This is a genomic window from Acidobacteriota bacterium, from assembly GCA_016716715.1.
Classification (GTDB): domain Bacteria; phylum Acidobacteriota; class Thermoanaerobaculia; order UBA5066; family UBA5066; genus Fen-183.
The window spans coordinates 227,660-269,884 of record JADJVE010000007.1; the positions used below are offsets into that span (position 1 = coordinate 227,660).

Consider the following 42,225-nt stretch of genomic DNA (forward strand, 5'->3'; position numbering starts at 1 on the left):
TCGCGAGCGTCTTGGGGAGGTCCTCTCCCCCTCCGCCCACGGGCGCGGCGGCTCCCGCGTTCGTGCCCGGCGCCATGACGGCCACGTCGCACGACATCAGGATGATGAAACCCGCCGACGCGGCCTGCGAGCCCGGCGGCGCCACCCAGCCGACGACCGGCACGGGCGAGGCGAGGATCGCCTGCGTGATCGTGCGGGTCGAGTCGATGCGCCCGCCCGGCGTGTCGATCCTGAGGACGACGAACGGCGCGCCGCTCTTCTCGGCGTCCTTGAGCACCCGCGCGACGAACGCGGCGCTCACGGCCTGGATCTCGGTGTTCAGGTCCGCGACGACGACCGTTCCCGCGGCAGGAGAGGGCGCCGGGGCCGCGGAGGCGGCCAGCGCGCCGGACAGGAGGAGGATCGCGGCGCTGCGCACGAAGAGGATTATAGGTTCGTGTGCTAGAACCCGCCCGTGCACTGGAAGCCGGTCGACGCCCTGACGTCGCTGTTCGCGGCGGCGCTGGTCGTGGCGGGCCTCGCCAGGTTCCAGGCGCTGGAAGACCGAAGAGTTCTTCTGAGGATGATCGTGGTCGCGGCCGTGCCCGCGCTGGTGGCCTTCCTGCGGGCGCGGCGTCCGAACCCCTCGAAGAATCTTCAAATCTTCTTCGACTATTACGTCATCGCCTGCATCGTCGTCATCTTCGACGGGCTCGGGCCGCTCATCCGCGCCGTGAATCCCGTCGACAAGGATCCGCATCTCATCGCCTTCGATCGCTGGCTGACCGGCACCGACCCGACCGTCTTCCTCGAGCGGTTCGCGACGCCGTTCCTCTCGGACGTCCTGACGTTCTTCTATTCGCTCTACTACTTCCATCCCATCGTCCTCGGGACGCTCGTCCTCAGGGACGACCGGAAACGCCCGGCGGCCGAGCGTGACTTTGCGCGGTACGCGTTCACGATGGTCTTCGTCTTCTTCGTGAGTTACGTCGGCTACTTCATCGTCCCGGCGGTGGGCCCGCGCTTCACCGTGACGCACGCGGGCCCGCTCCCCCGCGGCGCGGTCGCGCGCGTCATCGACGACACGCTCAACATGCTCGAGAGCAACAAGCGCGACTGCTTCCCGTCCGGCCACACGATGGTCGTGACGGCCGTCCTTCTCGAGGCGGCGCGAAGGTCACGGAAGACGTTCTGGTGGTTCCTGCCGTTCGCGGTCGGCCTCGTCATCGCGACGGTTTTCTGCCGGTACCACTACGTCGCGGACGTCCTCGCGGGGTTCGCGCTGGCATTCGCCGCGGTGCCGCTCGGGAACGCGCTCTACAGGCGTTTCTCGACGATCCGGTAGCGCCGGTAGATCCGCCCGCCGAAGACCTCGAGCGGCCGCTGGATGTCGAGGTTGTCCTCGAGCAGCCACGAGAACTCGGCGGCCGTGTACTTCAGGCGCACGCCTTCCTTGACCGCCTCGAAGTAGAGCAGCGCGTCGAAGCCGCGGCGGCGGTACTCGGGCAGGATGCCGAGCGCGAGCGTCCGCACGCGGTCGATCTTCTTCTGGAGGAGCAGGAACTTCAGCCATCCGAACGGGAAGAGCGAGCCGCCGAGCTCCTTGAGAACCTGGTTGTAGTCCTTGAGCGCGAGGTGGAAGCCCACGGGCTTTCCGTCCAGCTCGACGAAGAGCACCCACGGCGGATAGAGGATCGGCTTGAGCTTCTTCGCCATGGCGTCGATCTCGTCCGACGTCATCGGCACGAAGCCCCAGTTCTTCTCCCATGACCGGTTGTAGAGGTCCTTCACGATTCCGAGGTCCTCGTCGAACCGGTCCATCCGGATCTGGCGGACGACGGCCCGGCCCTTCTCGCGCTTCTTCACGATGTCCGTTACGCGCTTCAACCGCTCGAACGACCGGTCGTCGACGGGCGCGAGGATCGCGACGAGGTCCTTGACCTTCTCGTACCCGGCGGCGGCGAAGAGGTCGAGGTAGTAGGCCGGGTTGTACGTCATCATGATGAACGGCAGGCCCGGCTCGCTCTCGGCGGGCACGAGCGCACCGGCCTCGTCGTTCATCGAGGGATTGACCGGCCCGCGAAGCAGAGAAGCGTCCGGAAGCACGCCGCGCACCCACGCTTCGGCAGCACGGAACAGGGCCGCCGCGACGTCGCGGTCGTCTTCACTTTCAAAGAATCCGAAGAATCCGATCTTCTCCCCGTGGACCCGGTTGTGTTCGTCGTCGACGATCGCCGCGATCCGGCCGACGACCCTCCCGTCGCGGCGCGCCAGGAAGAGCTGCCTCTGTGCGTGCTTCCAGAAAGGGTTCTTCGAAAGGCCGAGCATCCACCGGACGTCGGACTTGAGCGGCGCTGCCCAGTCCTTGTCGTTCGCGTAAAGGCGGAATGGCAAGTCGACAAAAGCCCGCAGGCCCCCGGAAGCAGTTACGGCGATGACGTCGATTCCAGCCACTTTCTGAGAAACCCGAATCCCCGGACTCTTGCTCTTACGAAACGAGCCCGAGCTCGCGGCCGACCTTGTGGAACGCCTCGACGGCGCGCGTGAGGTGCGCCTTCGTGTGCGTCGCCATGTAGGACGTCCGGATGATCGCGCGCCCGGGAGGGGACGCCGGGCTCACGACGGCGTTCACGAAGACGCCCTCGTCCTCGAGCATCTTCGCCATCTTGAAGGCGACCATGTCCGGCCCCACGACGACGGGGATGACGGGCGTCGACGACTCGCCGCAGTCGAATCCGATGGCCCTGAGCGCCGTGAGCATGAAGCGCGTGTTCTCCCAGAGCCGGTCCCGGCGCTCGGGCTCCGCCTCGATGATGTCGAGTGCGGCGAGGACGGCCGCGACGGACGCGGGCGGCGGCGCCGCCGTGAACATGAGCGCCCGGGCCCGGTGCTTGACGAACTTGATGACGTCCGGCTCGCCCACCACGAATCCGCCGACCGTCGCGAGGGACTTCGAGAACGTCCCCATGATGATGTCGGTCCGGTCCTCGATCCCGAAGTGCTCGGCCGTGCCGCGGCCGTGCTTTCCGAGTACGCCGACGCCGTGCGCGTCGTCCACCATGAGGGCCATGTCGTAGTCGTCACAGATGTCGGCGTACTCGGGCAGCGGGGCGATGTCGCCCTCCATCGAGAAGACGCCGTCGATGACGAGCATCCTGCCGCCGCTGCGGTCCCCGCCGATCGCGAGGAGCCGCCGGAGGTCGGCCGGGTCGTTGTGCTTGAACTTCTTGATGTCGGCGCCGACGGCCAGGCGCGCCCCGTCGAAGATGCAGGCGTGGTCCTGGCGGTCCAGGTAGATCGTGTCGCCCTTGCCCGCGAGGGAGGACAGGACTCCGAGATTCACGAGGAAGCCCGTCGAGAACGTGACGCACGCCGGCTTCTTCATGAACGCCGCGAGGCGCTCCTCGAGCTGGACGTGGATGTCGAGCGTGCCGTTCAATAGACGGCTGCCGGCGCATCCCGCCCCGTACTTCTTGACGGCGGCGATCGCGGCTTCCTTGATCTTGGGATGTGAGGTCAGGCCGAGATAGTTGTTCGACCCGAGCATGACCATCTCGCGGCCGCCCATCATCACGACCGGGTCCTGGCCGGATTCGATCATGCGGAAGAACGTGAAGAGGCCCGCCGCCCGGAGGTCGTCCGGAGCGGTGTACGTCCGGCACTTTTCGAAGATTGAACGGTTCGCGGACGCGGCGGATCCCCCGCGCGCCCTCGCGGACATCGTTTCACCCTCTGCGGCCCCGGGCCGCGCCGAACGTGGCTGTGTCATCTGGTCTCCCTCGCGCGGATTTTATCACCCCGGTCCACCAGCCACCCCCGCTCGAGATACCACTCCCACGTCAATCGCGACCCAGTCGCGAAGTCAGTTCGAAACGGTTGTCCGAGCGCGACTTGCGCCTCGGAGACGTCGCAAAGCCAGGCCTCCTGCAGCATCTCGTCCGCCTTCTCCGAGTTGAAGACGGGCGGCCCTTTCGCGAAGGCCGAGAGCGCTCCCACGATGTGACCGGCGCCACGGATCACGGCCCCCGGGACGGGCAGCCGGAACGGCCGGCGCGAGGGCAGGCCAGCCAGAGTTTCGGCGATGGAGGCGTAGTCGAGCACCTCGGGGTGCGCGACGTAAAACGTCTCGCCCCGTCCCCCGCGGTCGAGAGCCCCCTTCACCGCGGCGGCCACGTCCGGCCCGTAGACCATCTGGACGCGGGGCTTCCCACCGGCGAGGACCGGTACCACTCCCCTCGACGCGGCCACGAAGAGATCGCGGATCGCCGTCTCGCGCGGTCCGTAGACGGCGCACGGCCGGAGGATCGTGAACGGAACGCCCGCGCGCCGCAGCGCCTCTTCACCCGCGAGCTTGGAGCGGCCGTACGCGGAGACGGGATCCGGAACGCTGGAGGGCGATACGGGCACGCCGTCCCGGCTCGGCCCGCCCGCCGCCTGGGACGACACGAGGACCACGTGCGCGCCCGGCGCGTGCGTACGCACGGCTGCGGCGACGTTCTCCGTTCCCGCTGCGTTCGCGGCGAGGTACTCGGCCTCGCTCCGGGCGGAAGTCTTCCCCGCCACGTGGACGACGGCGGACGCGCCCTCGACGAGAGCCGGCAGCGTCGCCGCGTCGCGGACGTCGCCCCTCACGAGGTCGACGCCGGTGCCCTTCAGCCACGCGACGTCGTCGGGGCGCCGCACGAGCGCGCGCACGCGATACCCGGCGGCGAGGAGCGCGTCGGCGACATGGCTGCCCACGAATCCCGTGCCGCCGGTGAGGGAGACGAGATCGCCCGCGCGCATCGGAGGACTCTACCGCAGGGCTAGAATCCCCCGCGACCATGAAACAACTCGCATTCGCCGCCGCCGCGACGCTCGCGCTCGCGCTTCCCGCCACCGCGCTCGAGGCGCCGCGGAAGATCGTCGACTACGACATCAAGGTGTCTCTCGATCCGGAGACGAAGCTCGTCGAGGGATCCGAGACGCTGAAGTGGACGAACCCGTCCGATGGCCCGGTCGGCGAGCTGCGCTTCCACCTCTACTGGAACGCGTTCCGGAACGACCGCTCCACGTTCTTCAAGGAGTCCGGCGGCCAGCTGCGCGGCGACAAGGCCGACACGGGCAAGGGCTGGGGCTACACGGACGTGACGTCGATGAAGTGGGACGGGGCCGAGCTGATCAAGGGAGCCCGTTTCGACAGCCCGGACGACGGCAACCCGGATGACCGGACCGTCCTCGTCGTCCCGCTCCCCCGCCCCGTCGCCCCCGGAGAGACCGCGACGCTCGCGATCGCCTGGAAGGCCAAGGTCCCGAAGGTCTACGCGCGCGCGGGTTTCGTCCGCGACTTCTTCTTCTTCGGGCAGTGGTTCCCGCAAATCGGCGTCTACGAGCCGAAGGGCCGCCGCCGCCGGACCGAGGCCGGCTGGAACTGCCACCAGTACCACGCGAACTCCGAGTTCTACGCGGACTGGGGCGACTGGCGTGTCGCGATCACGCTCCCCGAGAAGTTCGTCGTCGGCTCGGCCGGCGCGCTCGTCTCCGAGAAGAAGGATGGCGGGAAGAAGACGCTCACGTTCGAGCAGAAGGCCGTCCACAACTTCGCCTTCACGGCCGACCCGCGTTACGTCGTCGTCGAGGATGTCTTCGACCCGGCGAAGGACGTCCCGAAGGACGAGCTCGCGCGTGCCGCGAAGACACTCGGTCGCAGCGAAGGCGACCTGCTCGCCGGGTTCCACAAGGTCTCGATCAAGCTCTACCGTCAGCCCGAGCACGGCGCGTTCGACCGGCGGCAGATCGAGGCGCAGAAGTGGGCGCTCGCGTGGACGGGCCTCTGGTGCTTCCCCTACCCGTATGCACAGATCTCCATCATCGACACGCCCGAGGACGGCACGGGGGCGACCGGCATGGAGTACGAGACGATTTACACGACCCTCGCGTTCACCTGGATGGCGCGCTGGCCGTTCAACCGTCTCTATCTCCCGGAGATGGTCACGATCCACGAGTTCACGCACGGCTACTGGATGGGCCTCCTCGCCTCGAACGAGTTCGAGGAGAGCTGGATGGACGAGGGAATCAACACCTTCACGGAGCTCGTGATGGTAGATCGCAAGTACGGCACGTACCTCGCGCTCCCACTCGGGATCGGCGTGACGAACGAGGAGAGCAATCGCACGTCGGCCCTCACGCAAGACCACGATCCAATCCTCGCGAGCTCCTGGAAGTACGCGAGCGAGGGCTCCTACGGCCGCAACTCGTATCCGCAGCCCGGGACGACGATTCAGCAGATCCGGAATCTTCTCGGCGAAGAGACGTTCTGGCGCGCGTTCCGCGGCTACGCGGAGCGCTGGCGCTTCGACCACCCGACGTCCGAGGATTTCTTCGACCTCATGCGCGCGAGCGGAAATCCCCTCGTCGCGGACCTGATCCAGAAGACCTGGTACGGCCGCGGCTGGGTGGACTTTTCGGTTTTCACGGCCGAGACGCATCGGGACAAGGGCTTCACCGGCTTCGACGACTCCGCGAAGCCCGTCAACTTCGACCCCGACCCGAAGAAGAAAGAAAAGAAGAAGGACGACAAGGACAAGGGCGACAAGGGCACGTGGCAGTCGCTCGTCACCATCGGGCGAGACGGCGACATCGAGATGCCGGCCACGGTCGTCCTGACGTTCAAGGACAAGACGACCATCACCCGCACCTGGGACGGCGCGAGCGGGTGGATCAAGTACCGCGCCACGTCCTCGTCGCCGCTCGTGAAGGCCGAGGTAGACCCGGAGCGACGGACCGTCCTCGACCGCAACCCCTGGAACAACGCCCGGTACACGAAGAAGTACGAGGGACCGTCGGCCGCCGCGAAGGGCCGGACCTACGCCCTGCATCTCGTGGAGATCCTGCTTTCCACGCTGTGGGGTGTCCTGTGAGCGTCTATTCGACCGGCCTCGGCGCCGCCCTCCGCCACCGGCGGCTCGCCGCCGTCCTGTGGCTCTCGCTCCTCGCGTCCGCCCTCGTGACGTGGTTCCCGATGAAGAAACTGCTCGGGCCCCTGGACGAGGGCGCGTTTCGCGACTCGCTCGTGAAGGGGTGGGACGGCTGGGCGTTCGTGTCGTTCGTTGCATCGCGCGGGCCGGAGATCGGGATCGCGCTCGCGGCGGTGACGGGGGCGTTCGTCGTCTTCGGGCTCCTTACGATCTTCCTGACGGGCGGCGTCCTGCGCGCGCTCATCGGGGATCGCCCACGCCCGGTGTTCCGCCTCGTCGTCGCCGAGTCCGCCGGCCTCTTCAAGGCAAACCTCTGGGCGACGATCCGCTTCGCGATCGCAGCCGCCTTCTGGCTCGGCATCCTCGTCGCGGGCCCGATGGCCCTCCTGGCAAAGCTAGGCAAGAACGCGCCGCCGCACACGTTCATTCCGGAACTCCGCTTCTGGTGGGGAATCGTGATCGGGGCGATCGTCCTGCTGAACGTCGGCCTCCGGTACGACCTCGCGCGCGTGGCGCTCGCTCGCGGCGAGGCCGTGAACGCCCGCGGCGCCTACCGAGTCGCGAAGCGCCGCCTGCGCGGAAGCCGGCCCTCCGCGATCCTCCTCGCGGTCGTCTGGATCGCGGTCGGTCTCGCCGTGCAGGCCGCCTTCACGTCGTGGGGCCTGCGCTGGAACCCGCACACGAACGGCTCCACGTTCGGGCTCTTCGTCTTCCGCCAGTTCGGGTTCTTCGTCCTCGCGATGGTGCGCGTCGGCTTCTGGGCCTCGCTCCTCGCGTGGGAGAACGAGCGCCGCCCGTCCCCGTCGCTGTACGGGCCCGGCCCGATGGGGGCATCAGTCCGTCAGCGGCAGCGCCAGCGGGGGCTCGACGTGGAAGTCGAGCCCGCGGATCTTCGCGAGCGCGGCGTCGAGCGCGCTCTGCGCGACCGGCTCGAGCGTGATGACGAACGGGAGCGCGTCCTTGTCCGGCCACGGCTCCTGAAAGACGGCGTCGATGTTCGCGCCGTGGTCCGCGAGGATCCGCGCGAGGTCCGCGATGATGCCGGAGCGGTCGCGCACGACGAACCGCAGCGAGTAGGCCGAGACGAACTCCCCCGCCGAGGCCGCCTCGCACGGGAGAAGGTCGGCGAAGCCCAGCGGCGGGACGCGCGGCTCGCCCTTCGACCGGGCCAGCTCCACGACGTCCGCGAGGACGGCCGTCGCCGTCGGGTCGCCGCCCGCGCCGCGGCCGGAGAACACGAACGAGCCGCCCGCCGCCGCCTTCACCTCGATCGCGTTGAACGGGCCCGTCACCTTCGCGAGAAGCGAGGCTTGCGACACGAGGTGCGTCCGCACGGAAAGGAGAAGGTGCCCGGACGGCAGCTCTCGCGCAACGCCGAGCTGGCGCGGCGTGCGGCCCAGGCGCTTCGCGTAGAGGAAATCGCACGGAAGGAGGCGCGTGATGCCTTCGCGCGCGATCTGCGCCACGTGTGCGTCGCGCCCGAACGCCAGACGCGCCAGGAGAGCGAGCTTGTAAGCCGCGTCCTCTCCCTCGACGTCGCTCGCCGGGTCGGCCTCGGCGTACCCGAGCTTCTGCGCGTCCTTCAGGACGTCGGCGTACGCGCGGCCCGTCGCCTCCATCTCCGTGAGAATGAAGTTGCAGGTCCCGTTCAGGATCCCCGACACGGAGGCGATCCGGTCGCCCGCGAAGCTCTCGCGCAGGGCGCGCAGGATCGGGATGCCGCCCGCGACGGCCGCCTCGATGCCGAGCCCGGCCTTCTTCTCGCGCGCGAGCGCCTGAAGCGAGGTCCCCTCCTTCGCGAGGAGGAGCTTGTTCGCCGTGACGACGCTCTTGCCGGCGCCGAGCGCCGCGCGGATGAGCGCGTTTGCAGGCTCGTGGCCGCCAATCAGCTCGACGACGAGGTCCACGTCCGGGGCCGTCGCGACCGACGCGAGGTCCGTCGTCCAGCGCACGTCGCTCGGCGCGGCATCGCGCTTGTCGTCCGGCCGGCGCGTCCCGATGGCGACGAGACGGAGACCGACGCCGCGGCGCGACGCGAGATCGGGCGCGCGGGAGGCGAGGAGCCGGACGAACGCGCGCCCGACGTTGCCGTAGCCGAGGAGACCCACGCGGACGGGCGCCGGACTATCGCTTTTCATGCGGGAGCAATGTACGGTACGGCAACCCCGCGGTCAAAGAACGCCTCCGGAGGCTTTTCATGCTGAGCACGCTCGCCCTCACCGTCCTCCTCGCACAGACGCGCGCCGCACGGCCCGAGGCCGCTCCGACCGCGACGCCAGCGGTCGCCTCGGCGAAAGCCGACGAGGCCGCCCAGAGGGACGACAAGAAGAAGGAAGAGAAGGAAGAGCCGCCGGTCGTCACGAAGCACACCCTCACGGCGGGCGGCAAGACGCTGTCGTACACGGCGACGACGGGCTTCATGCCGCTCAAGACGGACGCGGGCGAGACCGAAGCGAAGGTCTTCTTCATGGCGTACACGCTGGACCGCGGCGCCGCCGCCGCGTCGAAGCGGCCGCTCACGTTCTCGTTCAACGGCGGCCCGGGCGCAGCATCCGTGTGGCTGCACATGGGCGCGCTCGGCCCGAAGCGCGTGAAGATGAAGGACGCCGACGGGATGATGCCGGCGCCGCCCTACACCGTCGTCGACAACGAGGAGACCTGGCTCGGCGACACCGACATGGTCTTCATCGACCCCGTCGGGACCGGCTACAGCCGGCCCTCGAAGCCCGAGCTCGGAAAAAAGTTCTGGGGCCTCGACGGCGACATCGCGTCCGTGGGCGAGTTCATCCGCCTCTACCTCACGCGCTACGAGCGCTGGGGCTCGCCGCTCTTCCTCGTCGGCGAGAGCTACGGCACGACGCGCGCCGCGGGCCTCTCGGGCTACCTCGTGGACCGCGGCATCGCGTTCAACGGGATCCTCCTCGTCTCCTCGATCCTGAACTTCCAGACGGCGCGCTTCACGCGCGGCAACGACCTCCCGTACCCGCTGTTCCTGCCGACGTACACGGCGACGGCCTGGTACCACAAGAAGCTTCCCGCCGACCTGCAGGGCAAGCCCCTGCGCGCCGTCCTCGACGAGGTCGAGGCGTTCGCCGGCGGCGAGTATCCCGTCGCGCTCGCGAAGGGCGACGCGCTCGCCCCCGCCGACCGCAAGGCGCTCGCGGCGCGCCTCGCGCGCTACACCGGGCTCGACGCCGGGTGGATCGAGCGGGCGGACGAGCGCATCGAGATCATGCACTTCTGCCGCGAGCTCCTCGCCGCCGAGCGGAAGAACGTCGGCCGCATCGACTCGCGCTTCACGGGCGACAACGAGTCCGGCATCGCCGAGCGCCCGGACTTCGACCCGAGCATCGCTGCCATCGTCCCGCCGTACACCGCCGCCTTCAACCAGTACGTGAGGGCCGACCTCGGCTTCAAGAGCGACCTGACGTACTACGTGCTCGGCGGAGGGATCGGCAGCCCGTGGGAGTTTCCCCAGAACACGTTCGCGGACACGAGCGGCGCCCTGCGTTCGGCGTTCGCGAAGAACCCGTCCATGCGCCTCTTCGTCGCGTCGGGGCACTACGACCTCGCGACGCCGCACTTCGCCACGCGTTACACGCTCTCCCACATGGGCCTGACGTCAGATCAGCGCGCGCGCATTACGTCGAAGGAATACGAGGCCGGCCACATGATGTACCTCCACGTCGGCGAGCTCGCGAAGCTCCGCAGGGACGTCGCGGCGTTCTTCGCGTCCGCGCTCGGGAAGTGACGGGCAGCGCGCTCGCGCTCATCCTCGCCTTTCCGGTCGGGTTGTCACTCGGCCTCCTCGGAGGCGGCGGCTCGATCCTGACCGTGCCCGTTCTCGTGTACGCGGCCGGTCTGGACCCGAAGCTCGCGATCCCCGCCTCGCTCCTGAGCGTCGGGACGACGAGCCTCATCGCCGCTCTCGCGCACGCCCGGCGAAAGGCGGTCGCCTGGGGCTCGGCACTTGCGTTCGGCGGAAGCGGCCTCGTCGGCGCCTTTCTCGGCGCGCGCGCCGGCCGGGGGTTCTCCGGACGCACGCTCCTCGTCCTGTTCTCGCTCCTGATGGTCGCCGCGGGCCTTCTCATGCTCCGCGGCCGGCGCGGCGGCGGCACCGCGCACGAGCCGCGCCCCGTCCTCGTCGCCCCGCTCGGCGCGGGCGTCGGATTCCTGACCGGCCTGCTCGGCGTCGGCGGCGGATTTCTCATCGTGCCTGCGCTCGTCATCGCCGCCGGCCTCGCGATGCCGCTCGCCATCGGCACGTCTCTCGTCGTGATTGCGATCAACTCCGCCGCGGGCTTCGCGAGCCACATCGGGGAGCAGGCCGTGCCCTACGGCTTCGCGGCGGCGTTCACGGGCGTCTGCGTCCTCGGCGCGCTCGCCGGCGAGCGCCTCGGGCGCGACCTCCCGGCCGCGAGGCTCCGGAAGTGGTTCGGCGTCTTCGTGATCGCGGTCGGCCTCGCCCTGCTCGTGAAGAACCTCGCACCCTGACGGGAACCTCCGGGCGCGGGCGGGGTCCAACCGTGCGAAGGAGAACGTCATGCGTCTTCGCACCCCGCTCCTCTCGCTGCTCTTCGCCGCCGGCTCCGCCCTCGGAAACGCCCCCGCGGGCTTCGGACTCGAAGTCCTCGTGGACGGCTCGGCCCGCCCCGAGTACGCCGCACGCGGCACGGTGTACGTCGAGGCGCTGCGCGGCCGGGACTTCTCCCTCCGCATCACGAACCCGCTCGGCGTGCGGGTCGCCGTGGCGCTCTCGGTCGACGGCCTCAACACGATCGACGCCAGGCACACGACGGCACGGGACGCCCGCAAGTGGATCCTGGATCCCTACCAGACCGTCGTGATCCCCGGCTGGCAGGTCTCCGGCGACACGAGCCGGAAGTTCTATTTCACCGGAGAGAAGCGCTCCTACGGCGCCGCGCTGGGCCAGACGGCGAACCTCGGGACGATCGAGGCGGTGTTCTTTCGGGAGAAGCAGCCGTACAGAGACAGATACCAGGAGAAGATCACCTTGAACGAAAGAGGGAAAGACCAGGAGAGGAGTTCTTCGAGTGAAAGAGGGGACGGGCCGCCGCCCGACTCGATGCCGGCCCCCTCCGCGGCCGGCGCCCTTGGCGGTGCCAAAGAAGAGCAGAACGAGCAGTCCGGAATGGCTCGGGACCACTCGAAGAAGTCTTCCTCTTCCTCTCTTTCCGACGAGCTGGCCGCCACCGGCATCGGGCGCCGGACGCGGTTCGACGTGACGCGCGTGGACGTCGACCTCGAGGACGCGCCCGCGATGTCCGTGCGCCTGCGCTACGAGTTCCGGCCGCAGCTCGTCGCCCTCGGCGTAATGCGCCAGTCGCCCGACCCCGTCGCCCGGCGAGAGGCCGGCCGCGGATTCTCGGACTTCTGCCCCGAGCCGAACTGATCCGGAAACACTTCGGGCTCTCCTCCGTATGCGTAGGGGATAGATTCCGTCTACGAAGGAGAGCCCTGCATGCGCCTCACCAGGCACCTTGCCCTTATCCTCCTCGGCCTCATGGCCACCCCAGCAGCCGCCCAGACCTCCAGGTCCGCAGCAACCACCCCGAAAGCCGCCGCCGACATCCTCCCCTTCAAGGCCACCGAGAAGACCCTTCCGAACGGCCTGAAGGTCATCGTCGTCCCGACCGGCTTCCCGAACATCGTCTCGCTCCAGATTCCCGTGAAGACGGGCTCGCGGAACGAGGTCGAGCCCGGCAAGTCCGGCTTCGCCCACTTCTTCGAGCACATGATGTTCCGCGGGACGAAGGCCTACCCGCCGGCGAAGTACCAGGAGATCGTCACGCGCTCGGGCGCCCGCCAGAACGCGTACACGACCGACGACTACACGAACTACCACACGACGTTCCCGAAGGAAGACCTCGAGACGATGCTCAAGATCGAGGCCGACCGCTTCCAGAACCTCGAGTACGGGGAGTCCGAGTTCAAGACCGAGGCGCGCGCCGTCCTCGGCGAGTACAACAAGAACAGCGCGAACCCGATCTCGAAGCTCTACGAGGTCACGCGCGACAAGGCTTTCAACGTCCACACGTACAAGCACACGACGATGGGCTTCCTCAAGGACATCGAGGACATGCCCAACCAGTTCGCGTACTCGAAGCTCTTCTTCGACCGCTGGTACCGGCCCGAGCACGCGACCGTGATCGTCGCGGGCGACGTCGACCCGGCGAAGACGATCGCCCTCGTCGACAAGTACTGGGGCGGCTGGAAGAGGGGCGGAAAGACGCTCCCAATTCCGCAGGAGCCGCCCGCGAAGGGCCCGGTCACCGCGCACGTGCCGTGGCCGTCCGACACGCTCCCGTGGGTCGTCGTCGCGTTCCACGGCCCGGCCTTCTCGGAGACGAAGAAGGACCTGCCCGCCCTGGACGCGCTCTTCGACCTCACGTTCGGCCCGACGTCCGACCTCTACAAGAAGCTCGTCGAGAAGGAGCAGAAGGTCGACTCGCTCCAGCCGAACGTCGACGTCAACGAGGACCCCGAGCTCGTCGGTGTCTTCACACGCCTGAAGAAGGGGACCGATCCCGTTTACGTGCGCGACGAGATCCTGCGCGCCGTCGCGGCCCTCCGCGACGCGCCCGTCGACGCGAAGCGCCTCGCCGACGTGAAGTCCAACTCGCGCTACGGCCTCGTCCGCGGCCTCGACGACACCGAGCGCATCGCCGGCCTCCTCGCGCGCTTCGTGCGCCTCCGGCGTTCCTACGGCACGCTGAACCAGTACTACCGTCTCATCGACGCCCTCACGCCGGCGGACCTGCAGGCCGCGGCGCAAACGTACCTCACGGATTCGAACCTCGTCCTCACGACGCTCTCGAAGGACCCGATGCCCGAGGCCATGGCCGTCGTTCCGCCGCTGGCCCGCTTCGGCGGCGCCGCGAAGCCCGACGCCGCGGGAGCCGCGGTCCCGTGGATCGCGCAGAAGTCCCTGCTCCCACGCACCGAAGTGAAGTTCCTCTTCGCCGCGGGTTCGGCGCAGGACCCCGCCGGCAAGGAAGGCCTCGCGGCCCTGACCGCCCGCATGATCGCGGACGGCGGCTCCTCGGACATGCGCATCGACGAGATCAAGAAGGCCCTCTTCCCCGTCGCGGCCAGCTTCGACTCCGGATGCGACAGGGAGATGACGATCTTCACGGGTGTCGTCCATCGGGACGCCTGGAAGACGTTCGCCGACGTTGCGCTCCCGCAGCTCGTCACACCCGGCTTCCGGGAGGAGGACTTTCGGCGCATCAAGGACGCCCTGAAGAACGCCCTCGTCCAGAACCTCCGCAACAACAACGACGAGGAACTCGGCAAGGAGCGCCTCCAGCAGCGCGTGTTCGCGGGCACGCCCTACGGCCACCCCGTCCTCGGCTCGGTCGCCGGGCTCGACGCGATCACGCTCGACGACGTCAAAGCCTTCGCGCAGAAGGCCTACACGCAGGCGGCGCTCACGGTCGGTGTCGCGGGCGACATGCCCGACGAATTCGCCGCCCGGATCAAGGCCGACGCCGCGAAGCTCCCCGCGGGTCCCGCCCTTCCCGCGCCCGCCGGCGTCGTCGGCCGCAAGCCCTCCGGGATCGACGTCGACATCGTGAAGAAGGAAACCCGCTCCACGGCGATCTCGTTCGGCTTCCCGATCGACGTCACGCGCACGCACGCGGACTACGCGGCGCTCTCGGTCGCGCGCGCGTGGCTCGGCGAGCACCGCTCGTCCAGCTCGCACCTCTATCAGCGGATCCGCGAGGTGCGCGGCATGAACTACGGCGACTACGCCTACATCGAGGCGTTCCCCGGCGGCATGTACCGCATGCTCCCCGAGCCGAACGTGGCGCGCCGCGCGCAGCTGTTCGAGATCTGGATCCGCCCCGTCATGCCGCAGAACGCCCACATGGCGCTCCGCGTCGCGATCTGGGAGCTGGACAAGCTCGTGAACGAAGGCATCTCCGAGGAAGACTTCCAGACGACACGCGACTACCTCATGAAGAACGTCTACCTCCTGACGGCAACGCAGGACCACGCGCTCGGCACGTCCCTCGACCAGAAGTGGTACGGCCTGCCGGACTACGTTTCGGACATGCGCGGGAAGCTCGGCAAGCTCACGCGCGCCGACGTGAACGCAGCCGTCAAGCGGCACCTCCAGGCGAGCTACCTCATCTTTCACGAAGGACGCCGAGGCGCTGAAGGCCGCGCTCGTCGCCGACGCCTTCTCGCCGATCACGTACGACGGCGAGAAGCCGAAAGCGCTCCTCGACGAGGACAAGGTGATGGCCCGGGGCGCTCGCGGGGCTGGGCCGGGGGGGGCTACCCGGCTCGTCCTGAGCGCCGACGTCTTCAACCGGCACTCCGGGACCGTCGTGGCCGTCGCGCTGACGAGTCAGGCGCCGTCCGCCAGAAATCCTGGGTGAAAATCGGCCAGGCCGCACTCTCGACGGAGAGGCTCGGCAGCGCCTCGCGCGGGCAACCCGGACGAGCTCGGCAGGTTCTCGAGGGGCACGCGGGGGTTGGGGGGGGGGGGGGCCCACGCCGGCGGCGGCTCGCCTGGGCGTCCGGATGGCGCTGTCGATCCCGCCGTCGGTCTTCTTTCCGACGCTCGGCTTCCTCTACATGGCCTTCCTCGACCACCCCCGGAGGCCGCGCCCGGCGCTGCTCTACGTCTTCGCGCCCATCACGGCGCTCGGCTCCACGAAGGACATCGGCCTCGCGGCCATGCTCGTTCTCCTCGACGTGCTGGTCTGGATGGCCGTGATCAACGGCCTCCTCACGGGGATCGGGTGGCTGTTCGAAAGGCCAGACCCGAAGCCCTGAAGGGTGGCCGGGGGACCAAATCCGGTCCATATTGTCCGGCAGCGGGGTGAGGCATGGCTTCCGTCGCCGGGTCCACACATCCCACGACGCACTGGCACGTCGAGGGCGACCGCGTCCAGTGCGACGTCTGCCCGCGTTTCTGCAGGCTGAAAGAGGGCCAGGAAGGCCATTGCTTCGTGCGGGCGGCGCGCGGCGGGGAGATCGTGCTGACGACGTACGGGCGGTCGAGCGGCTTCTGCGTGGACCCGATCGAGAAGAAGCCCCTGAACCACTTCCTGCCGGGCACGTCCGTCCTGTCGTTCGGGACCGCGGGCTGCAACCTCGCCTGCAAGTTCTGCCAGAACTGGGACATCTCGAAGTCGCGCGAGATGGACACGCTCGCCGCCAACGCGACGCCCCAGCGAATCGCGGCCGCCGCCGTCGAGCTGGGGTGCCGGAGCGTCGCGTTCACGTACAACGACCCCGTCGTCTTCATGGAGTACGCGATCGACGTCGCCGCGGCCTGCCACGCCGTGGGCGTGAAGACGGTCGCCGTGACGGCCGGCTACGTGGCTCCGAAACCGCGCGCGGAGCTCTTCGCCGCGATGGACGCCGCGAACGTCGACCTCAAGGCGTTCACGGAGGATTTCTACGCGAAGGCCTGCGGCGCGCACCTCCAGCCCGTTCTCGAGACGCTCGAGTACCTCGTCCGGGAGACGAAGGTCTGGACCGAGATCACCACGCTCCTGATCCCGGGGATGAACGACTCCGGCGCGGAGATCGACGCGATGACGCGCTGGGTCTTCGAGCACCTCGGTCCGGACGTCCCGCATCACTTCACGGCGTTTCATCCGGACTGGAAAATGCGGGACGTTTCCGCCACCCCCACCGCGACCTTGAGGAGAGCGCGAGAGATCGCGCGCGGAAACGGCCTCGAGTACGTCTACACGGGCAACGTCCACGATCCCGAGGGCCAGAGCACGAACTGCGCGGAGTGCGGGAAGATTCTCATTGAAAGAGACGGATACGAGACCGGAGCGTGGGGCCTGAAGGCCGGCGGTCAATGCGGCGCGTGCGGCGCCCGGTGCCCGGGACACTTCGAAGAAACCCCCGGTGCCTGGGGCGCCCGCCGCCAGCCCGTCCACCTCGCCGCATCATGACGAGAGCGAGGATGGTCCGCCCTCCAGCCGTCGCCGGCACGTTCTACCCGGCCTCCCCCGCAGCGCTTGCGCGGCACGTGGATGCGCTCCTCGCCGGGGCGGTCGTTGCGCCCGGCGAAGCGCTTCCCCTCGCGCTCGTCGTCCCGCACGCCGGGACCATCTACTCCGGCCCCGTCGCGGCGAGCGCGTACGCGCGCCTGCGCCCTCACGCGGCCGAGATCAGGCGCGTCGTGGCCTTCGGCCCGGTGCACCGCGTGCCCGTCCATGGCGCCGCGGTCCCGGCGGCCGACGCGTGGGCGACGCCTCTCGGCGAGGTGACGATCGACGCCGCGCTCCGGATGCGCGCTGCCGCATGCGGCGCGGCCGTGGACGACCGGCCACACGCCCCCGAGCACGCCCTCGAGGTCCAGCTCCCGTTCCTTCAGCGCGTCCTCGGGGAGGGCTTCACGTTCCTGCCCGTCGCGGTTTCGGAGATCTCCGCGCGAGCGACCGCGGACCTCATCGGCGAGTTCCTCGGCGAGAAGGGCACGCTCGTCGTCGTGAGCACCGACCTCAGCCACTACCACGACCTCGAGGCCGCCCGCCGCCTCGACCGCACGACGGCCGACGCGATCCTCGCGTGCGAGCCGGAAAACCTTTCGGGCGAGGACGCCTGCGGCTACTACCCGCTGAGGGGATTGCTCGAGCTGGCGCGGCGGAAATCTCTTCCGGTCAAGCTCCTCGACCTCAGAACCTCCGGCGACACGGCGGGAGACCCCGTGAGCGTCGTCGGTTACGGGGCGTTCGAAAGTGAGAACCCGTCTCACTAACTCATTCTAAGTAGATCTCTTATCTCCTGTCTTTCCTCCCTTGACTGAATTGGTGCTATTTCATATCGTACCGATCCGGTTCGATATCTCGAGCGTATTCGAGCCGGGGAGTACGCGATGTTCCGAATGACCAAGATGACCGACTACGGGATCGTGCTGCTGACGCAGTTCGCGGCGCACGAGGACCGGCCCGCGTTCACGGCGCGCGAGCTCGCGCACGACACGCGGCTGCCCCTCCCCACCGTCGGCAAGCTCCTCAAGCAGCTCTCGCACGGCGGCCTCCTCGCCTCGCAGCGCGGCACGCGCGGCGGGTACTCCCTCGCGCGCCCCCCGCGCGAGATCACGGTCGCCTCCATCATCGCGACGCTCGAGGGCCCGGTCTCGATCACCGAGTGCGGCGGCGCCGTCCGCTGCGAGCACGAAAGCTTCTGCTCCACGAAGCCGAACTGGCAGATCATCAACGACGCGATCCGCGCGTCGCTCGAAGGCCTGACGCTCGCGGACATGACACGGCCGCTCCCGCCCCGTTTCGCCGCGGCTTCGGCGGCCGCGCTCCCTGTGCACCGGAGCCCCGCATGAACGACGCCCTGCTGAACGAGCTGACGCAGCGCGAGTACCAGCACGGTTTCGTGACGGACGTCGAGACCGAGTCGATTCCGGCCGGACTCAGCGAGGACGTCGTCCGGATCATCTCGAAGAAGAAGAACGAGCCCGAGTGGCTCCTCGAGTGGCGCCTCAAGGCGTACCGTCACTGGCTCACGATGGAAGAGCCGGCGTGGGCGCGCGTCTCGTACCCCCCGATCGACTACCAGAAGATCGTGTACTACGCCGCGCCGAAGTCCGCGAAGGAGGGCCCGACGAGCCTCGCGGACGTCGATCCCGAGCTCCTCGCGATGTACGAGAAGCTGGGCGTCCCGCTCAAGGAGCGCGAGATCCTCGCCGGAGTCGCCGTCGACGCGGTCATCGACAGCGTGTCCGTCGCGACGACGTTCCGCGAGAAGCTCGCGTCCGTCGGGATCGTCTTCTGCTCCTTCTCCGAGGCCGTACACTCGCACCCCGACCTCGTCCGGAAGTGGCTCGGCTCGGTCGTGCCCTCGCGCGACAACTTCTTCGCGGCGCTGAACTCGGCGGTCTTCTCGGACGGGTCGTTCTGCTACATCCCGAAGGGCGTCCGCTGCCCGATGGAGCTGTCGACGTACTTCCGCATCAACCAGGCCGACACCGGCCAGTTCGAGCGCACGCTCATCGTGGCCGAGGAAGGCGCGACGGTCTCGTACCTCGAGGGCTGCACGGCGCCGAAGCGCGACGTGAACCAGCTCCACGCGGCCGTCGTCGAGCTCGTCGCGATGGACGACGCCACCATCAAGTACTCCACGGTCCAGAACTGGTACCCCGGCGACCGCGAGGGCAAGGGCGGCATCTACAACTTCGTCACGAAGCGGGGCAAGTGCCTCGGCAAGCGCTCGAAGATCTCGTGGACGCAGGTCGAGACCGGCTCGGCCATCACGTGGAAGTACCCGAGCTGCATCCTCATGGGCGACGACTCGATCGGCGAGTTCTACTCGGTCGCGCTCGCGAACAACTACCAGCAGGCCGACACGGGCACGAAGATGATCCACATCGGGAAGAACACCCGGTCGACGATCGTCTCCAAGGGCATCTCCGCGGGCCACGGGCAGAACACGTACCGGGGCGGCGTCACGATCCTCAAGTCGGCGGTGGGCGCGCGCAACTACTCGCAGTGCGACTCGCTCCTCATCGGAGACCAGTGCGGCGCGCACACGTTTCCGTACATCGAGGTCAAGAACAGCACGGCCACGCTCGAGCACGAGGCGTCCACGTCGAAGATCGGCGAGGACCAGCTCTTCTACTGCATGCAGCGCGGGATCTCGGCGGAAGACGCCGTGTCCCTCATCGTCAACGGCTTCGCCAAGCGCGTCCTCAAGGAGCTCCCCATGGAGTTCGCGGTGGAAGCGCAGAAGCTGCTCGGCGTGTCGCTGGAAGGATCAGTCGGATGAAGAACGTCGACACACCCCTCCTGGAAATCCGAAATCTTCACGCGTCCATCGAGGAAGACGGGACCGAGATCCTCAGGGGGATCGACCTGAAGATTCTTCCCGGCGAAGTCCACGCCATCATGGGCCCGAACGGCTCCGGCAAGAGCACGCTGGCGCACGTCCTGTCGGGCCGGCCGGGTTACGCCGTGACCCAGGGGACGGTCTCGTTCCTGGGCAAGGACCTCCTCGCGATGAAGCCCGAGGAGCGGGCCCGCGAAGGCGTGTTCCTCGCGTTCCAGTACCCGGTCGAGATCCCGGGCGTCTCGAACAACTACTTCCTGCGCACGGCCGTCAACGCCGTCCGGCGCCACCGCGGCCTCGCCGAGCTCGACGCGATGGACTTCCTTGCGCTCCTCGACGAGAAGGCGAAGCTCGTCGAGATGGAAGAGGCGCTCCTGAACCGCTCCGTGAACGAGGGCTTCTCGGGCGGCGAGAAGAAGCGCAACGAGGTCCTCCAGATGGCGCTCCTCGATCCGCGCCTCGCGATCCTCGACGAGACCGACTCGGGCCTCGACATCGACGCGCTCCGCATCGCGGCCGGCGGCGTCAACGCCCTCCGAGACGGCAAGCGCGGCTTTCTCGTCATCACGCACTACCAGCGCCTTCTGAACTACATCGTCCCGGACGTCGTTCACGTCCTCTCGGACGGAAGGATCGTCAAGTCGGGCGACAGGAGCCTCGCCCTCGAGCTCGAGGCGAAGGGCTACGGCTGGATCGAAAAGGAAGCCGCCGCCGCGGCGCGCTGAGCATGACGGCATCCGCAAGAGCGGCCACCATCCGCGACGGCGTCGACGTCCTCGCCACGCAGGCCGAGGAGTTCACCTCGGGCCTCGCCGGGCCGCCGTGGCTCACAAAGCTGCGCCGGGACGGCATGGCGTCCCTCGTGAAGACCGGCTTCCCGTCGCAGCGCGACGAGGAGTGGCGTTACACGAACCTCCTGCCACTCGCCCGAACGGTCTTCGGCCTCGCCCCCCGCGACGTCACGATCGCCGAGCGCACGCAGGCCGTCGAGCTCGAGGCCCGCCTCGGCACCCTCGGCCTCTCCTCCCCCGGCCCGCGCCTCGTCTTCGTCAACGGGCACCTCGTCCGGCGCACGGCGCACACGCTTCCCGCGGAGATCCTGTTCGAGAACCTCGGAACCGTCCTCCGTCTCGCGCCCGAGCGCGTCGAGAAGGTGCTCATCGCCGCTCCGGCCGGCCATCCGTTCGTCGCGCTGAACGACGCGTTCCTCGACACGGGCGCTCTCGTGCGCGTCGGGAAAGGGCTGACGGCGCCCGATCCTCTCGTCGTCGTCCACCTCTCGACGTCCGCGAGCGGGACGCCGGCGCCCCTCATGTCTCATCTCCGCAATCTCGTCGTCCTCGAGGAGGACGCGGCTGCCACCGTCGTCGAGGTGTTCCTCGGCACGGACGAGCTGTCCTTCACGAACGCGGTCACGCAGGCCGTCCTCGGGGAGAACGCACGCCTCACGCACATCAAGGTCCAGCTCGAGGGCCGGCAGGCCTATCACGTCGGGAACCTCTTCCTCTCGCACGCGCGGGGCGCCCGTTCGACGTCGCACGTCTATTCCTTCGGCGGCGCGACGGTTCGCAACGAGATCTCCGCGACGCTTTCCGGCGAGGGCTCGGGGACCGAAATGTACGGCCTCTTCGCCGCGGCGGCCGGCCAGAGCGTCGACTGCCACACCGTCATCGACCACGCGGCCCCGCGCGCGGACAGCCTCGAGCTCTACAAGGGCATCCTCGACGGGAACGGCCGCGGCGCATTCGACGGCAAGGTGATCGTGCGCGAGGGCGCCGTGAAGACGGACGCCCGCCAGACGAACCGGAACCTGATCCTCTCGGACGAAGCTCTCGTCGACAGCAAGCCGCAGCTCGAGATCCACAACAACGACGTCCGGTGCACGCACGGCTCGACCACGGGCCGCATCGACTCGGACGCCCTCTTCTACCTTCGCTCGCGCGGCCTCTCGGAAGGGGCGGCGCGAGCCCTCCTCACGTACGCCTTCGGCAGCGAGGTCGTCTCGAAGGTGGCCGCGCCGGACGTGAAGGCCCTCCTCGAGGACCGCCTCCACGCGTGGCTGCCCGCCGCGGCCGCATCGGTGAACGGATGAACGTCGAGAAGATCCGGGAGCAATTTCCGATCCTCGCGCAGAAGGTCCACGGCAAGCGCCTCGTGTACCTCGACAACGCGAACACGACGCAGAAGCCGCGCGCCGTGATCGACTCCGGGAGCCGCTACTACGAAGAGACGAACGCGAACATCCACCGCGGCACGCACTTCCTCTCCGAGAAGGCGACGGCCGAATACGAAGGTGCCCGCGCGAAAGTCGCCCGCTTCCTCGGCGCGCGCGCCCCCCGCGAGGTCGTCTTCACGCGCGGCACGACCGAGGCGATCAACCTCGTGGCCGCAGGTTTCGCGCAGTCGGTCCTCAAAGAGGGCGACGAGATCCTCCTCACGGGCCTCGAGCACCACTCCAACATCGTTCCGTGGCAGCTCGCCTGCGGACGCACGGGCGCGAAGCTCGTCGTCGTCCCGATCACGGATTCGGGCGAGGTCCCCGTCGAGGAGTTCGAAAGGCGCCTGACGCCCCGGACGAAGATCGCGGCCGTTTCCCACGTCTCCAACGCTCTCGGCACGATCAATCCCGTCGAGGAGTTCATCCGGCTCGCCCACGCGCGCAGCGTGCCCGTCCTCGTGGACGGCGCGCAGGCCGCGCCGCACCTCCCGATCGACGTCGCGGCTCTGGGCTGCGACTTCTACGCGGTCTCCGGCCACAAGATGTACGGCCCGACGGGCATCGGCGCGCTCTACGGCACGGAGGCGTGGCTCGAGAAGCTTCCGCCCTACCAGGGCGGCGGCGACATGATCTCGTCCGTGACGTTCGAGAAGACGACGTACAACGAGCTGCCCTGGAAGTTCGAGGCCGGCACCGCGAACATCGCGGGCGGCATCGGTTTCGGCGTCGCGGCCGACTGGCTCTCGGCCATCGGGCTCCCCGCCGTGGCCGCGCACGAGCACACGCTCCTCGTCCGCGCGACGGAAGCGCTCTCGGCGATCGAGGGGCTGCGCATCGTCGGCACCGCGCCGCGCAAGGCGGCCGTCGTCTCGTTTCTCCTCGGCGACGTTCACCCCCACGACATCGGGACGATCCTCGACCGCGAGGGCATTGCGATCCGGACCGGACAGCACTGCGCGCAGCCCGTCATGGACCGCTACGGAATCGGCGCCACGGCGCGGGCCTCCTTCGGCGTCTACAACACCGAAGAAGAGGTCGACATCCTCGCGACGGCGCTGAAGAAGGTGCAGGAGGTTTTCGCCTGATGACGGACCTCCGCGACCTCTATCAGGAGGTCATCCTCGACCACAACAAGTCGCCGCACAACTATCGCGAGATGGCGGACCCGAGCCGCATGGCGCTCGGCCACAACCCGCTCTGCGGCGACCGGCTGAAGCTGTACGTCAAGCTGGACGGCGACAGGATCGCCGACGTCGCGTTCCAGGGGTCCGGCTGCGCGATCTCGAAGGCCTCGGCGTCGCTCATGACGGACGCCGTCAAGGGCAAGACGCTCGCCGAGGCGGAGGCCCTGTACGGCAAGTTCCACGACCTCCTCACGGGCCCGCCCGACGTGAAGGCGACGGGCGAGGGTCTCGGCAAGCTCGCGGTTTTCTCGGGCGTCCGCGAGTTTCCGGCACGCGTGAAGTGCGCGACGCTTGCGTGGCACACGCTGGAGAGCGCCATCAAGAACGTCCCCGAGGTCGCGAAGACCGAATGACCGAGCTCGAGCAGAAGGTCGTCGACGAAGCGCTGAAGAAGTGCTTCGACCCCGAGATCCCGGTGAACATCTGGGAGCTCGGGCTGATCTATTCGGTCGCCGTGTCGCCGGAGGGCGTCGCGCACGTGCAGATGACGCTGACCGCTCCCGCCTGCCCCGTCGCCGGCACCTTGCCCGGCGAGGTCGAGGCGAAGGTGAAGGCCGTTCCCGGCGTCACGGGGGCGAAGGTCGAGCTCGTCTGGGACCCGCCCTGGAACGCCGACATGATGACGCGCGTGGCGCGGGTCATGCTCGGGATGTAGCCGGCTCCGGCCTTCTCAGCGACAGCAGCCAGCCCGTCCCGAACGCGATCGTCGAGCCGAGGAGCGAGTACCACGGCCACGCGATCATCTTCCCGAGCGGGAACGGGACGAAGCCCTTCGAGCCCAGCCACAGGACGAACATGAACACGGCGGACGTCGCGATGCCGATCATCGCGTCCGTCTGCGTCGCCTTCCGCGCCCAGAGCGCGAGCAGGAACCCGCCGAGGAGGCCGCCGGCCGTCACGCTCGCGAGGCCGAGCGCGACCTGGACGGCCGGGACGCTCTGCGGCAGGCGCGAGAACCCGACCGCGAGCCCGGCGAGCACGAGCGTCCAGAAGAGCGTCAGCACCTTCCCGAGGACGAGCCCGCGCTTCCCCTCGACGTACTTCTTCCCCATCAGCGGCGCGACGATGTCGAGGGACAGCGCCGAGGCGAGCGAGTTCAGCGCCGACGACTCCGAGCACATCGCGGCCGAGAAGATTCCCGCCACGAGGTACGCCGACACGAACGGCGGCAGGCTCGTCACGATGAACGTCGGCAGGATCGCGTCCGACGACGCGAACCCGCCGGGCCCGATCGGCCGTCCGCCGTAGAACGCGAACATTCCGACGCCGAGCGCGAGAAACAGCGTGAACTGCAGGATCACGAGGACGCCCGACCCGATGAGCGCCTTCTGCGCGTCGCGCAGGCCGCGGCACGCGAGAAGCCGCTGGACGATCAGCTGATCGGCGCCGTGGGAGGCCATGGCCAACACGGCCCCGCCGATGACACCGGAAAAAGGGTATAGGGTTCGGAAAGATTCTTTGAAAGGTTAAAGAGGCGAACCGGCTGCCCGAGCTCCGCGCACCTTCCAAGAATCTCCTGAAATCCTCCCAATCCCCCGCCGAACGCATTCAGCAGCACCCAGAGAGCCATGATCGCGCCAGAGATGTAGACGAGGACCTGGATGAGGTCGATCCAGATGACCGCCTTGATGCCGCCGACGTACGTGTAGAGCGCGGTCGCGCCTGCGAGGAGGAGGATTGCCGCCCAGACCGGGATTCCGAGGATGAGCGCGATGGGGATCGCGGGGACCGCGAGGCGGACGCTCGCCGCCATGACGCGCGTGACCATGAAGATCAGCGACGTGAATCGCCGCGCGCCGACGCCGAAGCGCCGCTCGAGGAGCGCGTAGGCCGTCGTGATTTCGCCGTGGAAGTAGCCCGGAAGAAGGATGAACGAGACGGCAATGCGTCCGACGAGGTAGCCGAACGCGAGCTGGAGGAACGTGAACCCGGACCGGTACGCGTCGCCCGGCACCGAGAGGAACGTGAGCGCGGAAGTCTCCGTCGCGACGATCGAGGCCATGACGGCGCCCCACGGCATCGCGTGGCCGCCCAGGAAGTAGTCCTTCGCGTCCTTCTGGCCCCGGCCGAGCCACGCGCCCAGCACGTTGATCGCCACGAGGTACGCGGCGATCGCGAGAAGCGTCGGCACCCCGAGGGAAATGCCATCCATCAGGGCGGCATGATCACACAGGGCACGGCCCATTTAGACTCCGCGCGTGACACCGGCCGTCGAACGCAACAGGCTCCACGCGGGGCTGGCGGACTTCTGCGCGGCGCACCCCGTGGACGAGAAGATCCTCCTCGTTCCGTCCTTCCCCGTCGGCCAGCAGATTCTCGACGCGCTCGCACGCTCGGGCTGCGCGCACCTGAATCTCCGACCCGCGACCGTCTTCTCGCTCGCGCACGGCGTCGCCGGCCCGGCCCTCGCGGCGGCCGGACGTGTGACGCTCTCACGAGCCCAGCTGCTCGCCCTCGTCGAGGACGCGTGCGACCAGGTCCTCGAGCCCTCGTCGTACTTCGGGGCGCTGCGCGACAGGCCCGGCCTGCACCGCGCCCTGCAGTCCACGCTGAACGAGATCCGGCGCGCGGGCCTGACGCCCGAGCAGCTCCCCTCCGAGGCGCTCGAGGACCCGCGCAAGGCACGCGAGATGAAGGCGATCGGCCGCTCCTACCGCGACGCGCTCGAGGCCGGAAAGTTCGCGGACCCGCTCGACGTCCTCGCGGCCGCGACTCGCATGCTGCTCGAGGACCCCGGGCTGAAGCTCCCGACGGCGGTTCGCGTCCTCCGACCGGACGGAATCGACTTCTCGGGCGTCGAGGCCGCGTTCCTCGACGCGTTCCTGGCCCGCCCGGCCACGTCCCTCGCCGTCGACGTGCCGGAGGACGCCCCGCTGACGGCGGAGCGCGTGTCGCTCGCGTGCGCCTCGGGGGAGGAGAACGAAGTACGGGCCGTCTTCCGCCGCGTCGTGGACGAGACGATCCCGCTCGACGACGTCGAGATCGCGATCACGGACGACGCCGCGTACCGGCCGCTCGTTTACGAGCTGGCCCAGCAGGCGGGCTTCCCCTGCACGTTCGCCGACGGCATCCCGGCGACGTTTTCACGCCCGGCCCAGGGCGTCCTCGACGTCCTCGACTGGATCGCGGGCGGGTACGAGGAGCGCGCCCTCGCGCGGCTGTTCGGCGCTGGCCGGGCGAACCTGGCGGCCGCGCACCCCCGTGGCGCGCTCGTGGGGCCTGTCCGCGCGGCGCGGGCGTTCCGGCGCGCGCGGATCGTGCGTGGGCGCGACCGCACTCGCGCGCGCCTCGCGCTCGAGAGAGAGCGCCTCGAGCGCCGGGCCCGGGCCGAGGGCCTCGAGCCGGAGGCCGTCGCCGAGCGTCTCGTGCCCCTCGACGCGGTCGCGGCCTGGGTGGACCGCCTCCTCGCGATCGCCCCCGTGCCCGACCCCGAGGGCCGGGTCGACCTCGCCGCGCTCGCGCGCGCGGGCCTCGCGATCACGGGTCTCCTCGACGTCGCGAGCCGGCTGGACGGCATGGCGCGCGAGGGCCTCGCCCGCCTCTTCGCGGAGTTCGCGTCGCTGCCGCCGCGCAGGCTCCCGCTCGTGGAGGCGGCGGCGCGCCTGCGCGAGGCCGTCGGGGCGCTCGCCGTCGCGTCCTCGACGCCCGCGCCCGGACACGCGCACGTCGCGCGCATCGCGGACGCCGGATGGAGCGGCCGCGGGCGCACGTTCGTCCTCGGCCTCGACGAAGCGCGCTTCCCCGGCGGCGGGGCGCAGGATCCCGTCCTCCTCGACCACGAGCGCGAGGCCGTCAACAGCCGGATGGGCTCGCACGCGCTGCCACTGCGCCGCGGGACCGCGGCCGAGGAGAGCCGGCGCGCGCTCGCTTCGCTCCTCGCCCGCGCGCGCGGCCGCCTCGTCCTCTCGTACTCGAACCGCGACTTTCTGCAGGACGCCGAGCAGTTCCCCTCGTCGGCCGTTCTCGACGTCTTCCGCGCGCTCGAGGGCCGGCCGCGCGCGAGCTTCCGCGACCTCTTCGACCGCGAGGGCGCGCCTGCCGCGTTCCGGCCGGCGGGCGCGCCGCTCGACGAGATCGAGTGGTGGCTCGCGGCCCTTCACGCACCGGGGACGGATCCGGAGCGCGCGGGGCGCGAGGTCGAGACCGCCTACCCGTGGATCGCGGACGGGCGCGAGGCTGACGAGGCGCGTCGCTCCCCGGCGTTCACGAAGTGGGACGGGCGGCTGTCGGTCGCGCATGGCGAGCTGGACCCGCGTGTCACGCGCGAGCCGACGTCCGCCTCGCGCCTCCAGCTCCTCGCGAAGAGCCCGCGCGGGTACTTCCTGAAGTACGTCCTCGGCCTCTCGGAGCCGGACGAGGACCACGCCGTGGACGTCTGGCTGGACGCCCTCGAGTACGGCCGGCTCTTCCACGAGACCGTCTTCGAGTTCTTCACGGAACGCGTGGAGCCGGACGCGCCGTTCGACCTCGTCCGGGAGACGGCGCGCCTTCTCAAGGTCGCCGACCGCAACCTCGTCCGGATGCGCGGGGAGATCCCGCCCCCGAGCGACGTCGCGTTCCGGCAGCAGCGCGACGCCTTCCTCGCCGACCTCGACGTGTTCGTCAAGGGAGAGGCGAAGAGCGCGTCGACGTCGGTCCCGCGGTTCTTCGAGGTGCCGCTCGGTCGTTCGTACGGCAGCGCGGGCAAGGATCTCGCGTCCGCCGAGCCCGTCGAGATCGCGGGCGGGGGCGGAACGTTCCTCCTCCAGGGGCAGATCGACCGCATCGACTCCGAGGGAGCCGGCGCGTGGGCCGTGTGGGACTACAAGACGGGCAGCGAGAGACAGTTCAAGGACGCCTTGCCGCTGAACAGGGGCCGCCAGATCCAGCACGCCCTCTACGCGCGCGCCGCGGAGACCCTCCTCCGGCGTTCGGGGTTCGACGTGAAGTCCCTGCGCTCGGGCTACTACTTCCCGACCCGGAAGGGCGGGGGCCGCCGCGTCGTGCCCGAGGTGTCCGACGCCGACGTCGACGCCACGCTGAAGAACCTCTTCGACCTCCTCGCCGCGGGCGCGTTCCCGCACTCGGTCCGGAAGCGCGACTGCGACTGGTGCGACTTCCGCCTCGCCTGCGGCGATCCCGGGGAGGCGGCCCGCCAGTCGAAGGCGAAGTGCGAGTCGGGCGAGCCGCTCCTCGAGGCGCTGCGCGCTCTGGGGGGCCGCGATGTCTGAGCGGGTGCTGAAGACGGGACCGCTCCCGGACGCCGCCGAGCGCCTCCGTATCGAGACGGAGCTCGACCGGAACTTCCTCGTGGAGGCGGGCGCGGGCTCCGGCAAGACGACGAGCCTCGTCTCGCGGATGATCGCGCTCCTCGGCGCGGGCCTCGCCGAGCCGGACGCGCTCGTCGCCGTGACGTTCACGCGCAAGGCCGCCTCACAGCTGCGGCAGCGCTTCCAGGAAAAGCTGGAGGAGCGCCTCGCGGCCGAGAAGGAGCCCGCCGTCAAGGAGCGGCTCGAGAAAGCCCAGAAGGGCCTCGACCTCGTCCGCGTCGGGACGATCCATTCGTTCTGCGCCTCGCTGCTGCGCGAGCGCCCGGTCGAGGCCGGCATCGACCTCGGCCTGTCGGACGTCAAGCTCCAGGAAGCCGCGCTCTTCCAGCCGCTCGCGTGGCGCGAGTGGATCGCCGACTGCGCGGAGAAGGACGACCCGCGGCTCGCGGCGCTGGAAGAGACGGGCCTCGCCGCCCAGGACCTCGAGAGCGCGTTCCTGACGCTCGCGGAATATCCCGACGTCGTCCCGGCCGTCGCGAGCCCGCCGCCGCCGAAGCCCGCGCTCGACGGCGTCCGCCGGAAGACGGCTCTGCTCCTCGCGGAGGCCGGGCCGCTCAAGCCGGGCGAGCCGCTCGCGGGGAAGGAAGCCGACGACCTGCAGGCCGCGCTCGTGAGGGTCGCGCGCCTCCTCGAACAGCCGGACGCCGAGAGCGACGACGGCTTCGTCCGCGTGCTCGAGGAGCTCGAACCCGAGAAGCTCGCCGAGATCAAGGTCACACAGTGGGAAGGCGGCAAGGCGGCCGCGCTCGCGTTCGTGGCGCGCTTCGAGGCGTTCCGCGAGAAGGTCCTCCGGCCCACGCTCCTCGCGTGGCGCGAGTGGGTGCACCCGCGCGCGATGGGGTTTCTCCTCCCCGCGCTCGAGCGCCTGCGCACGCGCCGCCGCGAGGAGGGCTTCCTCACGTACGAGGACCTGCTCCTGATCTCCCGCGACGTCCTGCGCGACCAGCCGGCCGTTCGCCGGTACTTCCGCAGCCGCATCTCGCACCTTCTCGTCGACGAGTTCCAGGACACCGACCCGCTCCAGGCGGAGATCATGCTGTTCCTCACCTCGGACGACGACCGGCAGAAGAACGCGTGGAAGCTGCGGCCGAGGCCGGGCTCGCTGTTCGTCGTCGGCGACCCGAAGCAGTCCATCTACCGCTTCCGCCGCGCGGACATCGAGACGTACGAGACGTTCACGGACATCGTGATCGCTTCGGGCGGCGCGGTCCTGCCTCTGACGTCGAGCTTCCGCACCGTGGACGCGGCCGCCGAGCCCGTCAACCGGACGTTCGCGGGGGTCTTCCCGAAGAAGGCGACGAAGCTCCAGGCCAGGTTCGCGCCCCTCGAGGCACGCGGCGCGGAGGCGGGGCCGACGTGCGGCGCTTTCCGGCTCGCGTCGCAGGGCGACGGAAACGTCCGCGAGGGCCGCGTGCGCTCGATCAACGCGCGGAACGTGGCCGACTTCGTCCGGCGCGCTCTCGCGGGCGGCTGGAAGATCCCTGCGGGCCCGGGCGGCGCGCTCGTGACTCCGCGCCCGTCGGACATCCTGGTCCTGACCGTGGGCCGCGACGCGCTCGCCGAGCACGCGCAGGCCCTCGAAGTCGCGGGCGTCCCCGTCGAGGTCACGGGGAGCAAGGCCTTCGCGATCACGAAGGGCCTTCTCGCGCTGCAGCCTCTCCTCGCCGCCGTGAACGACCCCGACGACGAAGTCGCCGTCGTCGCGTTCCTCTCGGGGCCGCTCTGCGGCGTGGACGACGACGCGCTCTGGCGCCACCGCAAGGCCGGCGGCCGATTCGCGTTCACGACCGACCCCGAACCCGGCACGGACGCGAAGATCGCCCGCGGCCTGGCTCACCTCCGCGACGCCCTGAGGGACAGCCGTGCCTTCCCGCCCGCGGCCGCGCTCGTGAAGATCGTGGAGCGTCTCGGCCTCGCGGCGTCCATCTCCGCCGACGAAGGCGGCCGCACCGCGACCGGCAACCTCCTCAAGGTCCTCGCGTGGGCGCGGCGGCTCTCGGCCGACGGCCACTCCTTCGCGGACGTCGCGCGGCGCCTCGTCGAGGACGCGCCCGAGCTCGAGGAGATGAGCGTCGACGCGGCGCGCTCGAACGCGGTCCGCCTCATGAACATCCACAAGGCCAAGGGGCTCGAGGCGCCCATCGTGATCCTCGCCGAGCCCGTCGACCGGACGCCGCACGAGCCGGGCTCCCACATCGAACGGACGGGCGACGTACCGCGCGGCTGGTTCCCGGTCCTCAAGCCGCTCGGCGAGCGCGGCGTGCGCATCCTCGCGCTCCCTCCGGACTGGGAGGAGAAGAGCGGAATCGAGCGCCTGTTCCTCGACGCCGAGCAGCAGCGTCTCTTCTACGTGGGCGCGACGCGCGCGATGTACACGCTCGTCGCGAGCGTCCACACGAAGGTCACGAAGAAGGACGGGCCGCGGCTCACGGGCCTCTGGGCGCCGCTCGACCCGTACCTCAAGGACCTCGTGGCCAGCCCCGCGCCCGCGCCGGCCCTGCCCGGACGCGACCTGCCGCCGCTCGCCGAAAGGCTCCCCGAGGTGCGCACGCGCCTCGCCGAGGCGCGGGAGCGCGCGGGCGCCCCGACGTATGGCGTCGTAACGGTGACGGCGCTCGCGAAGAAGGAGGGCCCCCGGGCCCCGTCGCCAGCCGAGGAGGCGCGTGGCGCCGCGTGGGGACGCGTCCTGCACCAGCTTCTCGAAGCGGCCCTGCGGATGCCCGGCGTCGACCTTCGGCCGCTCGCCCTCAATCTCATGCGGGACGAGGAGGTCGCGCCCGACCTCCTCGACGAAGTGCTTCGCGTCGCCGCGTCCGTCACGGCCTCCGAGCTCTGGACGCGGGCCCTCAAGTCGCCGCGCCGGTACGTCGAGGTCCCGTTCGAGATGGTCGTGCCGTCGGGCGACCTCGGCTTCGCGGCTGGGCCTCCCGAGACGCTCCTCAAGGGCGCAATGGACCTCGTCTTCGAAGAAGACGGCGTCTGGCGCATCGTGGACTGGAAGTCCGACGTCGTCGGCGACTCTCTCGCCGCGCTCGTCGCCCACTACGCGCCTCAGGTGACGCACTACAGGCGTGCGTGGGAGGCGCTCACGAAGCGGCCGGCGAAGGCCGGGCTCTTCTTCATGGACACCGGGGAACTCGTCTGGCTGGGAGACGAGGGAAACGAGAAAGAAGAGAAGATTTCTTTGAAAGTGAATACAGCCGACCGGGAGAGCGGCGCGCGGCCTGATGGCTCCGCGCCCCGGCAGCGCTCGCTCTTCGACGAATGAGGAGAACCGCGCTTCTCCTGGTTCTTGCGACCACCGGCTGCGCGTCCTCCGACTGGGCGAAGACCGAGAGCGTCCCCGGAGGAAAACTCTACGTCCCGAAGCTCTACGCTCCCCTCCTCCCCGGCTCGATGTACCCGGACAAGAAGGTGCAGATCCCGGCGAAGGCGCGCCCCGCGATGGTCCTCGTCTGTCCGTCCAAGGGAGATTGCCGCCAAAGGGAAGTCCTCGACCACGCGGCGCAGAGGGGCCTCGTGGTGCTGGTCGGACGAGAGCCGAATACCGATTTGCTTCGGACCCGTGCGGAGGCGGACCCTGAGCGGATCGGCTGGCTGCTCGTTTGGCCAGACGAAGCTTTTCTTAGAAGGTGGATACGGGCCGGCGCACCGGGCACCGCTACAGCGATAGTCGGGCCGCCTCGATTCCCCTCCTACCCTTCCAAGCATCTTCTCTTCGCGGCGCTGCTCGGCATGGAGCCTCTGGAGGCGGGAGACGGCATCGTCCTCAAGCTTTATTCTCCGAACCAGAATGGCCTCCTCCCGGGCGAGGCGTTTCGCGACGCCGTCGAGTGGCTGGCCGGCGAGCTCGGAGCGAGGTGAACGTGCTCTCCTGCGCCTGCGACGCCTTCCTCAACGACTGGTTCTCGAGCACCGCCGAGGGCGTCCGGCCTCCCACCTGGCGGCCCCTGTCCGAGCACCCCGACGCGCGCTTCGCGCCCGATCTCGACTGCTTCCGCGGCGAGAACCTCATCCTCGCGTTCTGCACCGAGTGCCGGCGGCGCTGGTACTTCAGCTGGGACCTGAAGGACGACGCGTTCCACGCCGTCCCGATCGGCGACGAGGTCCTCGCGACGCTCAACCTCGAGATCCCGCTCGAGCGCCTCGTCGCCTTCCTTCTGAGCCCCGAGTACAAATACTGGAACTGGGCGATCGAGGGCTGGTTCGACCGCTTCTTCCGGCTCGCGGGGGGCGACCTCGATGCGGCTGCGGCCTCCCTCCGCCACGCCCTCGAGACGCCCGGCCTCCGCGGAGACGTCGACGGCTCCATCCGGCGCCGGCACCAGCGAGTCCTGGACCTTCAGTCCGAGCGGGCTCGTGCGGCTGGGCCGAAGCGTCCCCGGAACCTCTCTCGCTGAGACCGTGCCTCAGGTCTAAAATCCGTCGCCATGAACACCCGGAACGAAGGCGCGGTCCGCGCCAAGGGCGTCCTTCATCCCTGGCAGAAGCGGCTCTACACGATCCTGCTCGTGCCACTCGGCCTGATGGCGGCGAACTCGATCTACCTCGTCGCCTTCACGAAGTACTCCTCGTTCTTCATGGCGATGCTGCTCATGCACCTCGTGCTGGGCCTCCTGATCGCCATCCCCTTCCTCGTCTTCGCGTTCACGCACGGCGCGCGGATGCTCGCAAACATCCGGAACCGCAACGCGAAGATCGCCGGGCTCACGATCGTCGGCCTCTCGCTGCTCTGCATCGGGACCGGGATCACGATGGCGCTGAAGGGTGCGACGCTCACGAACCGGCCGATCTACCTCGCGCACGTCTTCGCGATCCCCGTCGCGCTCGTCGCCTTCATCCTCCACCGGCGTGCCGCGGTCCACAAACTGCATTTGAGGATGCTCGCCCAGTGGGGCGGCGCCGTGGCCGCGTTCGTCCTCGTGATGGCGGGCCTCCACAAACTGGAGAAGCCGGCGCAGCGCGTCGTGAACACGAACGGCGACGTTCAGTTCTTCCTCTCGTCCGCCGAGACGTTCGACCAGGGCCTCCTCGACGGGAAGAGGCTGTCCGCGAACGCGTACTGCCAGGAGTGCCACCCGGACTCCTTCAAGCGCTGGGAGAAGTCCGCCCACCGCTTCTCGTCGTTCAACAACCCCTTCTACCGCCGCGCCGTCGAGCTCATGGCCGACCGCGTCGGCCGCGAGAAGACGAAGTGGTGCTCCGGCTGCCACGACCCGGCCGTCCTCTTCACGGGGCAGATGGGCAAGGCCACGATGGCCACGTTCTCGTACGACCAGTTCGAAGCGCAGCAGGGTCTCACCTGCATGGCCTGCCACTCCATCACCGAGGTCAAAGACCTGCGCGGCAACGGCGGCTACGTGATCGAGGAAAGCAAGCAGTACCCGTTCGCGTTCTCCAACAACAAGGCGCTCAAGGAGGTGAACAAGCTCCTGATCCGCATGGAGCCCTCCCTCCACCGCCAGACGTTCATGAAGCCGTTCATGCGCACGCCGGAATTCTGCTCGACGTGCCACAAGGTCGGGCTCCTCCCGCCGCTGAACGATTACCACTGGATGCGCGGTCAGAACCACTACGACAGCTGGTACGACTCGGGCGTTTCGGGCAACGCGGTGCGGTCGTTCTACGACCCGCCGAAGACGAAGGCCTGCCGCGATTGCCACCTGCCGCTGATGCCGTCCAACGAGTTCGGCAACCAGGCCGGGATGCTCCACGACCACCTCTTCCCCGCGGCCAACACGGCATTGCCGGCGATTCGCGGGGAAAAAGAAACGATAGAAGACATTCGTAAGAAGGTACTGGCTGGATCCCTCTCAATCGATGTCTTCGCGTTGAAGCGCGGTAGCGAGGTGCTGCCGATCGGCCCTGCGCTGCCGGCGGTGAGGCCCGGCGAGACCGTCGACGTCGAGGTCGTCGTGCGCACGCGGACGCTCGGGCACCCCTACACGAACGGCACGTCCGACAGCAACGAGACGTGGGTCGAGTTCAAGGCCGACAACGGCGCGCGCTCCGTGATGGCCTCGGGCACGCTCGACGCGAACGGACGCCTCGACCCCGCGGCCGACAAGATCGCGCAGCTCGCGATCGCGCACGACGGCTCCTTCATGGACCGCCGCCAGCCGCAGGACATCCACGTCCCGCTCTACAACAACTTCATCCCGCCGGGCGCGGCGCGCACGGTCCACTACCGCTTCACGGTGCCGAAGGACGCGGCGGGCTCGATCACGCTCGCGGCGGCCCTCAACTACCGGAAGTTCTCGCGCGATTACTCCATCTTCGTCGGCGGACCGGATGCCCCGACACTGCCCGTGACGCGAATCTCTGCGGATTCAGTCGTACTGCCCGTCGAAGGAAGCCTCCGCGGCGCCGCGACCGGCTCCGCCGCTCCGGTCGCCGGCGCAGCACCCTCAACTACTCGCGGAAATCCGGATTTCCCCGATCGGCAGTGGATCCGCTGGAACGACTACGGGATCGGCCTCCTCCTGCAGGGAGACCTCAGGGGAGCCTCGGCCGCGTTCAAGAAGGTCGCGGAGCTCGCCCCGGACAAGCCGGACGGCCCGCTGAACCTCGCGCGCTGCAAGGTGCAGGAGGGCGATCTCCCCGCGGCGAAGGCCGCGCTCGCCGACGCCGAGAAGCGCCGTCCGGGCTGGGGCAAGACGCAGTACTTCCGCTCGCTCGTTTCCAAGGAGGAGGGCCGCCTCGACGACGCGCTCGCCGACCTCGAACGCGTCCTCGCGAAGTTCCCGAAGGACCGCGTCGTCCTGAACCAGAAGGCCCGCGTCCTCTACCTCGCGGGCAAGTACGCGGAGGCGCTCCCGCCGATCGACGCCGTCCTCGCGATCGACGGCGAGGACCTCGCCGCGCATTACAACGCGATGCTCTGCCTCAAGGCGCTCGGGCGCTCGGAGGAGGCCGCCGCCGAGGAGAAGTGGTACCGGTTCTTCAAGGACGACGAGTCCGCCCGCGCGCTCCTCGCGGAGTACCGCATCGCGCACCCGCTCGAGAACCGCGAGTCGCTGCCGGTCCACGTCCACGACGACGCGCAGCCCTCGCAGGCCGTCCCGCCCGCGTGGCTTGCAGAGATCGGCCCGAAGGGCTACGAGTACAAGGGCTACGCGCCGAAGGGCGAAATGGTCCTGAAGGACGACCGCCCGCAGGGCGCGCCGCGCCCGTTCGCGCGGCCCGAGCCCCCGTCGAAACAGGCGGGGGAACGGAAGGGACCCGGCGTTCCGGTTGCGGCCGCCGTCGTCCCGGTCGTCTCGTCGCACTGATATCGTTCGTCGATGAAGAAGCGGTTTCTCCTCGTGCTCCTGTGCGTGGTGTTCGCCGGCCCGGCCCGTCCCCAGGGAGACGTGGCCGCCATGGACAAGTGGCTGAAGCCGAAGACGATCTTCTACCACGTGGAGGGCGCGTACGCGGGTAAGGCGCTCGTCTCCGTCCCGAACGGGGGCGCATGGGCCGACGTGACCGACCGCGTCGCGATCGACCTCGAGTGGAACCTCCGGAACGGAACGCTCGCGCACGTCCTCAAGATCGAAAACTTTCCGACGAAGATTGCGAACCTGCGCCAGGGCGAGCCGAAGTGCGCTCCCCCGGTCCTGCGCGGCGAGTACGAGCACGGGACGGTCCTCGAGATCGCCACGGGACCGACGGGTCAGCCCGAGATGAAGGTCGAGACGACGATCCCCGACGTCGACGTCCCGCAGTTCTGCACGGGGAAGCCCAAGCGCTGGAAGGGGAAGAAGAGCGTCCAGCCCGAGGAACTTCTCGTGCTTTCCCCGGTCCTCCTCACGATGCCTCTCGGCGATTCGAAGGACGTGAAGATCTCGAGCGACAGGAAGTCCATCGTCGCGACGAAGAACGGCTGGACCTGGACGTACACCCCGAGCGTGACGAAGCCGGCGGCCTGAGGGCGACAATACCTACGCCATGCAGATCCACACGCTCGATCTCGAGTTCTTCCGCGGCGAGACGATTGCCGCGTACCTCGTCGAATCCGGCGGCCATCTCGCGCTCGTCGAGACCGGCCCCGACTCCACCTGGCCGCACCTCGTCGCGGCGCTCGCGAAGCATGGCGCGAGGCCGGAGGACGTCAAGGACGTGCTCGTCACGCACATCCACCTCGATCACGCGGGCGCCGCATGGCGGCTCGCGCGGGCCGGCGCGAACGTGTGGGTGCACCCCCGCGGCGCGCCTCACATGGCCGACCCCTCGAAGCTCCTCGCGTCCGCGAGGCGGATCTACAAGGAACAGATGGATACGCTCTGGGGCACGCTGGAGCCGATTCCGGCCGACCGGCTGAAGGTCACGTCGGACGGCCTCGACATCCCGGTCGGCGGCGCCCGGATCCGCGTCCTCGAGACGCCCGGCCACGCGATCCACCACAACGCGTACCTCCTCGACGGCAACGTCTTCACGGGCGACGTCGGCGGCGTCGCGATCGGCGACGGCCCGAACCTGCCCCCGACTCCCCCGCCGGACATCGACCTTCCTACGTGGGCGCGCTCCATCGAGCGCATCAAGGCCGCGCGGCCGGACGCGTTCTATCCGACGCACTTCGGGCGCCACGGCGACGTCGCGCGCCGCCTTGACGAGATGTTCGACGAGCTCGAGGCTTGGGCCGCGTTCATTCGCGCGCGCCTCGACGAGGGCAAGGAAGAACCCGCGATCGTGCCGGAGTTCGAGGCGTGGCTCACGGAACGCCTGCTCGCGAAAGGCGTCGGCGCCGACGGCCTCGAGGCCTACAAGACCGCCCTCCCCTTCGCCATGAACGTCACCGGCCTCGTGCGGTACTGGAAGACGGCGGGCGCCGCGGCGTAACGGCCCCCGAGCCCCGAGGCCGTTCAGATGACGGCGTCGTAGCAGACCCGGTTCGCCTTCGGCTGACGTTTCCGGCCGTTCACAGCAGGTGGTACACGAACACGCAAAAAGGGACGAACCGCTCGACCTCGGCCTTCGGGACCTGCGGGTAACGCCGGATCATCTCCCTCGTCAGGCCCGGCACGTCGAAATCGAACAATTCCACGTATCTGCCGTGCGGCCCGTCAAAGAACCGGGACTTCTCACCCTTGGAGATTTCCCGCCGCAGGACGTCCTTGAGCCGCCGCAGGACGGCAATGCGCCTGGCGTCGTAAGCCCCCAGCTTCTTCCTCTTCAGCCGCGCGCGGATCTTCGCCTCGACCTTCGCCCGATCGGAAGATGAGAACTCGTAGACAAGGACGCCGAGCGCCTCGCTCTCCCACGTCGCGGGAACCTTGCGTTTCCCCGTCACGGGCCTCCTCGGAAGACGCGCCATCCCCCTCATCCCGGGAACTTCCCCTACTTGTCAGCGTAGCGCCAGGGCTCGCCCTTCGTGTGGACGCGAAAGACCACGATCTTCGCGCCCTTCGCGCCGGCGACCGCCACATGCCATTTCTTGAACGGCACGTGCCCGACAGTGCCGGGCGTGCCGATGATCGACGGCGCCCCGTCGATCTTGATCTCGACTTCGCCCTCGAGGTAGTAGTGAAACTCCTCTCCGGGATGCCAGTGCCGCTCCAGAGACGTGTTGGGCGGGATCTGCACGAGGTCGATGAGTACCTCCCGGCCGGGCGTGAAGTCCTCGGCGAGTGGCATCTGCATCAGGTTCTTGACGTTCGATTTCGCCGCCGGGCTCGATGCCCCGAGCGTCGAGCCCACGACCAGGCCAACGCCGAAAAGGGTGATCGGAATGACGCCTCTCGAGATCTTCATGCATCCCTCCCTTAGTCGCGCGGGCGCCTGGCCCGCTACATCCCCGACTGCGGCTTCAGGTCGAGCGTCGGCCGCGGCTCGTAGTGGAAAAGGAACTCGTTCACGCTCTCCTGCTGCGCGGCCTTGAGCGCCGCGCGGAGCTGGATCTGCTCGAGCGACTGTGCGAGGTAGCGCGGGCCGCCCATGTACTTCGGCGCCTTGTCCCTGAAGAACGCCTCGACGTCGGCGCGCTTCTCCGCGTCGCTGAAGCCGGACGCGAGCATCGGGAACCGCGCCGGAGACTCGCGCGGCAGCCGCGCGGCGATCTTGTCGAAGTTCGCCTTGAGGAACGCCCACGCCTCGGAACGCGTCTCGCGGTTCGACGCCTCCTCGCGGAGGATGCCGATCGTCTCGCGCGCGTCGAACTCGTGCGAGAGGGTGAGTTTCAACGCCGCCGGCACGACGGAGGGGTCGCGGAACAGTCCGAGCGCGCCGAGAAGCCGCGAGCGCTCCCGACGGTCCGTCGACTTACGCGCCTCGGCCAGGTACGCCTGGAAGAGTTCCACGTCGCCGTGCCGCGCGGCCACTCCGAGAACCTCGGACGCGAGAAGCGGATCCACGGCCTTGCGGTCCTTGAGCCAAGCCTTCGCGAGAGAACCCGCCTCGGCGACGAGCGCCGGCTCGTCGCCCTCGTTCGCGGCGAACGGGACGAGCGAGGCCCGCAGGAGCTGCGTGTCCTCGTCCTCGCCCTTCTTCGCGGCCCAGCCGAGCGCCTTCGCGCGAGCGCCGAAAACGTCGCTCACGAAGCGGCGATAGCGCGGGCGCATTCCGTCGGTGACGAGAAAGTCGCGCGGCGCTGCCGCGATCTTCTGGACGGCCTCGACGACGGGCCGGTCGGGGTCGTTCGCGAAAGCGGGGACGAGCGCGAGCGCCGTCGCCATCGGGACGTCGCCGCTGCGCGCGAGCGCCGCGACGTCGGAGAGGGTGGCGATCCGCTCACCGGCAGTCAGGTGCTTGCCGCCGTCGGCGAGGACCTTTCCGAGAAGGCTGCCCTTGTAAAGAACGCGGTAGTAGCCGTCGCCGGCGTTCGCGAGCACGCGCGCCGGGCACGCGCCGGGAAGCGAGAGGGAGCCCGCCGCCTCGGTCAGCAGAGTGCACACCGTTGCCGCGCCCGGGTCGCCGGTGCGCGCGCAGACCGGCACCTGCCACGTCTGCTGCGTCGAGCCCGTGGATCCGGTCGGAAGGAACCGCTTCTGCGAGAGGAGCAGCTTCGGCGCGCCGCCGGCGCACTGCAGCTCGGCCGTCACGAGCGGGACGCCGGGCTGGTCGAGGAACGACCGGAACGCCGGGACGACGGCCGCGTTCTTCGTGGCTTCGGCGATCGCCGCGACGAAGTCGTCGGAGGTCGCGGCGCCCCACGCGTGGGTCTTCAGATAATGCTGGATGCCCTTCCGGAAGCCCTCCTCGCCCACCCATCCCTCGAACATGGCGATCACGGCCGCACCCTTCTGGTACGTGATGCCGTCGAACGCGCTCACGATGTCGTCGTTGCCCGCGATCGGCTGGCGGATGCGCCGCGCCGTCACGAGCGAGTCCTGGTCCATCGCGCCGGTGCGCGAGCCCGCGCGCTGCACGGCCCAGCTCCACTCGGGCTTCCAGCGGTCGACGATCTTGGAGGTCATCCACGTCGCGAAGGCCTCGTTCAGCCAGATGTCGTCCCACCACGCCGTCGTCACGTAGTCGCCGAACCACTGGTGCGCCGTCTCGTGGGCGCAGACGCTCGCGTACGCGCGGCGGAAGCGGATCGTCTCGTCGGCGGGCTTCGCGAGCAGGAGGCTGGACGAATACGTCACGAGTCCCGCGTTCTCCATGGCGCCGAAGCCCACGGTCTGCGGAATCACGAGGTGGTCGAGCTTCTCGTAGGGGTACGGGATGTCGAAGTACTTCTCGAGGACGTCGAGGATCGGCCCCGTCGACTCGGCCGCCCAGCGCGCGTCGGCCGCTCGGCCCTTCGGGACGATCATGCGGATCGCGGTTTTGTTGCGTCCCGCGGTCCCCGCGGGGACGACGTCGAACGGGCCGACGCCGAACGCGACGAGGTAGCTCGGGAGCGGTTTCGTCGGCGCGAACACGAAGGCGCGCGCGCCGTCCCCGTCCGAACGCTCCGCGACGACGGGCGTGTTCGACACGGCGATCGCGCCTTTCGGCGCGTGGATCGTCAGCTGCCACGGCGTCTTGAACGACGGCTCGTCGAAGCACGGGAACGCGCGCCGCGCGTAGATCGCCTCGAAGTGGCTGAACGCGTACCAGTCGGCGCCGTCCCTCTGCCGGAAGACGCCCTGGGTGTCCTTGCCCTCGATTCGTCCCGTATAGGCAAGCGTCAGGTCGTATTCACCCGGCGGAAGATTTCTTTGAAAGTGAATACGGACGTAGTCCGCGCCCGCCGCCGATGCTTCCGCGGGAATGGAGCCCTTCCCGTCGGCCCCGAGGGCCGAGGCCGACTCGATTGCGAGCTCGGTTCCGTTCAGCCACAGCGTGTCGGATTCCCCTTTCAAAGAAATCCGAATCTCGATCTTCCCTCTGAACGTCTCTTTCGCCGGATCCAGCCACAGCTCCGCGGCGTAGTGCACCGGCTCGACGCCCGTGGGCAGGCGCAGCTTCGGGGGCTGCGGTGTCTCGGCGAGGGCCGCTACGGCAAGAGCCAGGGGAAGAAAAAAGAGGATCCCTTTGAGAGGAAGAGAGAAGGCACACTTCATGACTCGACTTTACGATGAAAACGGGTCCTCCTCGCGGGAGTAACATTTCTGTCCCATGACCATTCAAAGAAATCCCCTCTTTCTCGGCGTCCTCTGTCTTCTCGCCGCCGGCTGCGCCAAGACGCCGCCGAAACCCGTCTCCCCCACCCCGGCCCCCGAGCCGACGAAGGTCGCCTCGTCGATCCGGTTCGAGGACGTCACGAAGGCTTCGGGCGTTTCGTTCGTCCACGTGAACGGGGCCGCCGGCAAGAAGTGGATGCCCGAGACGATGGGCTCCGGGGTTGCGGCCTTCGACGCCGACGGCGACGGCCGCGTGGACCTCCTCTTCGTGAACGGAAGGTGGTGGCCCGGCGACCCGAGGTCCGCGCAGCAGCCGACGCTCTCATTCTGGAGGAACGTCACCGAGCCGGGCGGGGCGCTCCGCTTCGAGGACCGCACGAAGGAAGCAGGCCTCGCCGTCTCGATCTACGGCATGGGCGTCGCGGTCGGCGACGTCAACGACGACGGCGCGCCCGACCTCGTGATCACCGGCCTCGACGACAACCGCCTGCTCCTCAACGACGGCAGGGGACGATTCAAGGACGCCACGAAGGGCTCGGGCCTCGTCGGGTCGGGCTGGGGCACGTCGGCCGCATTCGCGGACTTCGACGGCGACGGCGTCCTCGACCTCTTCGTCGGGCAGTACGTGAACTGGACGCCGAAGACGGACATGCATTGCTCGCTCGACGGGAAGACGAAGTCCTACTGCACGCCGGAGCGCTACAACGGCGTCTCGTCCCGCCTCTACAAGGGCCTCGGCGGCGGGACGTTTCGCGAGATCACGAAGGAAGCCGGACTCGTGAACCCGCTCGGCAAGGCGCTCGGGATCGCGGTGAGGGACTTCGACGGTGACGGCCGCCCCGACCTCGTCGTCGCGAACGACACCTCGCCGAACAACCTCTGCCGGAACGTGGAGACGGTGAACGGCATCCCGAGATTCAAGGACATGGCGATCGAGGCGGGGGTCGCCGTCGGCGAGGACGGCCGCGCGCGCGGCGCGATGGGAGTCGCGTTCGGCGACACGAAGAACGACGGCGGCGTGACGCTCGTCGTCGGCAACTTCTCGAACGAGATGTGGTCCGTGTGGAGCGCCGGCCCGAAGGGCGACTTCTTCGTGGACGAGTCCGTCCAGAGCGGCATCGGCCGCACGTCGCTCCTGCCCCTCACGTTCGGCGTCGCGTTCGCGGACTTCGACCTCGACGGCGTCCTCGATCTCGTCGGTGTGAACGGGCACGGGAG

33 protein-coding genes and 1 pseudogene (1 of these 34 running past the window's edge) are annotated in these 42,225 nt (G+C 69.1%); 24 read left to right on the forward strand and 10 right to left on the reverse strand.

Translation table 11 applies throughout. The features are described 5' to 3' along the window. Positions 1-418, reverse strand: partial view of a nodulation protein NfeD gene (locus IPL89_13230; protein MBK9064138.1) — the 5' portion only. The gene continues 893 nt to the left of window position 1, outside the view; 418 of the gene's 1,311 nt are visible here — the first part of the coding sequence; the start codon lies at positions 416-418; its stop codon lies beyond the left edge, outside the window. A gap of 36 nt (positions 419-454) precedes the next feature. Between IPL89_13230 and IPL89_13235 the strand changes: the two genes are divergently transcribed. Next, a complete protein-coding gene (locus IPL89_13235) occupies positions 455-1,324 on the forward strand; it encodes a phosphatase PAP2 family protein (protein ID MBK9064139.1) in 870 nt (289 codons plus the stop codon). On the opposite strand, the gene IPL89_13240 is transcribed toward IPL89_13235, so the two are convergent. The 3 genes from IPL89_13240 to IPL89_13250 form a co-directional block, all read right to left on the reverse strand. After that, positions 1,297-2,373, reverse strand: a complete 1,077-nt coding sequence (locus IPL89_13240) for a hypothetical protein (GenBank protein MBK9064140.1) — start codon at positions 2,371-2,373, stop codon at positions 1,297-1,299. The genes IPL89_13235 and IPL89_13240 overlap by 28 nt on opposite strands. A gap of 94 nt (positions 2,374-2,467) precedes the next feature. Next, positions 2,468-3,700, reverse strand: coding sequence for a pyridoxal phosphate-dependent aminotransferase family protein (locus IPL89_13245; GenBank protein ID MBK9064141.1), 1,233 nt, complete (start codon positions 3,698-3,700; stop codon positions 2,468-2,470). A gap of 44 nt (positions 3,701-3,744) precedes the next feature. Beyond that, positions 3,745-4,764, reverse strand: coding sequence for an NAD-dependent epimerase/dehydratase family protein (locus IPL89_13250; protein MBK9064142.1), 1,020 nt, complete (start codon positions 4,762-4,764; stop codon positions 3,745-3,747). Positions 4,765-4,802: 38 nt separating this feature from the next. Between IPL89_13250 and IPL89_13255 the strand changes: the two genes are divergently transcribed. After that, positions 4,803-6,878, forward strand: a complete 2,076-nt coding sequence (locus tag IPL89_13255) for a M1 family metallopeptidase (protein ID MBK9064143.1) — start codon at positions 4,803-4,805, stop codon at positions 6,876-6,878. A gap of 890 nt (positions 6,879-7,768) precedes the next feature. Here the strand turns inward: IPL89_13255 and IPL89_13260 are convergent. Continuing rightward, positions 7,769-9,073: a homoserine dehydrogenase gene (locus tag IPL89_13260; protein ID MBK9064144.1), complete on the reverse strand. Its 1,305-nt coding sequence runs from the start codon at positions 9,071-9,073 to the stop codon at positions 7,769-7,771. A gap of 59 nt (positions 9,074-9,132) precedes the next feature. Here IPL89_13260 and IPL89_13265 point away from each other — a divergent pair, with 59 nt between their 5' ends. From IPL89_13265 to IPL89_13330, 14 genes and pseudogenes are all read left to right on the forward strand, one after another. Beyond that, positions 9,133-10,686: a peptidase S10 gene (locus IPL89_13265; GenBank protein ID MBK9064145.1), complete on the forward strand. Its 1,554-nt coding sequence runs from the start codon at positions 9,133-9,135 to the stop codon at positions 10,684-10,686. Continuing rightward, positions 10,683-11,429, forward strand: coding sequence for a sulfite exporter TauE/SafE family protein (locus IPL89_13270; GenBank protein MBK9064146.1), 747 nt, complete (start codon positions 10,683-10,685; stop codon positions 11,427-11,429). Before IPL89_13265 ends, IPL89_13270 begins: the two co-directional genes overlap by 4 nt. A 49-nt stretch (positions 11,430-11,478) precedes the next feature. Continuing rightward, the gene (locus IPL89_13275; GenBank protein MBK9064147.1) at positions 11,479-12,348 is read left to right on the forward strand and encodes a hypothetical protein; all 870 of its coding nucleotides are present in this window, start codon (positions 11,479-11,481) and stop codon (positions 12,346-12,348) included. Positions 12,349-12,417: 69 nt separating this feature from the next. Next, positions 12,418-15,343 (forward strand): annotated as a pseudogene (locus IPL89_13280) (insulinase family protein). Positions 15,344-15,488: 145 nt separating this feature from the next. Continuing rightward, complete coding sequence (locus IPL89_13285; GenBank protein MBK9064148.1) at positions 15,489-15,743, forward strand: hypothetical protein; 255 nt, start codon at positions 15,489-15,491, stop codon at positions 15,741-15,743. A 53-nt stretch (positions 15,744-15,796) separates the two neighbouring features. Further along, complete coding sequence (gene amrS / locus IPL89_13290; GenBank protein MBK9064149.1) at positions 15,797-16,882, forward strand: AmmeMemoRadiSam system radical SAM enzyme; 1,086 nt, start codon at positions 15,797-15,799, stop codon at positions 16,880-16,882. After that, complete coding sequence (gene amrB, locus IPL89_13295) at positions 16,879-17,691, forward strand: AmmeMemoRadiSam system protein B (protein ID MBK9064150.1); 813 nt, start codon at positions 16,879-16,881, stop codon at positions 17,689-17,691. The genes amrS and amrB overlap by 4 nt, the downstream gene beginning before the upstream one ends. Before the next feature lie 117 nt (positions 17,692-17,808). Beyond that, positions 17,809-18,270, forward strand: coding sequence for an SUF system Fe-S cluster assembly regulator (locus IPL89_13300; GenBank protein MBK9064151.1), 462 nt, complete (start codon positions 17,809-17,811; stop codon positions 18,268-18,270). Continuing rightward, a complete protein-coding gene (sufB, locus tag IPL89_13305) occupies positions 18,267-19,709 on the forward strand; it encodes a Fe-S cluster assembly protein SufB (protein MBK9064152.1) in 1,443 nt (480 codons plus the stop codon). Before IPL89_13300 ends, sufB begins: the two co-directional genes overlap by 4 nt. Next, positions 19,706-20,494 carry a Fe-S cluster assembly ATPase SufC gene (sufC, locus tag IPL89_13310; protein MBK9064153.1) on the forward strand — a complete coding sequence of 263 codons (789 nt, stop codon included), beginning with the start codon at positions 19,706-19,708 and terminating at the stop codon, positions 20,492-20,494. The genes sufB and sufC overlap by 4 nt, the downstream gene beginning before the upstream one ends. Positions 20,495-20,496: 2 nt before the next feature. Beyond that, positions 20,497-21,861 (forward strand): Fe-S cluster assembly protein SufD, encoded by a 1,365-nt coding sequence (gene sufD / locus IPL89_13315; GenBank protein ID MBK9064154.1) that lies wholly within the window; start codon positions 20,497-20,499, stop codon positions 21,859-21,861. Continuing rightward, positions 21,858-23,072 (forward strand): cysteine desulfurase, encoded by a 1,215-nt coding sequence (locus tag IPL89_13320; GenBank protein MBK9064155.1) that lies wholly within the window; start codon positions 21,858-21,860, stop codon positions 23,070-23,072. Before sufD ends, IPL89_13320 begins: the two co-directional genes overlap by 4 nt. Beyond that, complete coding sequence (locus IPL89_13325; GenBank protein ID MBK9064156.1) at positions 23,072-23,524, forward strand: SUF system NifU family Fe-S cluster assembly protein; 453 nt, start codon at positions 23,072-23,074, stop codon at positions 23,522-23,524. Before IPL89_13320 ends, IPL89_13325 begins: the two co-directional genes overlap by 1 nt. Further along, positions 23,521-23,826 carry a DUF59 domain-containing protein gene (locus tag IPL89_13330; GenBank protein MBK9064157.1) on the forward strand — a complete coding sequence of 102 codons (306 nt, stop codon included), beginning with the start codon at positions 23,521-23,523 and terminating at the stop codon, positions 23,824-23,826. The genes IPL89_13325 and IPL89_13330 overlap by 4 nt, the downstream gene beginning before the upstream one ends. On the opposite strand, the gene IPL89_13335 is transcribed toward IPL89_13330, so the two are convergent. Then, on the reverse strand, positions 23,810-24,571 hold the full coding sequence (locus tag IPL89_13335) for a hypothetical protein (protein ID MBK9064158.1): 762 nt from the start codon (positions 24,569-24,571) through the stop codon (positions 23,810-23,812). The two genes, IPL89_13330 and IPL89_13335, sit on opposite strands and share 17 nt — an antisense overlap. Then, a complete protein-coding gene (locus IPL89_13340) occupies positions 24,544-25,323 on the reverse strand; it encodes a hypothetical protein (protein MBK9064159.1) in 780 nt (259 codons plus the stop codon). The genes IPL89_13335 and IPL89_13340 overlap by 28 nt, the downstream gene beginning before the upstream one ends. 46 nt (positions 25,324-25,369) lie before the next feature. On the opposite strand from IPL89_13340, the gene IPL89_13345 reads away from it, so the two are divergent. The 7 genes from IPL89_13345 to IPL89_13375 are packed head-to-tail and all read left to right on the forward strand — an operon-like array spanning position 25,370 to position 37,300. After that, the gene (locus IPL89_13345; GenBank protein MBK9064160.1) at positions 25,370-28,381 is read left to right on the forward strand and encodes a PD-(D/E)XK nuclease family protein; all 3,012 of its coding nucleotides are present in this window, start codon (positions 25,370-25,372) and stop codon (positions 28,379-28,381) included. Further along, positions 28,374-31,748: a UvrD-helicase domain-containing protein gene (locus IPL89_13350; protein MBK9064161.1), complete on the forward strand. Its 3,375-nt coding sequence runs from the start codon at positions 28,374-28,376 to the stop codon at positions 31,746-31,748. Before IPL89_13345 ends, IPL89_13350 begins: the two co-directional genes overlap by 8 nt. Next, complete coding sequence (locus tag IPL89_13355; protein MBK9064162.1) at positions 31,745-32,344, forward strand: hypothetical protein; 600 nt, start codon at positions 31,745-31,747, stop codon at positions 32,342-32,344. The genes IPL89_13350 and IPL89_13355 overlap by 4 nt, the downstream gene beginning before the upstream one ends. After that, complete coding sequence (locus IPL89_13360) at positions 32,341-32,880, forward strand: hypothetical protein (GenBank protein MBK9064163.1); 540 nt, start codon at positions 32,341-32,343, stop codon at positions 32,878-32,880. Before IPL89_13355 ends, IPL89_13360 begins: the two co-directional genes overlap by 4 nt. Positions 32,881-32,910: 30 nt before the next feature. Continuing rightward, positions 32,911-35,751, forward strand: coding sequence for a tetratricopeptide repeat protein (locus tag IPL89_13365; GenBank protein ID MBK9064164.1), 2,841 nt, complete (start codon positions 32,911-32,913; stop codon positions 35,749-35,751). Between the two features lie 12 nt (positions 35,752-35,763). Next, positions 35,764-36,390, forward strand: a complete 627-nt coding sequence (locus tag IPL89_13370; protein MBK9064165.1) for a hypothetical protein — start codon at positions 35,764-35,766, stop codon at positions 36,388-36,390. 19 nt (positions 36,391-36,409) lie between these two features. Further along, positions 36,410-37,300, forward strand: coding sequence for an MBL fold metallo-hydrolase (locus IPL89_13375; GenBank protein MBK9064166.1), 891 nt, complete (start codon positions 36,410-36,412; stop codon positions 37,298-37,300). Between the two features lie 79 nt (positions 37,301-37,379). Here the strand turns inward: IPL89_13375 and IPL89_13380 are convergent, their stop codons facing one another. Genes IPL89_13380 through IPL89_13390 form a run of 3 tightly spaced genes read right to left on the reverse strand, consistent with a single transcriptional unit; the run spans position 37,380 to position 40,947 of the window. After that, positions 37,380-37,751, reverse strand: coding sequence for a hypothetical protein (locus IPL89_13380; protein ID MBK9064167.1), 372 nt, complete (start codon positions 37,749-37,751; stop codon positions 37,380-37,382). A gap of 47 nt (positions 37,752-37,798) precedes the next feature. Beyond that, positions 37,799-38,212: a cupin domain-containing protein gene (locus tag IPL89_13385; protein ID MBK9064168.1), complete on the reverse strand. Its 414-nt coding sequence runs from the start codon at positions 38,210-38,212 to the stop codon at positions 37,799-37,801. A 35-nt stretch (positions 38,213-38,247) separates the two neighbouring features. Next, positions 38,248-40,947, reverse strand: a complete 2,700-nt coding sequence (locus IPL89_13390) for a M1 family metallopeptidase (protein ID MBK9064169.1) — start codon at positions 40,945-40,947, stop codon at positions 38,248-38,250. Positions 40,948-41,002: 55 nt separating this feature from the next. Here IPL89_13390 and IPL89_13395 point away from each other — a divergent pair. Further along, positions 41,003-42,225: VCBS repeat-containing protein (locus tag IPL89_13395; GenBank protein ID MBK9064170.1), on the forward strand; the 1,223-nt coding region annotated here is incomplete at its 3' end.

What these genes read in the sequence shown, in the direction of transcription:
- IPL89_13365 (MBK9064164.1), top strand. Translation starts at nt 32,911, where the DNA reads ATGAACACCCGGAACGAAGGCGCGGTCCGCGCCAAGGGCGTCCTTCAT.
- IPL89_13325 (MBK9064156.1), top strand. Translation starts at nt 23,072, where the DNA reads ATGACGGACCTCCGCGACCTCTATCAGGAGGTCATCCTCGACCACAAC.
- IPL89_13265 (MBK9064145.1), top strand. Translation starts at nt 9,133, where the DNA reads ATGCTGAGCACGCTCGCCCTCACCGTCCTCCTCGCACAGACGCGCGCC.
- sufC (MBK9064153.1), top strand. Translation starts at nt 19,706, where the DNA reads ATGAAGAACGTCGACACACCCCTCCTGGAAATCCGAAATCTTCACGCG.
- sufB (MBK9064152.1), top strand. Translation starts at nt 18,267, where the DNA reads ATGAACGACGCCCTGCTGAACGAGCTGACGCAGCGCGAGTACCAGCAC.
- IPL89_13335 (MBK9064158.1), bottom strand. Translation starts at nt 24,571, where the DNA reads ATGGCCTCCCACGGCGCCGATCAGCTGATCGTCCAGCGGCTTCTCGCG.
- amrB (MBK9064150.1), top strand. Translation starts at nt 16,879, where the DNA reads ATGACGAGAGCGAGGATGGTCCGCCCTCCAGCCGTCGCCGGCACGTTC.
- IPL89_13370 (MBK9064165.1), top strand. Translation starts at nt 35,764, where the DNA reads ATGAAGAAGCGGTTTCTCCTCGTGCTCCTGTGCGTGGTGTTCGCCGGC.
- IPL89_13275 (MBK9064147.1), top strand. Translation starts at nt 11,479, where the DNA reads ATGCGTCTTCGCACCCCGCTCCTCTCGCTGCTCTTCGCCGCCGGCTCC.
- IPL89_13390 (MBK9064169.1), bottom strand. Translation starts at nt 40,947, where the DNA reads ATGAAGTGTGCCTTCTCTCTTCCTCTCAAAGGGATCCTCTTTTTTCTT.
- sufD (MBK9064154.1), top strand. Translation starts at nt 20,497, where the DNA reads ATGACGGCATCCGCAAGAGCGGCCACCATCCGCGACGGCGTCGACGTC.
- IPL89_13350 (MBK9064161.1), top strand. Translation starts at nt 28,374, where the DNA reads ATGTCTGAGCGGGTGCTGAAGACGGGACCGCTCCCGGACGCCGCCGAG.
- IPL89_13260 (MBK9064144.1), bottom strand. Translation starts at nt 9,073, where the DNA reads ATGAAAAGCGATAGTCCGGCGCCCGTCCGCGTGGGTCTCCTCGGCTAC.
- IPL89_13385 (MBK9064168.1), bottom strand. Translation starts at nt 38,212, where the DNA reads ATGAAGATCTCGAGAGGCGTCATTCCGATCACCCTTTTCGGCGTTGGC.
- IPL89_13340 (MBK9064159.1), bottom strand. Translation starts at nt 25,323, where the DNA reads ATGGATGGCATTTCCCTCGGGGTGCCGACGCTTCTCGCGATCGCCGCG.
- amrS (MBK9064149.1), top strand. Translation starts at nt 15,797, where the DNA reads ATGGCTTCCGTCGCCGGGTCCACACATCCCACGACGCACTGGCACGTC.
- IPL89_13355 (MBK9064162.1), top strand. Translation starts at nt 31,745, where the DNA reads ATGAGGAGAACCGCGCTTCTCCTGGTTCTTGCGACCACCGGCTGCGCG.
- IPL89_13250 (MBK9064142.1), bottom strand. Translation starts at nt 4,764, where the DNA reads ATGCGCGCGGGCGATCTCGTCTCCCTCACCGGCGGCACGGGATTCGTG.
- IPL89_13330 (MBK9064157.1), top strand. Translation starts at nt 23,521, where the DNA reads ATGACCGAGCTCGAGCAGAAGGTCGTCGACGAAGCGCTGAAGAAGTGC.
- IPL89_13375 (MBK9064166.1), top strand. Translation starts at nt 36,410, where the DNA reads ATGCAGATCCACACGCTCGATCTCGAGTTCTTCCGCGGCGAGACGATT.
- IPL89_13245 (MBK9064141.1), bottom strand. Translation starts at nt 3,700, where the DNA reads ATGTCCGCGAGGGCGCGCGGGGGATCCGCCGCGTCCGCGAACCGTTCA.
- IPL89_13285 (MBK9064148.1), top strand. Translation starts at nt 15,489, where the DNA reads ATGGCGCTGTCGATCCCGCCGTCGGTCTTCTTTCCGACGCTCGGCTTC.
- IPL89_13255 (MBK9064143.1), top strand. Translation starts at nt 4,803, where the DNA reads ATGAAACAACTCGCATTCGCCGCCGCCGCGACGCTCGCGCTCGCGCTT.
- IPL89_13320 (MBK9064155.1), top strand. Translation starts at nt 21,858, where the DNA reads ATGAACGTCGAGAAGATCCGGGAGCAATTTCCGATCCTCGCGCAGAAG.
- IPL89_13300 (MBK9064151.1), top strand. Translation starts at nt 17,809, where the DNA reads ATGTTCCGAATGACCAAGATGACCGACTACGGGATCGTGCTGCTGACG.